Below are 55465 nucleotides of genomic sequence, written 5' to 3'. Positions count from 1 at the left end.
CAATCTTCTGCAACGCCGCATTGAGTTGCGCACCGCAGTCGCAGCGCAGCGAAAACAGGGCGTCACCGGTCAGGCATTCGGAGTGCACGCGCACCAGCGGCGGCGTGCCCGACAACTCGCCCAGGGCGATGACGACATGCTCCTTGCCGTCGCCGGCGCGGAACACGGTAACGCTGAATTCGGCGAACGGGGTCGGCAGCTTCGCTTCCGCGATCCGCTCAAGCTGGTATTCGGAGGACTTCAAAACACTCTCGCGATTCGGCGATCCGCAGCCGCAATTCTGGCATGCCAGAGGCGCGGACCCGCCCGGGGGCGCAAATCATAACCGAAGCGGCGATTTCGCCGGCACGGTCACCGGCCAAGCCACGAACCGCGCCGCAAATGCGGACGCGGCGCGGTTCGCAGAGCTCACATGCCGAAGAAGTTCTGACCGCAGACGCGCAAGGTCCGGCCGTTGATGGCATTGGCCGCCGGCGACGCGAAGAAAGTCACGGCTTCGGCAATGTCCTGCGGCAGACCGCCCTGCGACAGCGAGCTGAGCCTACGGCCGACTTCGCGCGGGCCGAACGGCATCGCCGCCGTCATCGCGGTTTCGATGAACCCCGGGGCCACCGCATTGATCGCGCCGCCACGCTTGGCGAAGGTCGAGGCCATCGCATCGACGTAACCGATCACGCCGGCCTTGGTCGACGCGTAATTGGTCTGGCCGGCGTTGCCGCCGATGCCGCCGATCGACGAGATGCAGACCATGCGTGCGCCGTCGTTGAGGCCATCCTTGAGCAGGCCTTCGTTGATCTTCAGGATCGCGCCGAGATTGATGTTCAGCACCATGTCCCAGAAATGCGGCGGCATGTTGCGCAGCATCTTGTCGCGCGTGATGCCGGCGTTGTGGACGACGATATCGAGGCCGCCGAAATTCCTGCCGACTTCGGCGGCGATGCGGCTGGCGGCGTCGCTTGCCGTCACGTCGATGGCCAGACCGACGCCGCCGATCTTCGCCATCGTTTCGGCGAGCCCGCCTTCTGCCGAAGGATGATCCATGCCGACCACCTTGGCGCCTTCGCGCGCGAGGGTCTGCGCGATCGACGCGCCGATGCCGCGCGCAGCGCCGGTGACGAGCGCGATCTTGCCTTCGAGGCTGCCCGGCAAAGCCACATTGCCGGTCGCCGGCGGCCGCAGCGCGAGCACCTGGCCGGTGACGAACGCGGAGTGCTCGCTGAGGAAGAAACGCAGCGGCGCGTCAAGCGCATCGTCTGCGCCGTCCGGCACTTCGAGCAGGTTCGCGGTCGTGCCGTTCTTGCCGATTTCCTTGCCCAGCGCCCGAATGAAGCCGCGTAATGCCGTCGACGCGGTCTTGGCGTTGACCTCGCCCAGCGACTCCGGCGCGCGCGACACGACCAGCACGCGGCCGTTGCCGGCAATACCACGCACGAGCGGCTGCATGAAGTCGTACAGCTCGCGCAGTTGCGACGGCGAACTCAAGCCCGAGGCATCGAACAGCAGCGCATGATTGCGCGGCTCGCCCGCTTCGGCACCCGGATTGCCCTGCAGGTTCACTTTCGACGCGGCAGCGGCCGATTTCAGCGGCGCCAGTCCGGCATGGTCGCTGACGATGCGCAGGCCGGCACCGGCGCCGGCGACCGCCCGCAACAGTGGCGCGCCGAGCGTCGCACCGGTGGTGGCGCCGACCAGCACATGACGGCCTTCCAGCGGCTGCACGGCCCAGGCTGCCTTGGCACGGCGCAGGCGCGGCGGCATCGGCAGGCCGATCATGCCGGCGATCGTCTTGCCCAGCGAGGAATTGGTAAATTCGAGATAGCGGTCGTTCATCGTTGTGTCCGGCACGTCATGACAAAAAGTGGGGGCGCCGATTATGGCGGCGCGCCGGCGTTCCCGACAGCGCGTAACGACCACTGCCCTGCGACGCCGACGCCATTGACGCCTGCACGAGAGCGACGGATAGTTGGAGCGCCCATGGCCGGGCGGGTCGTGCAGCGCGGACCACGAGGAGCGGCCGGCCACCGAAATACAAGAGCCGTAAGCGGGATGCGGACGGCAGCGGCAAGACGAAAAGATTCGTCCTCGAACATCATTCAAACAAACATTCATCGAACTGCTTGGGGTCATCATGATGAAGGGCTGGAAGATCGCCGCAATCGCCGTTGTTGTCGGCGTCGTGACGTATGTCGGACTGGAAGTCCTGCTCCCGCACCATACGGTGGAGGTGAAAATGACCGGCCTGGTGCCGGCGGATTCCGTGTTCGGCGGCAAGCTGAAATCGCCGGACGAAGTGGCCGCGGCCAGCGAAGCGACGCCCGGCAGCGCCGCGGCCGACGCGACGCAGACGACGCCCAGCGGTCCGGCGGTGGCCACGGACGATGCGATGGCAGCATCGGACGACGGCAGCAACGCCGATCAGGGCGCACTCGTCGATACCACTTCACCGGCCGACGACAGCGACGCCGCCGATACGGCCGATGCGTCGATCGACAGCGATGCCGCCGCCGGCACCGAAGCAGCGCCGGAACCCGTGACCCCGGCGCCCGCACCTGCCAAGCCGGCGGTCAAACCCGCCGCCAGACCGGCCAGGCCGGCAGTGGCCGCCAAGCCGGCGGCAGCCAGGACACCGGCGACGGTCGCGGCCAGCGGCGCCAAGGCGACGCCGTGGTGGGAATCGGCCGGCGGCGGCAAGGGCCTGCGCGTGATCTACGCCGGTTCGGCGGCTTTCGAACGCGCGGTGGTGGTGATGGGCAACGCGCCTTTCGCGAGTGCCGCCAGCGCCAATCAGAACATTCATGTCAGCGATGCCGCCGGCAAGCCCGTGGCCGGCAGCTGGGCCGTCGGCGCCAGCAACAAGGCCATGCTGGTATTCCCGGTCGGCAAGGCCGGCAAGTATCAGGTCGCAGTCGGGGCCGGTCTCAGCGACGCGCAAAGCCGCAAGCTCGGCCAGTCGGTCAAGGGCACGGTTGTCGTCCAGTAAGCCGACCGATGATCGAAGCGGCGTGAGCGGTCGCGACGACCGGGCCTTGCGCGAGGAGCGCCTGCTCGAACGCCTGATGTCGACGTCGTCGACGATGACGGGCGTCTGCGTCGCCCTGCTGTCGGTCGTGCAGCTGATCGCCGACTCGCGCAAGGTGCAGACCCTCGCCGACGACGCGCTCGCCATCGATTCGCTGTTTTTCCTGCTTTGCTGCTATCTGTCGATCTGGGCACTGCGCACGCAGCGACGCGAGCGCACGCGCTTGCTCGCAGTGGCCGTCGACTACCTGTTCCTGATCGGCATGACCGGACTGGTCGTGATCGGCTTCATGATCGTCTACACCATTTTCTAGTCCTGGCCGGACTCGGCCGAGGCTGCAGACCCGAGGAGTCCCGATGAGCACCTCCCTGTTCGATCTCGACGGCCGCGTCGCCATCGTCACCGGCGCGTCGCGCGGCATCGGCGCGGCGACCGCGCAGTTGCTGGCCGAACAGGGCGCGCACGTCGTCCTGGTATCGCGCAAGCCCGAAGGTCTGGAGGCGGTCCGCGAGGTCATCGTCGCCAGCGGCGGCAAGGCCAGCGTCATCGTCGCGCATGGCGGTGTCAGCGAAGACCTGCAGCGCCTGGTCCGGGACACCGTCGCGCAGTGCGGTCGACTCGACATCCTCGTCAACAATGCCGCGACCAATCCGCATTACGGCCACATCGCGGAAACGCCGATGGGCATGGTGGACAAGACCGTGCAGGTCAATCTGCGCGGCTACTTCGAGCTGTCGTCGCTGGCGGCCCGGCAGATGAAGGACAACGGCGGCGGCGCGATCGTCAACATCGCCAGCATCAACGGTCTCAAGCCAGGCCTGGGACAAGGCATCTACTCGGTCACCAAGGCGGCGGTCATCAACATGACGCAGGCCTTCGCCAAGGAATGCGCGGCCTGGAAGGTACGTGCCAACGCGGTCCTGCCGGGACTGACCGACACCAAGTTCGCATCGGCGCTGACCACGAACGAGCAGGTCCTCAAACCGGCACTGGCGCAGATCCCGCTCGGCCGTATGGCACAGCCCCGGGAAATCGCGCCCGCCGTGCTGTACCTCGCGTCCGACGCAGCCAGCTATGTGACCGGCACCACGCTGGTCGTCGACGGCGGCCTGATCGGCTGCGGCGGCCTGTAAAGCCGATGAACGTCCGGCCGAGGCAGACACTGCTGCTGGTCCTGGCGCCGTGCATTGTCGTCGCCGGCTGGCTCTGCTTCCACAACAACTGGCCGCGCGGCGAAGCACTCGGCATCGCGCTGCAGACGGCGATCGCCCAGGGCGATGCCGACAAATCGCTGGTCGCGCGCCTGATCTGGTCGAACTATGTCGAAACGCGAGCAGACGCTTCACGCTGGAGCGGCATCTACTGGGGCTTCACGTTCACGGCGGCGCTGTTCAGTGCGCTGGCGGCCCTGATCCTGAAATTCGAGACCTTGCTGAAAAACGAGGCGGCGAAGAAGGATGTCGCCGCAATTCTGTCGGTTGCCGCGGCGCTGCTGATCACGGTATCGACCAGCGGTGACTTCCATCAGAAGTGGCAAGCCAATCGCGTGGCGGCCGCGCAGCTCGAGCAGATCGGCTACCAGTTCCTGAGTGCGGATGGCGCCGAGCCGCGCCGCTACCTGCCGGCGGTCGGCCGCGTGTTGCTGGTCCGCAGCGTGGCCATCGCCGGCGCCGACGCGCCGAAGCCCGAGCCTGATGCGGCGGTCCCCGCCGATGCAGGCCGGTAAAACGGCAGCGCCTGCGGCAATTGCTGTCTCGGCAGCGGGAGCTAGGGCAACAACAGGGTTGAACCGGTGGTCCTGCGCGCTTCCAGATCGCGATGCGCCTGTGCGGCATCGCGCAGCGCATAAGTCTGGCCGATCCCGATCCGCACGGCGCCGGCCCGCACGACCTCGAACAGCGCGGCGGCGGACGCCAGCAGTTCCTCACGGGTCGCGATGTAATCGCCGAGCCGTGGCCGGGTCAGGTACAGGGAGCCTTTCGCCGCCAGCAGGCCCGGCGCGAACGCATCGACCGCGCCGGAAGCATTGCCGAAGCTGACCAGCAGGCCACGCGGCGCGAGGCTGTCCAGCGAAGCGGCAAAGGTATCGCGACCGACCCCGTCATAGACCACCGGCACGCCGCGGCCGCCAGTCAGTGCACGCACGCGCTCGGCCACGTTTTCGCGCCGATAGTCGATGAGGTGATCACAACCGTGTGCACGCGCCAGTTCCGCCTTGGCCGCGCTGCCGACGGTGCCGATCACGGTCACGCCGAGATACTTGAGCCACTGCGTGGCGATCAGGCCGACGCCGCCGGCCGCCGCATGCAGCAGCACCGTTTCGCCGGCTTGCACGCGATAGCTGCGTCGAATCAGGTATTCGACAGTCATGCCCTGAAGCATCATCGCCGCGGCACTGCGCTCGTCGATCGCGTCCGGCAGTTTCACCAGATGCGCAGCCGGCATCAGTCGCGCCTCGGCATACGCGCCGAGCGGACCGGATGCATAGGCCACGCGATCGCCCCGGCGAAAATCACGAACGCCCTCTCCGACCTCAAGCACCTGGCCTGCAGCTTCGGTGCCCAGCCCGGACGGCAGGCTCAGGGGATACAGGCCGCTGCGATGGTAGGTATCGATGTAATTGAGACCGACCGCCGAGTGCCGCAGCAGCACCTCGCCGGGCCCGGGCGAAGACAGTTCCCGAGGCTCCCACTGCAGTTGCTCGGGGCCGCCGTGCATGTGAATGCCAATGGCGTGGGTCTGCATGTCGCGGGCTCCGGAACGGGAATCCGGCAAGGCTAAATCGCAGCGTCTCGTATCGCCACCGGCACGCAGCGCGGCGGCCGCGTTGCGCAAGGAATGGCGGGACTGCGCGCTGCGCCCCGACGAGCGGCAGCCGCCGGAATCGATTCGGCGCTGGGCAAACCCGGGGTGAACAGGGGCATGGGCAGATTTGTCGCTTCCCTATGGCCGAATCTGTGGGCATCCTGTGTCCAGCGTGACGGGGTCCGGGGGGGCCGAAGTTGCAATGGAGTTACTGAAAAGCCTGCGCGAAGAGCAGCGCAGCCCGCGTCTGTATCGGCTGCGCTTCGAGTCGGCTGCGCTGGAGCTTGAGTTCCGCGATTGGCAACGCCGGCGCCATACCGTCGCCCGGGTCGCGCTGTTCGTGGTTCTGGGCCTGGCGTTCGCGCTGACTGCGGTATTCGACGAAGGACTGTTCGCGGTGCCGGCCGACAGCGTCGCGACATTGCGGGCCTTGCAGCTCGGCCTGCTGCTGCCGATGACCGCGATCGGCGCGGTGATCAGCTACATCGACATCTCGCCCCGGCACCAGCGCACCGTGCAGACCATTGCGGTGTCCGGAATCTGGTCCGGCGTGCTGGTCATTCGCGCGCTGGCCCTGCACGACGGCTTCAATGTTCCGGCACTGTTCTTCAGCATCGTCGTGATCGCGGTGGCCTTCTTCGGCGGCTTCACCTGGTACCGCATCGTCTCGGGTGTCGCGATATTCACCTTCGCCGGCGTCATCGTCGAGTACACGCAACAGCATGCCGCCTTCGATGCCGGCCTGCAGACCTACGGCCTGCTGTGGATGGCGCTCATCGCCGCCGCCGGTTCCTATACGCACGAGCTGCTGTCGCGCCTGGCCTGGCTGAACTGGCGCTACGCCAAGGTACTGGCGGCAACCGACGGGCTTACCGGCCTGCTGAATCACTACGAATTCCACCGCCTGTTCCAGCGCGTGCTGGCACAAGGCGCGCGCGAGGAACGCAAGATCGCGGTCACGCTGCTCGACCTCGACCACTTCAAGTCGATCAATGACCGCTACGGTCATCTGTTCGGCGATCGCGTGCTGCGCGAGATCGGCGCACTGCTGAATCGCGAATTCGCGCAGCGCCCGCTCGATCTGCGCGCGCGCTACGGCGGCGAGGAGATGGCGATCGTCTGGTACGACATCCAGCCGGAGGCCCTGCCGGCGATGATGGAAGGCGTACTCGACGCGATCCGCAATCTGCCGTTCGTCGATCCGGCCAGCGACACCCGCGTGCGCGTCACCGCCAGCGCCGGTCTGTGCTGGGTACAGGCGGACGAAAACACCGCCACCGAAAAGGTCCTGCACGCAGCCGACCTGTTGCTGTACGGCGCCAAGGCCGACGGCCGCAATCGGGCGCGCCTGGCCCCGTTCGCCGACTGCCTGCCGGCCAGCGAGCTGCCATTGCCGGCGGCGATTGCGGCACAGAAAAAGCTGCTGCAGGGCTGAATTGCGCGTTCGCGGCACAATCCCGGCGCTGCCGAGCCGCGCCTGCCGCTACACTGCGCGCCCATGATTTCCCTGCAATCCCTGACGCTGCGCCGCGGCGCCCGCACGCTGCTCGAAAACGCGACGCTGACCATCTATCCGGGCTGTCACGTCGGCATCATCGGCCGCAACGGCACCGGCAAGTCGACGCTGTTCGCGGCCATCACCGGCGAGCTTGATGCCGACAAGGGCAGCCTGTCGCTGCCCCGCGATCTGGCGATCGCGGTCGTCGCCCAGGAAACGCCGTCGCTGCCGGATCTGGCGATCGAGTTCGTGCTCGACGGTGACGTCGAACTGCGCCGCCTCGAAACGCGTCTGGGCAAAGCCGAAGACGCGCACGACGTGGAGACCATTGCCAACATCCACGAACGCCTCAATGCGATCGGCGGTTACGCAGCGCGTGCGCGCGCCGCGACGCTGCTGCATGGCCTGGGCTTCGCGGACGAGGCCATGGAACGACCGGTCGCCAGTTTCTCGGGCGGCTGGCGCATGCGCCTGAATCTGGCGCGCGCGCTGATGTGCCGCTCCGATCTGCTGTTGCTCGACGAACCGACCAACCACCTTGATCTCGACGCCGTGATCTGGCTGCAGGACTGGCTGGTCTCGTACCCGGGCACGCTGCTGGTGATCTCGCACGATCGCGAGTTTCTCGACGCCGTGACGAACCAGACCCTGCATCTGGAAAATCTGGCCGCGACGCTGTACACGGGCAACTACTCGCAGTTCGAGCGCCAGCGTGCCGAACGCCTGAGCCTGCAGGCCGCGCACTACGAAAAGCAGCAGCGCGAGATCGCGCACCTGCAGAACTTCATTCGTCGCTTCAAGGCCAAGGCCAGCAAGGCGACGCAGGCGCAGAGCCGGGTCAAGGCGCTGGAGCGCATGGAACTGGTCGCCGCCGTGCATGCCGACTCCGAATTCTCGTTCACGTTCCCGGTGCCGGAGCGCCTCCCGGCACCGCTGGTCCGGCTCGACAAGGTCACCGCCGGATACGGCAGCAAGGCGATCCTCGGCGGTCTGAAACTGCTGGTGTCGCCCGGCGATCGCATCGGCCTGCTCGGGCCGAACGGTGCCGGCAAATCGACGCTGGTCCAGACCCTGGCCGGCGAACTGGCACCGCTGGCCGGCGGTGCGCTGCACGACCCGCATCTGCGCGTCGGCTACTTCGCGCAACACACCACCGACAGCCTCGACCCGCAGGCTTCGGCGATGCTCCATCTGCGCCGCATCGATCCTCGTGCCAGCGAACAGTCGCTGCGCAACTTCCTCGGCAGCTTCAATTTCCGCGGCGATCGCGCGATGGAAAAGATCGAGCCGTTTTCCGGCGGCGAGAAGGCACGCCTCGCCCTCGCCCTGGTCGTCTACCGCCAGCCGAATCTGCTGCTGCTCGACGAGCCGACCAACCATCTCGACCTCGACATGCGCCATGCACTCGAGAACGCCCTGCTCGATTATCCCGGCGCCCTGGTCGTGGTGTCGCATGACCGCCACCTGCTGACCAGCACCTGCGAGAATTTCTGGCTGGTCGCCGGCGGCGAAGCGACGCCGTTCGATGGCGACCTCGACGACTACGCACGCTGGCTGCGCAACCGCGACAGCACCGCGACCCGCAGCGACGGCGCGAAACCGGGCAGCCGGCCGGCAGCGCCGCGCGATCCGGGCGAACAGCGCGCCCGGATCCGGCCGCTGCGTGAGGCGATCACCAGGCTCGACCGGCAGATGGCGAAGCTGCAGGCCGATCTCGCCAGACTCGACGCCAAACTCGCCGACAACGGCCTCTACGAAGCTTCGCGCGCCGCGGAACTGAAGGACGCAATGAGCCGACAGGCCGAGTTGCGCCGTCAGCTCGGCGCCGCCGAGGAACAGTGGCTGTCGCTGACCGAGGAAATCGAGGTGCTGGAAGCTGCGTCCGGCTGATCGGTCTTCGCCCTCGACGAAGCCGATGGACGTCACAAAGCACGCGGGCGACTGCGTGCTAGCATGCCGCAGCCACCTGCGAGTCCGAGCGTCACGCCGCATGAATCCGTCCGACGTCGATACCAGTCTGTTCAAGCGCTATGTGCCACTCAATGCCCTGCGCCCGGAAAGCCAGGCCGATCTCGCGCGCAAGTCGGCGATGTTGAAGCTGCGGGCCGGTGAACAGGTCTTCCGCGCCGGCGACCGCGCCGATCAGGCCCTGTATCTGATCGATGGCGAGCTGCAGCTCGAAAGTGCCGGCGGCAAACCGTTGTCGATGCTGCGTACCGGCGAGCCGGCGGCGGCGCATCGCATCGCGCACCAGTCGCCACGCACCGTGAGTGCGCGCTGCACGAAGGACAGTTCCGTTCTCGCCGTCGATGCCGGCCTGCTCGACGTGATGCTGACCTGGGACCAGACCGGCTCCTTCGTGGTCGGCGATGTCGCGAGCGACACCGCCAGTGTCGGCGACGACTGGATGACCAGGCTGCTGCAGATGCGCAGCTTCCAGATGGTGCCTCCTGCCAATCTGCAGGCGATGTTCATGCGTCTGCAGAAGTTCGAAGCCGAACCCGGACAGGTGATCGTCAAGCAAGGCGACGCCGGCGATTTCTTCTACGTGATCGTCGACGGCCGCTGCATCGTCACGCGCGAACAACCGAACCAGAAGGCCGTGCGGCTCGCCGAACTCGACGCCGGCTCCTGCTTCGGCGAGGAAGCGCTGATCGCCGACGAACGCCGCAACGCGACGGTGACGACCTTGACCCGTACGCACCTGATGCGGCTCGCCAAGGACGATTTCCGGCGCCTGCTCAATGAGCCGCTGGAACGCCGGTTGCCGCTCGCCGAGGCGCAGAAGATGGTCGACACGGGCCGCGCGCGCTGGCTCGACGTGCGCCTGCCCAGCGAATTCCAGAATCAGCAGCTGCCCGGCGCGATCAACCTGCCGCTGTACATGCTGCGCATGAAACTCGCGACGCTGGACCAGAGCACGACCTGGATCCTGTACTGCGACACGATGCGACGCAGCTCGGTCGGCGTGTTCGTGCTCACCCAGAAAGGCTACGACGCCTACCTGCTCGACCAGGGTCTTCCGCAGCCGCACTGAGGCTTTCTCCGGTTGTGTCCGGCGGCGCGGCGGGCGAAGGTAAGCCCTGGCCAAAACCGGGAACCGATCATGTCGCTGCACCACCTGTCCCGTGTACTGCTGCTGTTCCCGATCCTGGCCGCCGCTGCCGAGCCGGCACCGCCGGCGTCGCAGCCGGTGCTGTTCGAAATCGCCGGTCGGATCAGCCCCGAAGCGCAGCGCCAGACCATCGAGCAGCTGGTCGGTTTCGGCACCCGCCACACGCTGTCCGATACGCGCTCCGCGACACGCGGCATCGGCGCCGCGCGGCGCTGGGTGCAATCGCGCTTCGAAGCGATCGCGAGGGACTGCAATGGCTGTCTGACGGTGGTGACGCCGTCGCAGACCGTCAGCGGCGAGCGCATCCCCGCGCCGGTGGCGATCGTCGACGTCGTCGCGATCCAGCCCGGCAGCAGCGACCCGGACCGCGTCATCGTCATCAGCGGCCATCTCGATTCGCGTGTCAGCGACGTGATGAACGCACGCAGCGATGCGCCGGGCGCCAATGACGACGGCTCCGGCGTCGCCGCCGTGCTCGAAACCGCACGCGTGCTCTCGCATTACCGCTTTGCCGCGACGCTGGTGTACGCCGCCCTGTCCGGCGAGGAACAGGGCCTGTACGGCGGCAAGGTGCTGGCCGATTACGCGCAGGCGCAGCACTGGCAGGTCGAAGCCGATCTCAACAACGACATCATCGGCAACAGTCACGGCGGCAACGGCAGCATCGACAACACCGTGGTCCGCATCTTTTCCGAGGGCACCAAGAGCGGCGAGAGCCTGGACGACGCGAAGTACCGGCGCTATCACGGCGGTGAAGTCGATTCACCGTCGCGCAATCTGGCGCGCATGATGGCGACGCTGGCCGAGCGCTATCTGCCGGACCTGCGCGTGCGCATGGTCTACCGCACCGACCGCTACGGGCGCGGCGGCGATCAGGTGCCGATGCTCGAGGCCGGGTTCCCGGCGATCCGCGTCACCGAGGGCCACGAGGACTATCGTCATCAGCATCAGGACGTGCGCAACGAGGCCGGCGTGCGCTACGGCGATACCATCGACGGCATCGACTTCCGCTATCTGACGCGCGTCACCGCGCTGGACGCGCTGGGGATGGCGCAACTGGCGAGCGCACCGCGGCCACCAGGCGGCGTCACGATCGACGGCGCCGTCAGCTACGACACGCACATCAAGTGGAACGCGGTGCCGGATGCCGCGCGCTATCGCGTCTGGTGGCGCGACACGACGGCGCCGCAATGGCAGTACAGCCGCGATGTTGCCGGCACCGACACCGAGCTGGTGCTCCGGGATGTGGTGATCGACGACTGGTTCTTCGGCGTCAGCGCGATTTCCGCCGACGGTTTCGAAAGCCCGATCGTGTTTCCAGGCGCCGCCGGCAGTTTCTAGAACGCCACGCTCAGCCCTGCTCCGGTGTCGTGCCGACGCGCGCGCCGCAGGCTGAACAGAACGCGGCCTTGCTGTCGAGGCGGTTGCCGCACTGCGGACAGAAGGCACGGCTTGTCACCGCCGACGGCGCCGCCGTACCGGCAACACCGGCAGCGAGCGCATCGGCAGCGCTCGGCAAGGACGCCGCCGATGCGGGATTGATCTTGTTGAGTACCGACAGACGCTGCAGATCGACATCCGACTGCGGCGAGATGATCGTCGCCTGCTGACGGGCGAAGCCTGCCAGGTGCGCGGACAGGCGCTCGGCCTCTTCCGGCAGGCCGCGAATCGACATCAGCGAGCGCGGTGTGTCGGGCCCGAACGAAACGCTGTCGATTTCCGCAACCCACAGGCGCAGCGTCATGTCCTCGACGCTGACCAGGTCCTTCTCGGTCTTGACCCGATCCTGCAGCAACGCGCCGATGCTCGACCTGGCGCGCTGGAAGTTGCCCTGGCATTCGAGCCAGTAGATCCTTGACGTGAATTCGAAGCGCCGCCACAGGCGGTTGCCGCCGACGAACGCCAGTCTTGCGATCAGCAGCAGCGAGGCCCCCATCAGCAGCGCGCCCCAGTCCGTGCGCGCATGCGCGTAGTCGAGCAGCATGCCGCTGCCGGTCGCAGCCGTCACCAGGGCGAAGACATCGAGCAACAGCAGCCAGCGGTAGGCGGGCAGGTTCAGGCAGCGGCTCAATGTCAGCGCTTCGATGTCCTGCGGGATCGGCTGGCTTTCCTCGATCACCTGGCCCTCGAAGGCGCCGGCATTGCCCTGCAGCTGCGGCAGCATGCGCAGGTAGCGACGATTCGGAATCTTCTCGGTCCAGCCGCGCAGCATCTCGCGGTCGAATTCGAGAAAGATCTGATTCGGCGGCGCATTCATCGACACCGTCTGCAGGCTCTGCGCCATCGCGATGCGATTCGGCTTGATCTGCTGCGCGAGCACCGCGAGCAGCAGCAGGACCGTCACCGCCAGCGCGCAGCACAGGATCACGGCCGTCACTGCGGGCAGCTGGATGTAACGCGCGAACGGTGGCGGCGTGTTGCCGACCAGATACGGCAACAGCACCGGAATGATCACGGCCGCGATCACCAGGGCAATGACGAAGCGGCTCGACAGCCGGCCGCCGCTGCGGCCGCGGCGCAGCGGCTTGAGCACGAGCACGGCGGTCAGCACGAAGAACAGCTCGGCGATCCAGCTGCGCACCACGCTGCCCTGCACGCTGATCATCGACACCGCGAAGCACAGCAGCAGAAAGCCCAGACCGACCACGCTCTTGAACTCGAGCTGGGCGAGATTCTGCGTCCGCGGCGGCGCGAACACCAGATCCCTGGCCAGGGCATAGAGCAGATTGTCGAGCGCGCCGGTCGGAATCCGGTACTTGATCGCGTTCTGCCGCAGGGTCTCGCGCAGTGCCTCGGCCGGCTCCGAACTGCCCTGCGCATCGTTTTCGAGTTCCGGCGCCAGGCCCGACGGCTGGTTGCGGCCGAAGAAGAAGCGCAACTGCCGCATCGCGTAGACCGCGAACAGGATGCCGAAACCGAGCAGCGCGGCGGCGACGAGGATCGGCCCGGCGGCGGCGGCGCTGAGCGAAACCTGCAGTGAGTGCCGCCCGATCAGCAGTGCCCCCAAGGCGCAGGCCAGGCAGATCGCCGCGGCGGCAGCGAGAAAGGCATTTTCGATGCGATGCGGATTGGCGATTTCGAATCGCGAAGAATCCGGGTTGTATTCGTAGGCCATCCTGGCTCCCCCGTCAGCGACGTCGTTCCCGCCGTCGTCGCGCCCGCCGCGGCGCGGCGCGCTTACATCGTGTGTGTCGGCCTGTCGGCGCCAAGCGCGCCGGCCAGCAGGCCTTCGATCTTCTTCTGCGTGGTTCCGGAGTCCTGCGCGCTGAATTGCACGCCGACACCCTGCACACGCTTGTTCTGCGCACCTTTGGGCGTCACCCAGATCACCTTGCCGGCGACCGGCAGCCGCTCCGGATTCTCCATCAGCGTCAGCAGCATGAAGATGTCATCGCCGAGGTGGTAGTCCTTGTTGGTCGGGATGAACAGGCCGCCGTTCTTCACGAACGGCATGTAGGCGACATACAGCGCCGACTTGTCCTTGATGTGCAGCGTCAGGATGCCCGGTGGGGCACCGCCGGCGCGTGGTGGCTGTGTGCTCATGCGAAAACGCGATCCCCCGATCCGATGCGATGAAAGCGATGCCGACTTTAGCGCAGCTTGGCCGTCGCCGGTGGCTTGCGCCCGAGCCGCAGCCAGCGAATGAACAAGGATTCCATCAGCATCTGTGCGTTGGCATTGCCGGCGGCGCGTCGTTGCGCCTCGCCGACGTCGACGATCATTTGCGCGACGCCTTCGCGCTGCGCGGCAGCGGCATCGCCAACCAGCAGTTCACGCAGCTGCGCCGCCAGCCATTGCTGCGACCACTGCAGGTGTTCGACCAGTGTGTCCTTGTCGATCGCCGCCGCCGCGGTCAGCGGGTCCTTGCGCGCCGCCGCCACGGCCGACCACAGCTCCGCCCACTGTCGCCGGATCGCGATGCCGTCGCCCTGCGCCAGCGCCACGGCGCGCAGCGGCGCACCGAGCGCCAGTTCCAGCGCATCGTCGTCGCGCACGTTCTGCGCCGCCATCCAGTGACGCGCGGCCTCGGCTTCGGGCGTCGCGAAGCGCACGCGCTGGCAACGGCTGCGCAGCGTCGGCAGCAGCGCCTGCGGGCGTTCGCTCACCAGCAGCAGATGCGTGCCGGGCCGCGGCTCCTCGATGGTCTTCAGCAGCGCATTGGCGCTGCTGGTATTGAGCAGATCGGCAGGATCGATCAGCGCGAACTTCGCCGAGCCGTAATGGCTGACGATCAGCAGCCGCTCGATGAGGTTGCGCGCCGCGTCGATCGGGATGTCGCGCCGCTTGCTGTCGGGCTTGGGCTGCCAGTGCGCCAGGCCCTGTTCGTGCACGCTGTCCTCGGTCATCGCCAGGCCAAGATGACCGTCGACGCCGAGCACGGCGGCATTCGGATGGCTGCCGACCGCCAGCTGCTGGCAGCTGCGGCACTGGCCGCAGGCATACCCGCTCGGCTTCTCGCACAGCGCGAAGGCCGTCAACGCACGCGCGAACCAGCGCTTGCCGACGCCGGCACCACCGACCAGCAGCAGCGCGTGCGGCAGACGCTGCTGCAGCACCAGGGCCGTCAGTTCCAGCCACAGTGTCTCCTGCCATGGCAGGGGCCGCCACAGGGCCGCGTCACTCATGCGCCGCTGTCGGGCAGTTCGGCGAGAATTGCCGAAATCTCGGCGCTGACGGCATCGGCATCGCGCGCCGCATCGATGACGCGGATACGCTGCGGCTCGGCGCGGGCACGCGCCAGAAAGCCATCCCGCACGCGACGCATGAAATCCAGGGTCTCCTGTTCGAAGCGGTTCTCGTCGCCACGCGCCTGCGCACGCCGCAAACCCTCTTCCGGGTCGATATCGAGCAGCAGCGTCAGGTCGGGACGATGGCTGTCGATTGCCAGCTTTTCCAGGGCCTTGAGGCCGGCAGCGGCGACCCCCTTGCCGGCGCTCTGGTAGGCATAGCTCGAATCGACGAAACGGTCGCAGACCACGTCGCGACCGGCCGCCAGTGCCGGCGCGATCGTCGTGTGCCAGTGTGCGGCGCGCGCCGCGAACATCAGCAGCACTTCGGTCGACGCCGTCACGCCTTCGGCCCAGTCGCCGAGCACGATGCCGCGGATCGCTTCGGCCAGCGGCGAGCCGCCGGGCTCGCGCGTCAGCACGACCTCGCGGCCGTACTCGCTCAGCCAGTCGCGCACGAAGCGCGCCTGCGTCGACTTGCCGGCGCCCTCGCCGCCTTCGAGCGTGATGAATCGTCCGCGCGTGGTCATGGTCGCCTGTTGTGCTACTTCTTCAGTTGGTAGCGACGCACGGCCGCTTCGTGCTGCTCCAGGGTTTCGGAGAACACATGCGTGCCGTCGCCTTTCGAGACGAAGAATAACGCCTTGCCGTCGTCCGGATGCAGCGCCGCGTGCAGCGATGCGCGCCCCGGCAGGCTGATCGGCGTCGGCGGCAGACCGGCACGCGTGTAGGTGTTGTACGGCCCGTCGGCACGCAGATCGACCAGACGCAGATTGCCGTCGAACGCCGAGCCCAAGCCGTAGATCACGGTCGGATCGGTCTGCAGCCGCATGCCCAGCCGCAGCCGACGGACGAACACGCCGGCGATCTGCGCCCGCTCGGCGGCCGCACCGGTTTCCTTTTCGATGATCGAGGCCATCGTCAATGCCTCGTCCGGCGACGCATACGGCAGCTCGGGCGCACGCTGTGCCCATTCCTCGTCGAGCGCTTTCTGCATGCCGGCAAAGGCCTGCTTGAGCAGCGTCAGATCGCTGGTATCTTTCGGAAAGCGGTAGGTGTCCGGGAAGAAACGGCCTTCGGCGTCGACACCCGGCTGACCGATCGCCGTCATGATCTGCGCCGTCGTGGCATCGGCCAGTGTCTGCCGGATCATCGCGTTGGCGCGGATCGCCTGCAGCGCCTGCGCGAAAGTCCAGCCTTCGACAATGCGCAGTTCGTGAACGATGGTACTGCCGGACATGAACAGCTTCAGCGCGCCCAGCAGGTTCTGGCCCGGATCGATGCCGTACTCGCCGCTGCGAATGCGGCCACCGAGTCCCTGCCAGCGAACATAGAGTTTCAGGTAGATCGCGGCACGGGCGCTCGGCAGCCAGTGGCGGGCTTCGAACTTGGCGATGACGACACCCAGGGTGTCGCCGGGCGTGATCTCGACGGTCTGCCAATCGACGACACGCAGGGGTGCGCTCAGCTGCTGGTAGCCGTCATAGAGCAGGCCGATCGCCAGAATGATCAGCAGCAGGACGAGGCGGCGTAGCGAACGAAGCAGGCGCATGAAATCCCGTATCAAAGCGAAAATGGATGGCCGAGTTCGCGGGCCAGCCGCGCGGTGACCGGGCCCGGGGCACCGAGTTCGCGCTCGTCGAGCCTGCACAAGGGCCAGATCCCGATCAGCGCGTTGGTCACGAACAGCTCGCTGCAACCCGTCAGCCGCGACGGCGGCTCGCGGACGATGTCGCAGTCAATGCCGAGCTGTGCCGCCAGTCGCATCACGCGTGCGCGCAACGTACCCGCCACGCCGCAGCGATCGACAGCCGGGGTCAGCAGGCGACCGTCGCGCACCGCGAACAGATTGCTGCGCAGACCACCGACCAGATGGCCGTCATGATCGCACATCAGCAGTTCGTCGAGGCCGTCGCGCAAATCGCGCGCCGCCCATACCTGTTCGAGGCGATTGAGATGCTTGATGCCGGCCAGCGCCGGCTGCACGGCCAGGCGGAAGTCGCTGATGGCCGCGACCGCCGCCGGTCGCGGCGACACCGGTGCCGGCAGCGGTGCCAGCTGCACGATGCGCTGCGCGGCACGCGTGGCGGCGCGATAGCCGCGGCCGAGGCTGCGCCGCACCAGCAGCCACTTGAGTACCGCCCAGGCCTGCCCGGCGCAGAGCTGCAGCGACTCGGCCTGCCACAACGCGGCGTCCGGCATTTCCAGTTCAAGCCGCGCCGCATCGGCGGCCAGCGCCGCCAGGTGATCGTCGATGTGGACAACCGCGCCGGCATGTACCAGCAGCGTGCGGAATACGCCGTCGCCGTAGGCCAGGCCGCGGCTGTCCGCCGCGATCCGGTCGACGCGCAGACCGTCGATCAGAACGCTCATGATTCCGCGTTCAGCGCCAGCAGCAGACCACGCGCCTTGGCGCGGGTTTCCAGCAGCTCGGCCTGCGGCTGCGAGTCGGCGACGATGCCGGCTCCGGCACGAAACGACACTTCGCCGGCCTGCCAGACCATGCTGCGGATCAGGATGTTGCTGTCGAGCCGGCCATCGCGCGACAGGTAGCCGAACGCGCCGGTGTACGGGCCGCGGCCCTCGCCTTCGAGTTCGGCAATGATCTGCATGACGCGCACCTTCGGACAGCCGGTGATGGTACCGCCGGGAAACACGGCGCGCAGCGCAGCGCCCGGACCGATGCCGTCGCGCAGCTCACCGCGCACATTCGAGACGATGTGATGCACGTGCGCGTAGCTCTCCAGCGTCATCAGCTCGTCGACGGCAATCGAGCCGGGCTTGCAGACCCGGCCCAGATCATTGCGTTCGAGGTCGAGCAGCATGACATGCTCGGCGCGCTCCTTGAGGTCTTCGCGCAGCACAGAACGCAGGCGCTCGTCTTCGCCGGCGTCATGACCACGACGCCGCGTACCCGCGATCGGCCGGGTCTGCGCAATGCGTCCGTCGATCTGCAGCAGACGCTCCGGCGATGAACTGATGACGGCAGCATCGCCCCAACGCATCAGGCCGGCAAAGGGCGCCGGATTGCGGGTCTGCAATTGCGCATAGAGGTCGACCGCATCGCAACGCGCATCCAGTCGCGCACGCCAGCGTCGCGAAAGATTGACCTGAAAAACGTCACCGGCGTGCAAGTAGTCGAGGATGCGCTCGACACCGGCCAGGTAGCGCGGCGCCGCTTCCTCGACGATCTCGTCGCAGGAAACACTGACGACATCGTTCGCGGCAACGTCGCGGGCCAGCGACAACAGGCGATCGAGCTGTGCCGCATCGCGCTCGGCAATGGCGTGGCAGCACTGCCGCTCGCGGTCGTAGACGATCGCCGCCGGGCAGCGCACGGCCAGCGCGTCCGGCAAATTGAACGGCGCGCGTGGCAGGCACAGCGTCGGCTCGACCTGTTGCGCCGTTTCATAGCCCAGATAGAAAAACCAGCCGCCGCAGAACGGCAGCTGGTCGCGAGCTGCCGGCGTCTCCCGCGCGCACCACTGATCGAGCGCGGCAAAAAAATCCGGGGCTTCGGCGAGTCCGGGCTGCGTGGAACGCAGCACGCCGTCGGCGAGCGACAGCTCGGCCTCGGGAAATGCGAACAGGATGTCCCAGCGCCCGGAATGCGGATGACGGGCGACGCTCTGCAGCAGGAAAGGAAAAAGCCGTGGATGCTGGCGATGCAGCGCCAGCAGGTCCACGGCTTGCGGCAGTTCGGCGCGCCACATGGCGCTGTCGGCTGCTAGAGGAAACGCTTGAACGCGACGCTGCCGTTGGTGCCGCCAAATCCGAAGGAATTGGACAGCACGATATCGAGCTTGCGCTCCCTGGCCTTGTGCGGCGTGTAGTCGAGATCGCAACCCTCGTCCGGGTTGTCGAGATTGATCGTCGGCGGCACGATCTGGTCGCGCAGTGCCAGCACCGAGAAGATCGCCTCGATGCCGCCGGCCGCGCCGAGCAGGTGTCCGGTCATCGACTTGGTCGAGCTGACCGACAGCCTGTAGGCGTGATCGCCGAAGGTTTCCTTGATCGCGTTCGACTCGCCGACGTCGCCGGCATTGGTCGAGGTCGCGTGCGCATTGACGTAATCGACCTGATCGGGATTGATGCCGGCATCGCGCAAGGTGTTCTGCATGCTGCGGCGCGCACCGTTGTTGCCCGGCAAGGTGATGTGGTACGCATCGCCCGACATGCCGAAACCGATCAGTTCGGCGTGGATCGTCGCGCCGCGCTTCTGCGCGTGCTCCAGATCCTCGATCATCAGGACCCCGGCACCGTCTCCGAGCACGAAACCGTCGCGGTCCTTGTCCCAGGGACGGCTGGCCTTTTCCGGATCGTCATTGCGGGTCGACAGCGCCCTCGCCTGGCAGAACCCCGCCAGGCCGGCCGGTGCCGAGCCGGCTTCCGCACCGCCGACGATGAACATGTCGGCGTCGCCAGCCTGGATCATGCGCGCGCCCAGACCGATCGCGTGCGTGCTCGTGGTGCAGGCCGACACGACCGCCAGATTCGGGCCGGTGATGCCGAGATCGATGGAGATATAGCCCGAGATCATGTTGATGATCGAGCTCGGCACGAAGAACGGCGAAACGCGCTTCGGGCCGCTGTTGTGCAGCGCGCGGCATTCCTCGGCGATCGTGCCGATGCCACCGATACCCGCGCCGACGCAGATGCCGATGCGATCGCGGTTGTCGTCGGTAACAGTGATACCGGCGTCGGCCACCGCCTGCTTGGCTGCGGCAACGCCGTAATGAATGAACGGATCGGTGCGCTTGACGTCCTTGACGCTCAGCCATTGGCCGGCGTCGAAGTCCTTGACCATGCCACCGAACCGGGTGGTATAGGCCGACACGTCGAAATACGTGATCGGCCCGATACCGGACTTGCCCGCAAGGATGTTGCTCCAGGCCGTGGCGATATCGTTACCCACAGGGGACACGATTCCCAGGCCGGTGACGACGACGCGCCTACGGCTCATCAGCAATACCTGATTGACGGGGGATGGGTTCGCTTCAGCCCTGCTGCGGCGCGTGCGCCTTGATGTAGGTCAGCACGTCCTTGAACGTCACGATCTTTTCGGCTTCCTCGTCCGGAATGTCGATTTCGAATTCTTCCTCGAGCGCCATCACCAGCTCGACCGTGTCCAGGGAGTCGGCACCGAGATCCTCGACGAATGAAGCATCCGGGGTGATCTGATCTTCGCTGACCGACAGCTGCTCAGCAATGATCTTCTTGACCTTCTCTTCCAACGTACTCATGCATTACTCCTGGGAACCACGTGTTGTCGATGTAGAAAGCCGGCGTATTGTAGACAAACGCCGTTAGGGGCACAGCACCAACGATAAGGAAAGCAAATTCAGTGCCTTATTGTCCCGCCCGGGCGCCATCGCGGCGACCGGACGGGAATTCGGCGTGCATCAGTCCATGTACAGGCCGCCGTTGACGTGCAGGGTCGTGCCGGTCACGTAACCGGCCTCGCGCGATGCAAGAAACGCCACGGCGGCCGCAATGTCGTCCGGCGCACCAAGACGCTGCACCGGCACGCGATCCATCAGCGCCTTGCGCACCTCTTCGCTCAGCGCCTGCGTCATGTCGGTATCGATGAAGCCCGGCGCGACGACATTGACGGTAATGCCGCGCGAGCCGATTTCCTGGGCCAGCGACTTCGAGAAGCCGATCAGTCCGGCCTTGGCCGCACAGTAGTTGGCCTGCCCCGGATTGCCCATGCTGCCGACCACCGAGCCGATGCTGATGATGCGCCCATGGCGCGCCTTCATCATGCCGCGCAGTACCGCGCGCGACAGGCGGAACACGGACGTCAGATCGGTGTCGATGACCTCGGCCCAGTCTTCGTCCTTCATGCGCAGCATCAGCGTGTCGCGAGTGACGCCGGCGTTGTTGACGAGGATGCTCAGCGTGCCGAGCGTGCCGAGCAGCGCATCGACCGCAGCAGCATCGCGGACATTCAGCATGCGGCCTTCACCGCCGTACGGTGCGAGCATTTCGGAAATCTTCGCGGCGCCGGCCTCGCTGGTGGCGGTGCCGTAGACCTTGGCGCCGTCGCGCGCCAGGCGCAGTGCAATGGCCTTGCCGATGCCGCGGCTGGCGCCGGTAATCAAGGCTACCTCTCGCGGCAGAGCCGCCGCGGATGGTGCAGGTGTCGGATCAGTCATCGGGTCTCGCTGAGCTCTAGTTGGCCGCAACGCGCGCGGGTTTCGCGGGGTCCGGCAGCTTTATGGCGATCGGGGCTGTATGCCGCGCATTTAGCCGGTCGCCACGCAATGGCGTCAAGCCTTGACAGCTACCTGCGCTTTGCCCATGCCATCGCCATCCTCGAGCGCGATCGAAGTCAGATCCTTGGCGATGCGCTTGTTCAGCCCGACCAGCACCTTGCCCGGTCCGCACTCGAAAAACGTGGTGACGCCTTCCTCGCGAAGCTGCGTGACCGTCGCCGACCAGCGCACCGGCCGGAACAGCTGTTCATGCAGCGCCCGGCGTATGCCGTCCGCATCGCCGCGCGGCCGACCGTCGAGATTGTGGCGAATGCCGATTGCAGGTTTGTGAATGGCAGTCTGCGCAAGGCGTTCGGCGAGCCGGTCGGCCGCACCGCGCAACAGCGAACAGTGCGAGGGTACCGACATCGGCAAGCGCACGATCATGCGCGCACCGCGCGCCTTGCCCTCGCCTTCCAGCCATTCCAGCGCCGGCACATTGCCGGCGATCACGACCTGGCCCGGTGCGTTGTAGTTGGCCGGCTCGAGCACGCCATCGCCGGGATAGTCGCCGCAGAATGCCTCGACCGCGGCATCGTCCAGGCCGACCACGGCGGCCATGCCGCCGACGCCCTCCGGCACGGCAGACTGCATCAGCTGGCCACGCAGTTCGACCAGCTTCAGTGCATCGTCGAACGCGAGCGCACCAGCGGCGACCAGGGCCGTGTACTCGCCGAGGCTGTGACCGGCCAGCGCGACCGGCGGCGGCAGTTCGCGTGCCTGCCACAGACGCCAGACGGCGATGCCCGCAGCCAGCAGGGCCGGCTGCGTGCGTGCGGTCTGATTGAGAGATTCCAGCGGACCGTCGGCGACCAGCGCCGTGAGATCCCAGCCGAGCGCCTGCGAGGCTTCGTCGAAGGTGGCACGAACGATGGGATCGGCGTGACCGGACAGCATGCCGACGGCTTGCGAGCCCTGGCCGGGAAACAGCATTGCGTATTGGATCTGGGACATTTTTCAGTTGTTTTCGGTGGTGGAAGCCGCGGCCGGCAGCGGTATTTCACGTCCCGTGAAAGTACCGAACGCCAGACCGTAAACGAAAGCGATGATCGCGCCATAGAGATGCGCTTCGGTAACGACGTGTCCGCCGATGGCCTTGGCATCGGAGACCGGCGCACCGGTAATGATTTCGTAGCCGAGCTTGCCGAGCAGGTAGACCAGGCAAGCGATCGCGATCCAGTCGCGCTTCAAGGCCTGCGGCAGCAGGCCGAGCACGAACAGGCCGTGAATGACGCCGGACATGCCGACATAGCGGCTCAAGTCCGGCACGAAGAAAAACAGGCACAGGCCCATGCCGAGCGAGACCACGAACAGGCGCAGCAGCCAGATCCGTCCCGGCAGCGGTTGCGGGCAGAGCAGCACGAGCACGAACAGGCCGATCTCGTTGAGCATCAGGTGATACCAGCCCAGATGCACGTAACTGCAGGTGATCAGCCGCCACCACTGACCGTCGGCGATCAGCGCGTGGTCGAACGCCAGCGCCGAACGCCCGGCGTCACCGAACCATTCGGCGATCAGCAGGGTCAACATCAGCAGCAGCGGCCAGGTCCAGACATCACGGGCCTGACGAATCGAGTTTGTTATCATCGCGAAAGGCGGATCCGCCTCTCTCTTTTTCTGAAGTCGACATTATCTCCAATGAACACAAATCGCGCGCGTCGCCAGCAGCAGGCGGGCTTCACCCTGATCGAAATCATGGTGGTGGTCGTCATTCTCGGCATCCTCGCCGCCGTGGTCGTGCCGAAGATCATGGACAAGCCGGATGAGGCCCGCGTCACCAAGGCCAAGCAGGACATCCGCGTGCTGGAGTCCTCGCTGTCGCTGTACAAGCTCGACAACTTCAACTATCCGTCGACCCAGCAGGGCCTGGAAGCGCTGGTCGCCAAGCCCAGCGGCGATCCGGAGCCGAAGAACTACAAGCCGGGTGGCTATATCCAGTCGCTGCCGAAGGACCCCTGGGGCAACGCCTACCAGTACCTGAGCCCGGGCAGCAAGGGCGAGATCGACATCTTCTCGTACGGCCGCGACGGCAAGCCCGGTGGCGAGGGCATGGACGCCGACATCGGCAACTGGGATCTGGCGTCGTAGACCACATGTCGCGATCGCCGACATGGCGCGGCGATCGCGCAGCGCCGGGCGCATGCATCTGGGACCTGTTCTCGAAGCGTCGCGAGCGAAGGTCGCTCGGGGCTGCCCGGAGCACAGGCAGCGCAGTGCATATGTCCCTGCATGAGCATTCCGAGCACCGGACGGCCCCGAAATGCCGAGCGCAGTAGCTTTGCGGGCCGGTTCTCAGCGTGGTTTCACGCTGATCGAAGTGATGGTGGTGGTCTTCATCATCGGCATCATCGTCACCTTCGCGAGCCTGTCGATCAGCGGCCGCGTGCTGTCCGACCGTGTCGAGACCGAGGCGCAGCGCCTGCAGGCGCTGTTCGCGATGGCTGGTGAAGATGCGGAAATGCATGGCATGGAAATCGGCTTCATCCATACCGACGGCGGCTATGCGTTCGTGACGACCAGCCCAGAGGGGCGTTGGGCGCCGATCACGACCGGGCCATTGCGACCGCGCGAGTTGAAGGCGCCGATCACGATGGAACTGCGTGTCGAAGGTCGCAGCGTGCCACCGACACCGCTCGCCGAGCTGGTCGCTGCCGGCAAGGCAGCACTCAAGGAAGCCGAAGCCGCCAAGTCGGCCGACAAGAAGGACGACGGCGACCGCGGCAAGGACCAGAGGGATGACGGCAAGAAAGACGACGACAAGGACCAGATCGCACTGAAGCCGCAGGCGATGTTTCTGTCCAGCGGCGAAGCAACCGCGCTCAGCGTCGACGTTTCGGCTCCCGGCGTCGCGTCGGTCTATCGTCTCGAGGTCGACAATCTCGGTCGCAGCAAGCTGACGGCACTCGACGATCAGCGATGAATATCCCGAGCCGGCAGCGCGGATTCACCCTGATCGAGATCCTGGTCGCGGTCGCCATCGTCGCGATCGCGATGGGCGCCATCATTGCCGGCATGGCGCGCTTCGTCGACAACGCCGCGTATCTGCGCGAGAAAACCATCGCCGTCTGGGTCGCGCATGACCGTCTGGCGGAACTGGAATTGCAGCGCGAATGGCCGGACGTCGGCAAGTCGAACGGCGAAACGGAGATGGCCGGCGCAAGCTGGAAATGGGAGCTTGAAGTCCAGAAAACGGGGGACGAGCACCTGCGCCGTGTCGACGTTCGAGTGCTGGCGCCGGAAGCGGCCCACGGCAAAACCTCCGCCGCGCGCGAAGCCGCGCTAGTCAAACTGTCGGCGTTTCTCGCCGACTCCGGCCGCAAATGATGCGCCGGCACGATCGCCGACTGCCGCAGCGGGGTTTCACGCTGCTCGAAATCATCATCGTCGTCGCGATCTTCGCGATCTTCGCCCTGCTCGCCTACGGCGGGCTCGATGCCGTGCTCAACACGCGCGCGCGCGTCGAACTCTCGCAGCAACGCATCGCCGAACTGCAGAAGGCCTATATCCGCCTGCGCGACGATTTCCAGCAGGTTCGCGACCGGCCGATCCGCGACAACTACGGCGATCTGCAGCCGGGCCTGCTCGGCGCCGACAATGCCGCCGTGGAATTCACGCGCGGCGGCTGGCGCAATCCGTTGTCGCAGCCACGCTCGACGCTGGAACGCGTCGCCTACCGGCTTGACGACAAGGCCCTGCACCGCAGCAGCTGGCGGATTCTCGACCGCGCACAGGACACGCCCGCCGTCGATGTCGTGCTGCTGCAGGATGTCACCGATCTGCGCTGGCGCTTCATGGATGCGCAGCGGGAATGGCAGACCCGCTGGCCGACGCTGCAGACAGCGGCATCGACCTCGCCCACCGCCAGCGTGCCACCGCCGCTGGGCATCGAGATCCGCATCACGACCACGGACCTCGGCGAGCTGCGCTTCGTCTTTCGCCTGGGACTGGACCCGCTGACGGTCGGACCGGGCACGAGCAGCGCGGACCAGCCACCGACACCGCCGCCATGAAGCGCAGGCAGAACGGCGTTGCCCTGATCACGGCCATCCTGATCGTCGCGCTGGCGGCGATCGCGGCCGCCGCCGTGCTGTCGTCCGCCAACCTGGCGATCCACCGCACGCAGAACCTACAGGAATCCGAACTGGCCTGGTGGTATGCCGACGGCGTCGAATCCTGGGTCCGCACGATCCTGCAGCGCGACGCCGAAATGAACAAATACGACTCGCTGCGCGATATCTGGGCGATGCCGGTCGACTTTCTGCCGGTCGACGAAGGCGGGCTGCGCGGCGGCGTCAGCGACCTGCAAGGGCGGTTCAACCTCAACAACCTTGCCGACACCAATCCGCAGCGATACGAGCATGAACTGGCGGTGTTCACGCGTCTGTTCGGGCTGGCGACCGAAGGTGACGAATATCAAGCCCATGCCATCGCCGACGCGATCCGCGACTACATCGACAGCGACAGTCAGCCGACCGGCAGCGATGGCGCCGAGGATTCGGACTACCTCGGCATGGACCCGGCGCGGCGCGTGCCGAACCGGCCGATGGCATCGGTCAGCGAATTGCTCGCGGTCAAGGGCGTTACACCGGTGCTGTACGGCAAGCTGGCGCCGTATCTGTGCGCGCTGCCGAAAATCGGCACGACGATCAACGTCAATACGGCTTCGCCGCTGCTGATGCGCGCGCTGACGCCGAACCCCGGCGCCGAACTCGACCAGTTCCTCGAAGATCGGCTGCAGAAACCGGCCGAGAAGATCGACGAGCTGTTCAATGCGCGCAAGGTCTTCGGCGCCACCGACCCGCAGGAGCTGATGGGTACCGGCAGCGAATTTTTCGAGCTGCAGGTCGAGGCTTACATAGGCAGTGGCCGGGTGCAGCTGTATAGTTTCTATTATCGTCCCGGCAGTGGCACGCCGCTGGTCTACGGACGCAGCACCTTTACCGAATAAATGCGCGAAACCCTCTACATTCGCCTGCGCTCGGCAGACCCGGCCGAGCCCGTCGAGTACTGCATCGCCCGCGCCGACGCGATCGCGTCGTTCGTCGTCGGCCACGCGCTGCTCGAAACGCTGAGCACCCGGATCGGCCCGCGGCGCGTGATCGTGCTGGTGCCGTCTGCCGACGTACGGCTGGCAACCGTGCAGGTACCGGCACGTCAGGCCGCCAAGGTGCTGCAGGCCGCGCCGTTCGTGCTCGAAGAACAGCTCGCCGAAGATGTCGATACCCTGCACTTCGCACTGGGCGCGCGGCAGGCCGACCAACGCTGGCCGCTGGCGATCGTCTCGCAGAGCCGCCTGCAGGCCTGGCTGGCGCTGCTCGACGAAACCGGCATTCATGCCGACGCGATGATCCCGGACGTGCTGGCGCTGCAGGTACCGGACGCCACGCATTGCACGGCGCTGATCGACGGCGATCAGGTGCTGGTACGCAGCGCACAGGGTGCCGGCTTCGTCTGCCAGTTCGACGATCTGCCGTTCTGCCTGGAACTGGCCGATCCGGAAAAGCACAAGACCCTCGGCATCGTCGTGCCGCGCGGCGCGGCGGTCGATCTCAGCCGGCTCGGCTGGCCGGTGGAACCGCGTCACGGCTTCAACAGCGCGCTCGAAGCCCTGCTTCAGCAACTGCGTATCGCCGACACCATCGATCTGCTGCAGGGACGCTACTCGCCGAAGCGCAATCGCCTGCGCTGGTTTGCGCCCTGGCGCATGGCGGCAACGCTGGCCGGTGCGGCGATCGGCCTGTCACTGCTGCTGCACGGTATCGACGCTGTCCGCCTGCAGCGCGCCGTGACCGCGCAGGACGCGGCGAACGTGACACGCTATCAGCAGATCTTTCCGGGCGAGACCCGCATCGTCGATCTGTCATCACAGCTCGACCAGCAGCTGAAGGCCTTGCAGACCACCGGCGGCGGCCAGTTCATGAGCCTGCTCGATGTGCTGACCCAGGCCCTCGCCGCGGTGCCCGGCCTGCAGGTCAAGACCCTGCAGTTCCGCGACGGCGTGCTGTTCGCCGGCCTGACGGCCACCAACCTCGAATTGCTCGATCGCCTCAAGAACTGGTTCGCAGAGGCACGCGGCGCCCAGTTCAGTGTCGACTCCGCCAACGCCGGTGCCGACGGCGTACAAATCCGCGTCCGCCTGTCTCCCGCATGAATCCCGCGATCGAACAATTCCAGGTCCGCGTCGCTGGCGCGTTCCAGCAGCTGCAGCCGCGCGAGCGCGTGATCGTGCTGAGCGGCGCTGCCGTGCTCGCCGTGCTCGTCCTGTACCTCGCCATCTGGGAGCCGCTGGTCAGGTCACATCAGCGCAACGCCGACGCGTTGCAGGCCTCGCGGGCGCTGGCCACGCGCATCGAAACCGCCGCGAGTCTGCTGCAGGGGCAGAGCGGCAGCAGCGTCAATCGCAGTGCGGCGCTGCTGTCGGTGGTCGATCAAAGCAGCCGCGGCGGCACGCTGGGCAAGGCACCGACGCGCATCCAGCCGGAAGGCAGCGGTGAACGCGAGGTCAAGGTCTGGCTCGAAGACGTGCCGTTCAGCAACTGCCTGCGCTGGCTGGCGGAACTGCAGGCGCACTACGGCATCCAGGTCAGCAGCACCGAAATCGAGCAGGGCTCGGCACCGGGCCTGGTCAACGCCCGTTTCACCTTGAGCCGCTGATGCGCATGCGCACCCTCTACGTGCTGGCCGGCACGCTTACCTTCGTTTTCAGTCTGCTGCTGCTGGCGCCGGCGGCGACGGTCTATGGCTGGATCAAACCCAGACTCGGCGACACCGTGACGCTGGCCGGTGTCGACGGCAACCTGCGCGACGGCAGCGCCGCTGCTGTGATGGTCGGCGGTCGGCCGCTGGTCGAGAAACTGCATTGGAAACTGGGCCTCGGCGAGCTGCTGCTGGCACGGCTCGGGGTCGACTTCGAGAGCAGCGGTGCGACCCTGATGGCCGGCCACCTCAGCAAGGGCTTCGGCGTCGTTCGCGCCCGCGACCTGCGCATCGCGAGCAATCTGAAAGCCCTGCTCGGCGCTTTCGGCCAGCCGTTCGCGCCGCTCGACGGACAGGCCAGCCTCGAGCTGTCGCGGCTCAAGATGCTCGGCAACTGGCCGACCGACGCCGAAGGCTCGCTGCGCATCCAGGGGCTGGCCTGGACGCTGGCACGCGACCCGGTCGTACTCGGCGACTATCAGGCCGACATCAAGCCCGACGGCAACGACATCATCGCGCTCGTCCACACCCTCGGCGGCTCGCTCGACGTCAACGGCGATGCGCGCGCCAAACCCGATCGGTCCTATGAGCTGCATCTGCAATTGCGGCCGCGGGGCGACGCGCCGCCGCTGGTGATGAATCTGCTGCGCTCGCTGGGCAGCCCCGATCCGCAGGGTTACTACCATCTGCGTCGCGAGGGCAAGCTGCCGTGAGCGCAGGCGAGCCGCCGCACATCGTCGTCGCCAGCGTCGTCGAACGCGAAGGCCGGTTCCTGATCGTCGAGGAACGCATCAGCGGGGCCCCGATGCTCAACCAGCCCGCCGGCCACTGGGAGCGCGGCGAGACCCTGATCGAAGGAGCGGTCCGCGAGGCGCTCGAGGAAACCGGCTGGGATGTGCAGCCGATGCACCTGCTCGGCATCTACCACCACGAGCCGCTGGACCTCGACTACGGCTTCCTGCGCATCGCCTTTGTCGCCGATGCGCTGCGGGAGCGCCCGGATCATGTGCTCGACGACGGGATCGAACGCGCGCTGTGGCTGTCGCGCGACGAGCTGCTCGCCGCTCGCGAACGCCATCGCAGCCCGATGGTCCTGCGCTGTGTCGACGACTACCTCGCCGGCCGCCGCCTGCCGCTGGACGTGATCACGCACCTGAATCCGCCACGCGCGGCGCGGTAACGGGCCGTGGCCGCGCCGCATGTGATCGTGGGCCTGTCCGGCGGCGTGGATTCGTCGGTCACGGCATACCTGCTCAAGGAGCAGGGCTACCGTGTTTCCGGTTTGTTCATGGTCAACTGGGCCGAGGACGAACAGGCCTATTGCACGTCGGCCGATGATTTCCAGGATGCGCGCGCGGTCTGTGACGAGCTCGATATTCCCCTGCATCGCGTCGACTTCTCGCGCGAGTATCGCGAACGCGTATTCGCCCGCTTTCTAGCCGACTACGCGGCGGGCAAGACGCCAAACCCCGACGTGCTGTGCAATCGCGAGGTGAAGTTCGCGCCATTTCGCGAGCATGCCTTGCGACTTGGTGCCGATTTCATCGCGACCGGTCACTACGCCAGGATCGAACATCGCGACGACGGCGCGCACCTGCTGCGTGCCGCCGACGACAACAAGGACCAGACTTATTTTCTGGCCGCGGTCGAGCAGGCGCAGCTCGCGCGCGTGCTGTTTCCATTGGGCGAGCTGACCAAGCCCGAGGTGCGCACGATCGCGACGCGCGCCGGTCTGCCGGTGCACCGCAAGAAGGATTCGACCGGCATCTGCTTCATCGGCGAACGCGAATTCCGCGAATTCCTGTCCACTTACCTGAAACCGGATCCCGGCGACATCGTCGATGATCGCGGCCGCGTGATCGGCCGCCATCAGGGCCTGATGTATTACACGCTCGGCCAGCGACGCGGCCTGGGCATCGGCGGCGTGCGCGACGCCCGCGAGGCGCCGTGGTTCGTGATTGCCAAGGATGCGGGGCGCAATCGCCTGGTCGCGGCGCAGGACAGCGAGCATCCGCTGCTGATGAGCCGCGGCATCCTCACGGCCGCGCCGTTTCACTGGATCGGCCGCAAGGTGAGCGCCGGAGAGCCCCTGATGGCGCGCATCCGCCATCGCCAGAATCTGCAGGACTGCACGGCGGACGTGTGCGACGATGGCCGCGTGCATGTCGCGTTTGCCACGCCGCAGCGCGCGGCGGTCGCCGGTCAGTACGTCGTGCTGTATGCCGGGCACGAATGTCTCGGCGGCGGCGAAATCGAATCGACCCTCGACCGCGACTGAAGGCGGCCTCGGAAACACCGCGCAAAACGGCGAAAAAACAGGCAAATCCGGCCAGTTCGTGGCGGCCGTTTGCTATAATTCGGCGCCGTTTTCGGCCGCCATTGCCGGAACGCCCCCGAATCAAGCGCTTTCGATCGCGAATCGCGAGCGCCGCCCTCCACGCCATCGTCCCCAGCAGGAGTTTTTCGCCATGACGGACAGCTTCAAAGCCAAGTCCACGCTCACCGTCGGTTCCAAGTCCTACAGCTATTACAGCCTCAAGGCCCTCGAACCGAAGTTCAAGCTTGCGGGCATCCCCTACTCGCACAAGATCCTGCTCGAGAACCTGCTGCGCTGGGAAGACGGCGTCAACACGACCAAGGCCGACATCGAAGCCCTGGCCGGCGCCAACCTCAAGCAGCTGCCGAACAAGGACATCAACTTCACGCCGGCGCGCGTGATCCTGCAGGACTTCACCGGCGTGCCCTGCGTCGTCGATCTTGCGGCGATGCGCGACGCGATGAAGAACCTCGGTGGCGACATGGGCAAGGTCAACCCGCTATGCCCGGTCGAGCTGGTCATCGACCACTCGGTGATGATCGACCACTACGGTTCCAAGGAAGCGCTTGATCTCAACGCCAAGGTCGAATTCCAGCGCAACGAGGAACGCTACACCTTCCTGCGCTGGGGCCAGGAAGCGCTGAAGAACTTCAAGGCCGTGCCGCCGGATACCGGCATCGTCCATCAGGTCAACATCGAATATCTCGCACGCGTCGTCTTCGAGAACGATGACGGCACGCTGTACCCCGACAGCTGCTTCGGCACCGACAGCCACACGACCATGGTCAACGGCATCGGCGTGCTGGGCTGGGGCGTCGGCGGCATCGAGGCCGAGGCCGCGATGCTCGGCCAGCCGTCGTCGATGCTGATTCCGGAAGTGATCGGCGTGCGCGTCACCGGCAAGCTCGCCGAAGGCGCGACCGCGACCGATCTCGTGCTGACCGTCACCGAAATGCTGCGCAAGCGCGGCGTCGTCGAGAAGTTCGTCGAATTCTTCGGCCCGGCGATCGCCAACCTGTCGGCGTCCGACCGCAACACCATCGCCAACATGGCGCCGGAATACGGCGCGACCTGCGGCATCTTCCCGATCGACGAGGAAACCCTCAATTACCTGCGCCTGACCGGTCGCAGCGACGAGCAGGTCGCGATCGTCAAGACCTACGCGCAGGCGCAGGGCATGTGGTGGACGCCGGACGCACCGGAGGCCGAATACACCGACGTGCTGAACCTCGACCTCGGCAGCATCAAGCCGTCGATGGCCGGCCCGAAGCGCCCGCAGGATCGCGTGCTGCTGTCCGACGTCAAGGCCAATTTCCGCAAGGCTTTTGAAGGCGAGCAGAAACTGCGTCCGTCGGCCGGCCCGGCGACGGTCACCGACATGGGCCAGACCTACGAGCTCAAGGACGGCGCGGTGGTGATCGCGGCGATCACCTCGTGCACCAACACCTCGAACCCGGCCGTGCTGATCGGCGCCGGTCTGCTCGCCCGCAAGGCGCGCGCGCTCGGCCTGAAGTCCAAGCCCTGGGTCAAGACCTCGCTGGCACCGGGATCGAAGGCAGTCACCGAGTATCTGAAGAAGGCCGGTCTGATCGAGGATCTCGAGTACCTCGGCTACAACGTCGTCGCCTACGGCTGCACGACCTGCATCGGCAACTCCGGCCCGCTCAACGAGCCGATCGGCAAGGCCATCCAGGACAACAAGCTCAGCGTGTCCGCCGTGCTGTCGGGCAACCGCAACTTCGAAGGCCGCGTCCACCAGGACGTGCGCATGAACTACCTGGCCTCGCCGCCGCTGGTCGTCGCCCACGCAATCGCCGGCACCACCGACATCGACCTGACGTCGGAGCCGATCGGCAAGTCCAAGGACGGCAAGGACGTGTTCCTCAAGGACATCTGGCCGACCAACGCCGAAATCCAGGAAGTGATCGCGAAGGCCGTCACCGCGGACCTGTTCAAGAGCAGCTACAGCGATGTGCTCAAGGGTGACGCGCGCTGGCAGGGCATCAAGGTCGCGAAATCGGAAACCTACCCCTGGGATTCGAAGTCGACGTACATCGCCAATCCGCCGTACTTCGCGGGCATGACGATGACGCCGCCGGGCGTGCAGCCGATCAAGAATGCGCGCGTGCTCGCCGTGTTCGGCGACTCGATCACGACCGACCACATCTCGCCCGCCGGCGACATCAAGAAGGACGGTCCGGCCGGCAAGTTCCTCGAAGCGCATGGCGTCAAGAAGGCCGACTTCAACAGCTTCGGTTCGCGCCGCGGCAACCACGAGATCATGATGCGCGGCACCTTTGCCAACACGCGCATCAAGAACGCGATGACGCCGGGTGTCGAAGGTGGCGTCTCGCGCCACATCAACGGCAGCGCCGGTCCGGTCGAGCCGATCTACGACGTGGCGATGAAGTACCAGGCCGAGGGCACGCCGCTGGTCGTGCTGGCCGGCAAGGAATACGGCACCGGCTCGTCGCGCGACTGGGCGGCCAAGGGCACGATCCTGCTCGGCGTCAAGGCGGTCATCTCGGAGAGCTTCGAGCGCATCCACCGCTCGAACCTCGTCGGCATGGGCGTGCTGCCGCTGAACTTCGTCGACGGCCAGAGCGCACAGAGCCTGGGCCTCGACGGCACGGAAGTCTTCGACTTCGAGGGCCTCGAACAGGGTGCGACCGAGCTCAAGGTCACGGCGAAGAAGGCCGACGGCAAGAGCGTCGAGTTCAAGGCCAAGGTCCGCATCAACACGCCGAAGGAATGGGAGTACTACGCCCACGGCGGCGTGCTGCAGTACATGCTGCGACAGATGGCGGCCTGAGTCCGATCGCCGATCGCGCAGAAACAAGGCCCGCTCTGCGGGCCTTGTTTCATGCGGGGATCCGGCAACGCGACCAGGCGTTGCGCCTGCGAGCACACCGTGGATTGATGGCACGAATGCTGCTGAACATCTGATGCAGCACGCAATGAAGCGTACCGCCACTCGATTCCGAACCGTTCGGGTGCAGCTGCGATCCGCCCTCAGATCAAGAGAGATTTGTTTTGCGTTTGTCGACAACACGAGCACTGCTGCTCGTACTTTGCAGCCTCGCCGGCAGCGCGCAGGCACAAGCCGCCGAAGACACCGACCTCGTCAGTTCATGCCGGAGCGTGGCGGCGGCAACCGAACCGGCGCGCCGCATCTGGCTGGAACGCGACCTTTTCGCCTACGAAATGCATCGCGCGCTCGGTGCCTCGGGCGCCGAATTGCGTCTGTACAAGACCAATCTGAGCGAAACCTGCAGCCGCGTCGCCCACAACAATGCCGTCTACCAGCGCCGCAACGCTCGCATGATTCGCGCAAGCAGCAGCCTCTGGCCACCCGCATCATAAATCCCGTCAGGGCAGTCGTTCGGCAATCCAATCCGCATCGCGGCCGATGCCACGACGTCGCCTGGCCGCGCAGACGCTCCGGGTAACGCCGCGGGAAGCTGCACCACGGCCATCGCACCGACGCCACCGCCGTGACGAATCCTCAGGGCTGGCATGGCCCCAGCAGGCGCGCATAGACATCACGTGACCGGTCGCCATCGGCGCTCAGGTTCTGCCAGGCAAAGACCAGATTGCCGCTGCCGTCGCTGCCGACCGACGCAAACAATGGCGTGTACGGCGTCGCCGAGTCATCGACCCGGAACGCTGCGCCGCCGGGGCCGGCACCGCCGACGCACTGCGCGTAGATCGCGTCGCTTTGCGCGGTCACGACGAAGCTGCTGCCGGACACTGCGATCTCCGGGTTGCGCAGCAGATGACTGTCGACCGGCGTTGCCGCCGTAGCGGCCGCGCCATTGGCCGCATAGCGGCGCACGTAGACGCCGGTATCGGCGAGGTCGCTGGCGCCGGAGGTCTCCCAGGCAATGGCGAATTCACCCGCTGCATTGCTGCTGATCTGTGGACGGTCGACGACAACCTGCGGATTCACCGGGCTGACGCGAAAGCCGCCGAGCCCCAGCGACTGACCGCTGGCGCTGTAACGATGCGCCCAGATGCTGCCCGGGCCTATGTACCAGGCCACAACGAATGCACCGCTGTCGTTCATCGTCACCGTTGGCGTGCGCACCGCGTACAGATCGGTCTGGTAGACGGTGATCACCGAGCCGACCGGGCTGCCGTCGCTGGCGTAGCGCTGCGCGTTCAGCGTCTGCTGCTGCAGCGCGGACAGGCTGAGGATGTTGAAGCGATCGATCCAGGTGACGACGAAGCGGCCGTCGCCGGCCATGGCCACATCGAACTGCGAATACGCGGGATGACCGGTGGTGTCGACCCGGAACTCGCCGCCGAGCGGCGTGCCGCTGGCGTCAAAACGCCGCGCGTAGATTTCGAGGCCGAGCGCGTCCTGACTGTTGCTGAGCCAGACGACGACAAACCCGCCACTGCCATCCATTGCGACCCGCGGCGCATATTGCCGGTTGCGGGTGACGACATTGACGCGAAACTCGTCGCCACGAGCCACGCCCTGCGCGTCATAGCGACGCGCGTAGACGCCATCGACACTGCCGTCCTCGCCATCGCTGTCCCAGGCCACGACAAAACTGCCATCCGGGGCGCGCGCCACGGAGGGGCGCTGCTGATCGCGATCGACGTAGCTGTTGACGCGAAATGACGGACCGCTTGCCAGCGGCGACGCCGAAAGCGTGGCGAGCTTGCCTTGTGCGGCAGCCGCATTGCCACAAGCCGACAGCGCGAAAAGCAATACCAGACTCGGGAAGAAGCGCGTCATCGTCGGCTCCTATCAGCGTGAGAACTGCAACAGGAACTGCATGAACGCATCGCTGGCATCGAAGTCCTGACTGGTTCGTCCCAGGGACGGCGAGAAATCGACCGTCCCGGGCCAGGTGTGCCCGCCACCAAGCACCGAGTACAGCCGTACCGCCTCGCCGCTTGTGCAGCCCGAATAGCGATCGACAACGGTTTGCGTGCCGTCGTCAACGACATCCGGCAAGGCCTCGCGCTGCGGGGTCGCATTGCAGCCGTTGGCCTGCGCCCAGAACGCCGCGCTCGCCGGTGCCGACATCAGCGTCGAACTGCCGTCGTAGGCGCCGACCGGATCCTCATCGCCGTTGATGAACATCATCGCCGGCGGCGCGCTGGTGTCGCATTTTCCAGCCAGGGTCGTGATCATCTGAGCCCCCACCAGGGCGCCACCGGCGATGCGACCCGGCACCTCGCAGGCATAGCGGATCGTCATCATCGCGCCGCCGGAATACCCGCCCATGTAGATGCGGTGCGCGTCGATGCCGTAAGTGGCGATCGCATCGTCGATCACATGATCGAGAAACTTGACGTCGTCCGGCGTAGTCAGCGAGCCCAGCAGCATCTTGTAGTTCCAGTAGCCATTGAAGGCTTCCGGAACGATCACCCAGGTGCCGTACTTGCGGACCAGGCGCGCTGCATGAACCAGATCCGCCATGTCGTCGGCGGCGCCGCCACGATACGGCAGCAACAGGAAGGCCGGCGGCGCCTGCGCCGGCAGGACCCGCGGCCGCAGATAGACGATGCGTCGATTGATGTTCTGGTCGGTGATCGTCCGGGCAAAGACCACGACATTCTCTTCAGGCGTGACGGCGGCCTGCGCCGCCACGATCACCGACAGCAGGCAAACCGCCGCAAGCGCAGCGAGCAATGAAACGGGCCGCATCGTGTCCCCTCCGAACAGCGCCACGAGAGACCCTGTGCATGGCAGGGTCTGGCGAGCCAGCAGCCTGCGAAGGCAATCCTGAACGGGAACTGACCAGCTTGCGCATGGCGCCGAGCGCCGGCGCTTCAGAAGCTCAGCTGCTGCGTTTGACGGTGAATGCCGAGAAGGCCTGGCATTCCGGCATCAGCGAGATCGTGTTGATGTTGACGTGCGCCGGCCGCGTCGCGATCCAGTAAACGGTCTCGGCGATATCGTCCGCGCTCAGCGGCGTGGTGCCGGCGTAGATCGATGCCGCCTTGTCGGCATCGCCGCTGTAGCGCACCAGCGAGAATTCGGTTTCCGCCATGCCCGGCTCGATGTTGCTGACCCGCACGCCGCGCCCGACCAGGTCGGCGCGCAGGTTCAACGAGAACTGGCGGACAAAGGCCTTGGTGCCGCCGTAGACGTTGCCGCCCGGATACGGCCATTCGCCGGCGACCGAACCGAGATTGATGACATGGCCGCGACCACGCTCGACCATACCCGGCGTGACGGCGCGCGTGACGTACATCAGGCCCTTGATGTTGGTGTCCACCATCCGCTCCCAATCGGCCATGTCGGTCTCGTGGGCCGCTTTCAGACCGAGCGCAAGACCGGCGTTGTTGACCAGCACGTCGATCGCCGCGAACGCCGGCAGCAGGCCGCTCAGCATGGCCTCGACCGCTGCGCGATCTCGGACATCGAGTGCGACCGCGTGCAGGCGTTCGCCACACTCGGCAGCCAGCGCCTCCAGACGCTCCCGGCGCCGGCCAGTGGCCACAACTCGGTGGCCTTCGGTGATGAAACGGCGGGCAATCGCTGCGCCGAAGCCGGACGTCGCGCCGGTAACCAGAACGTTCATGGAGGATTTCACGTGGAAGAAATGGCGGCCCGGCATGCTGCACTCGTTTTGGCGGCGCGGCCACTTCGCCGCTGCCGGGCTTGGGCTAGCATTCTGCCACCGTCGGCCGGCTGGCACGATGGATGCTGTCTGATTTCGGGGTGGTTCGCGTGGGCAACGGAGGTTTCATGAAGCGCGTGGTGTTCAATCAGAAGGGCGGCGTCGGCAAAACGACGATCGTCTGCAATCTTGCGGCCATCGCGGCGGCCAACGGCCTGCGCACGCTGGTCATCGACCTCGATACGCAAGGCAATGCCACGCAATACCTGCTCGGCGAGCGCGCCGCGCACACCGACCGGACCATTGCTGATTTCTTCGAATCGACGCTGTCGTTCTCGCTGGCACCCGCGCCGTTCGTGACCTACGTGACCAATACGCCGTTCGAGAACCTCGACGTGGTGGCCGCCGACCCGCGCCTCGAAGAGCTGTCGATCAAGCTCGAAGCCAAGCAGAAGATCTACAAGTTCCGCGACGCACTGCGCAAGCTCAAGGGCTATGACGCGGTATTCATCGATACGCCGCCGGCGCTGAATTTCTATGCGCGCTCCGCGCTGATCGCCGCCGACGGTGTGCTGATCCCGTTCGACTGTGACGAATTCGCGCGTCAGGCGCTCTACACCCTGCTGGCAAACATCGAGGAACTGCGTGCCGATCACAACGACGAGTTGTGCATCGAAGGTATCGTCGCCAACCAATTCTCGTCGCGCTCCAAGCTGCCGACGCGGCTGATCGATGAATTGCGAGACGAAGGCAAACCGGTGCTGGAACAGACCCTGTCGAGCTCGGTGCGTGTCAAGGAATCGCACGAACTACACAAGCCGATGATCTACCTTGATCGCAGCCATCGCGTCACGCAGGAATACGTTGCGCTGTACAACTCGCTGCACCGCGGCTGATCGTGCAGCCGTAACCGGAAGACCGCCCTGACGCGCGGCCTTCCGGTTTTGCGTCACGGCTATCGTGCCGTCAGATCGTCGAAGAACTTCTTGGCCTTGCCGAGCCAGCTCGACGCTTCCGGATGATGCTTGTTGTCCTTGTCCAGGGTTTCGCCGAACTGCTTGAGCAATTCCTTCTGCGCCTTGTTCAGGCGTACCGGGGTTTCGACGAATACCGTGCAATACAGATCGCCGGGGCCGGACGTGCGCACCGAACGCACCCCGCGGCCACGCAGGCGGAACTGCTTGCCGCTCTGCGAACCTTCCGGCACTTCGATCTCGATCTTGCCGTCCAGCGTCGGCACCTCGAGCGGGCCGCCGAGCGCCGCGGTGACCACCGAAATCGGCACCGAGCAGTGCAGATCATTGCCGTCGCGCTCGAAGATTTCGTGTGGCTTGACGTTGATCTGGACGTACAGATCGCCGTTCGGCGCGTTCTGGTCACCCGGCTCGCCTTCGCCGGTCAGTCGAATGCGATCACCGGTATCGACACCCGGCGGCACCTTGACCTCCAGGGTCTTGTCGCGCCGTGTCTTGCCGGCGCCACGGCAGCTGCGGCAGGCGTCGCCGACCAGCGTGCCGCTGCCGCGGCATTTCGGGCAGGTCTGCTGCAACACGAAGAAGCCCTGCTGCACGCGCACCTGGCCGGAACCGTGGCAGGTCTGGCAGCCCGGCGCCTTCTTGCCGTCGGCGGTGCCGTAGCCGTGACAGCTCTCGCACTCGTCCCAGGTCGGGATGCCGATGTTTTCGGTGGAGCCGAACACCGCCTGCTCCAGCGTCAGCTCCATGATGAAGCGCAGATCGGCCCCGCGACGCGGCCCCGAACGACCGCCACCGCCGCCGCCGAAAATGTCGGAGAACACGTCGCCGAAGATGTCGGCAAAACCACCGGCGCCACCGAAACCGCCGCCGCCGCTGCGACTCAGACCTTCGTGGCCATACTGATCGTAGACCGCTCGCTTCTGACTGTCGGTGAGAACCTCGTAGGCCTCGCTGACTTCCTTGAAATGCTCCTCGGCCTTGTGATCACCGGGATTGCGGTCCGGGTGGTACTTCATCGCCAGCTTGCGATAGGCCTTCTTCAGCTCGTCGTCGCCAACCTGCCTGGTGACACCAAGGACGTCGTAATAATCGCGCTTGCTCATGCCTTTAGTCTCGACTCGATCCGGCGGTCCGGGACGAGCCACATCATTGCCACAGCCACGTAAATGAGATCCGCGATCCAGCGCTGCACGAATGCCAGCGCGATCGCGGTCGCGTACAGGACCGGTGAAATCTTGCCCTTGAAGTCACGCCCCAGTGCCCGCCGCAGTCTGGAGTGCTCGCCCTGCGAACGGACAATCACCGTCTGCAGCAGGAAATAGGCCAGCGCTGCCATCAGCAGCACGACGCCGTAAAGCGCGGTCGGCACGCTGTCGAAATGATTTTCGCCCATCCAGCCGGTGACGAACGGAAACAGCGACAGCCAGAACAGGAAGTGAAGATTCGCCCACATCACGCCACCGGTCACCGCATCGGTGGCATGCAGCATGTGATGATGGTTGTTCCAGTAGATGCCGACATAGACGAAGCTCAGGGCGTAACTGAGCAAGGTCGGCCACAGCTCGGAGAGCGCGCCGAACGTCGCCTCGTGCGGGATTTTCAGTTCCAGCACCATGATCGTGATGATGATCGCGATCACGCCGTCACTGAATGCCTCCAGCCTGCCCTTGCCCATCGTCATGCCCCCATAACGACGAGCGCCCGGGTTTGCCGGGCGCTCTGGTTCCGCACCGAAAGGACTTACTTCTTGTCCTTCACTTCGGTGAACTCGGCATCGACGACATCACCTTCCGGCGACGCAGTGCCGGCACCCGCTGCCGCACCGGCATCAGCACCGGCCGCTGCGTTCTGCTCGGCATAGACACGCTCCATCAGCTTTGCCGAAACCTGCGTCAGCGCCTCGGTCTTGGCGGTGATGGCGTCCTTGTCGTCGCCCTTGACCGCTTCGCGAGCCGCGGCAATTGCGTCTTCGATCGACTTCTTCTCGCCGGCTTCGACCTTGTCGCCGAGATCCTTCAGCGACTTCTCGATCGCATAAATCATCTGGTCGGCCTGGTTGCGCGCGGCAATCAGTTCGTTGAACTTCTTGTCTTCCTCGGCATGCGCCTCGGCGTCCTTCACCATCTTCTGGATCTCGTCGTCCGACAGGCCCGAGTTCGCGGTGATGCGGATGCTCTGCTCCTTGCCGGTGGCCTTGTCCTTGGCGGTGACGTGCAGGATGCCGTTGGCGTCGATGTCGAAGGTGACCTCCACCTGCGGCATGCCGCGCGGTGCCGGCGCGATGCCGGTCAGATCGAAACGACCCAGCGACTTGTTGGCCGACGCGATCTCGCGCTCGCCCTGGTAGACCTGGATCGTCACCGCGGTCTGGTTGTCGTCGGCAGTCGTGAAGGTCTCCGACTTCTTGGTCGGAATCGTCGTGTTCTTCTCGATCAGCTTGGTCATCTTGCCGCCGAGCGTCTCGATGCCCAGCGACAGCGGCGTCACATCGAGCAGCAGCACGTCCTTGCGATCGCCCGAAAGCACAGCGCCCTGCACCGCGGCACCGGCGGCGACCGCCTCGTCCGGATTGACGTCCTTGCGCGGCTCCTTGCCGAAGAAGTTCTTGACCGCTTCCTGGACCTTGGGCATGCGCGTCTGGCCGCCGACGAGAATGATCTCGTCGATCTCGCTCGGCTTCAGGCCGGCATCCTTGATCGCGATCTTGCACGGCTCCATCGACTTGGCGATCAGGTCATCGACGAGCGCCTCGAGCTTGGCGCGCGTCAGCTTCATCGTCAGATGCTTGGGCCCGCTGGCGTCGGCGGTGATGTACGGCAGATTGATGTCGGTCTGCGTCGAGCTCGACAGTTCGATCTTGGCCTTTTCGGCCGCTTCCTTCAGGCGCTGCAGCGCGAGCGGGTCCTTGTGCAGGTCGATGCCCTGCTCCTTCTGGAACTCGGTCGCGATGTATTCGATCACGCGCTGGTCGAAGTCTTCGCCACCGAGGAAGGTGTCGCCGTTGGTCGCCAGCACTTCGAACTGCTTCTCGCCGTCGACATCGGCGATCTCGATGATCGAGATGTCGAAGGTGCCGCCGCCGAGGTCATACACGGCGACCTTCTTGTCGGCGCCGGCAACCTTGTCGAGACCGAAGGCCAGTGCCGCCGCGGTCGGCTCGTTGATGATGCGCTTGACGTCGAGACCGGCAATGCGGCCGGCATCCTTGGTCGCCTGGCGCTGCGAGTCGTTGAAATAGGCCGGCACGGTAATGACGGCTTCCGTGACCTTCTCGCCGAGATAGTCTTCGGCGGTCTTCTTCATCTTCAGCAGGATTTCGGCTGACACCTGCTGCGGCGCCAGCTTGTTGTCCTTGACCTGCACCCAGGCGTCGCCGTTGTCGGCCTTGATGATCTTGAACGGCGAATGCTTGATCGCCTTCTGCACTTCGGCATCGTCGAAGCGGCGGCCGATCAGGCGCTTGACGGCGAACAGGGTGTTGAGGTGATTGGTCACTGCCTGACGCTTGGCGCTGCGGCCGACCAGGGTCTGACCGTCGTCGGTGTACGCGACGATCGATGGCGTGGTGCGCTCGCCTTCGCTGTTTTCGATGACCTTGACGCTGCTGCCGTCGAGGATCGCGACGCAGCTGTTGGTGGTACCGAGGTCGATGCCGATGATCTTTGCCATGAAGATGACTCCGTGAAGATGGTTCAGTCCTGCCGCCTAACTGATGGCTTTATGCAGGAATTCAAGGGTTTCAGGTATTGACGGCGATCAAGGCGCCGCCGCCGTTTCAATCCGGTGCGCGCGCCACCACCACCATCGCCGGGCGCAGCAGGCGATCATGCAGGCTGTAGCCCTTCTGCATGACGCTGAGCACATGATTGGCCGGCACATCGGCGCTCGGCGCCATCGTCATCGCCTGATGGAAATCCGGATTGAACGGCTGGCCGCTCGGATCGAGCTGCTTGACGCCGTGCTTCTCCAGCACGCTCATCAACTGACGATAGGTCAGCTGCATACCCTCGCCCATGGCCTTGGCCGAAGCCTCCACGTTTTCCGCCGCCTTCAGCCCCAGCTCGAAGCTGTCGGCCACCGCCAGCAGCTCGTTCAGCAGCTTTTCGGTGGCGTACTTCAGACTGCTCGCGGCATCGCGCTCGAGGCGGCGGCGCGTGTTTTCGAGATCGGCGATCGCCCGCAGCTGGGCTTCCTTGGCTGCAGCGACGCGCGCTTCGGCGTCGTTGATCTGCGCACGCAGCGCATCGAGCTCGTCGACGCCGCTGGCCACGTCCGCAGTGGGTTCCGGTGTATCCGTCATGTCACAGGTTTTCTGGTGATTTGGCGAAAGACCCGCCAAACGGCGGATCGCGAAGGGGCGCCATGATAGCCACGTAGGCCATTGCCAGCCAGCCGGATTCTCGATCCGGCCGGACCGGCGGCACGGCAGCCCTGCGCCCTATCTAGGGCTCAGCCTTCGCCTTTCAAGCCGGCCGACAGCAGGCGCGCGGTTTCGCGCACGATCGGGATGATGCGGTGATAGGCCATGCGCGTCGGGCCGATCACGCCCAGCGTGCCGGCGACCTTGCCGTCGACGTAGTACGGGGCGGTCACGACGCTGCATTCGTCGAGCACGCGATAGCCGGATTCGTCGCCGATGAACAGCTGCACACGATCGGCGTTCAGGCACTGGTCGAACAGGTTCAGCAGATCCCGCTTGGTGTCGATCGCCTCGAACAGATTGCGCAGGCGCTGCACGTCGGCCAGTTCCTGGAAGCCCATCAGATTGGGCCGGCCGGCGAACACGTAGTCGCCGGTGCTGGGACTCTGCGGTCGCAAGGCCTGCTCGGCCATCGCCGCCGCTTCGCGCAGCAGCAGATTGACGTGCGCCTGCGCATCGGCGGCTTCCTGCATCAGCGCCTGACGCAGATCGACCAGGTCGCGGCCGGCGAAATGCTCGTTCAGCAGGTTCGCATAGCGCTCCAGCTCGTCGGCACCGTACGGCCGCTCGGTGTTGATGATGCGGTTCTGCACCTCGTGCTGATTGACCACCAGGATCGTCAGCACGCGATTGCCTGACAAAGGCAGGAATTCGATGCGCCGCAGTACCGCCAGATTGCGGCGCGGCACCGTGACCACCCCCGCCATCCGCGACATCTCCGACAGCAGCGTCGATGCGGCCTGCACCAGATCGGCCTGCGAGCGGTCGCCAGGCAGCAGTTCCTCGGCGATGAGATCGCGTTCCTCGCCGCTCAGCGGCTCCGGCGCCAGCAGCGCGTCGACGAAGTAGCGGTAGCCACGCGTGGTCGGTATGCGCCCCGCGGAAGTATGCGGCGAGGCGACGAAGCCGAGTTCGTCGAGGTCGGCCATGACATTGCGGATCGTCGCCGACGACAGGCCGAGGCTGACCATGCGCGACAGGGTGCGCGAGCCGACCGGTTGGCCATCATGGATGTAGCGCTCGACCAGCAGCTTGAGCAGCTCTGCGGCGCGCGCATCGAGGGGTTGCGACATGCCGTCAAAATGACGGTTTTCCGACACGTTTTCAATAGCGTCGCGCCAGGTTTCGATGCTGGAAGCGACCGCTTTCGTGTTAAGTTTCGCGCCATTCTCCCGGGTCTTTCCATGTCATCGTTCGAGACTGTCGGCATCATCGGCAAGCGGCGTGATCCGCAGGTCGTGCCTACGCTCATGCAACTGCTGGACATCCTGCGCGCTCTGGGCCGTCAGCTGCGCGTCGAGGATGTCAGCCTGCCCGGCGTCGAGCTGCCCGCCGATGTGCTGCGCATGCCACGCGCCCAGCTGGCGGCAAGCTGTGATCTTGTGGTCGTGGTCGGCGGTGACGGCACGCTGCTGTCCGCCGCCCGCGATCTGGCCCCGGCCGGCGTCGCCTTGGTCGGCATCAACCAGGGACGACTCGGCTTCATGGTCGATGTGCCGCCGGCCGAGATGCACGAGGCCTTCGCCGCCATCTTCGCCGGTCACTACGTACGCGAGGATCGCCTGATGCTGCAGGCGCGCCTGCTGCGCGAGAAGCGCACGCAGAACTTCGTGGCGATGAACGACGTCGTGATCCGCAATCAGGCCGCGATCCGCATGCTCGAATTCGAAAGCTGGCTGGACGACGAATTCATTTCCCAGCATCGCGCCGACGGTTTCATCGTCGCCAGCCCGACCGGCTCGACCGCCTACGCACTGTCCGGCGGCGGCCCGGTCGTGCACCCCGGACTCGACGCGCTGACACTGGTGCCGATCTGTCCGCATACCCTGTCCGACCGTCCCATCGTCGTCAGTGGCCGCCAGACCGTGCGCATCACGCTGCGCGGTGCTCCCAATACGGTGGCAATGCTGACTTGTGACGGCCAGACCGCTGAAACCCTGCATGCCGGCGAATCCTTCGAGGTCGGCAAGGCTGAATTCCGCCTGCATCTGGTCCACCCGAACAACTATTCGTACTTCAACATCCTGCGCAACAAGCTGCGCTGGGGCCGTGGGCCGGCCGTCGACGCAACCGTGTAGAAACTTGAAGAAAGCACGCCAAGATGCTGAATAAATTATCCATCCGTAATCTTGCGATCATCGATCTCGTCGAGCTCGACTTCGCGTCCGGCTTCACCGTGCTGACCGGCGAAACCGGCGCCGGCAAGTCGATCCTGATCGACGCGATCGGCCTGGCGATCGGCCTGCGCGCGGACGCCCATCTGGTCCGCAGCGGTCAGGAAAAGGCCGAGATCAGCGCCAGTTTCGAGCTGGATGCCAAGGCACCCGCGCGACGCTGGCTGGTCGACAACGAACTCGTCGACGCCGACGATCCGGCGCTGCTGGTGATCCGTCGCATTGTCTACGCCGAAGGCCGGACCCGCGCATTCGTCAACGGCAGCGCGGTCAACGCCGGCCAGCTGCGCGAACTCGGCGAAATGCTGATCGAGGTCTTCGGCCAGTCGGAAAGCCAGACCCTGTTGCGCGCCGACGTGCAGCGCAATGCGCTCGACGATTACGGCTGCGCCGCCGCCACGCTGGCCGCAGTCGCCGGCACGGCCGAAGGCTGCGCGGATACCGAACGCGCGCTCGAACGCCTGCGCGCCGCCGGCAGCCGCGACCCCGCGCAACTCGAATTCCTGCAGTTCCAGATCGCCGAACTCGAGGCGCTGGCACTGGCCGACAACGAGCTGGAGGAACTGGAAGCCGAACACCGTCAGCTCGCCCACGCCGGACGCCTGCTGGCCGAGGGCGCGCAGGCGCAGGAGCTGCTGTACGGCGGCGAGAACAGCGTCTACGACCAGCTGAGCACGGCCCAGAGCCTGCTCGACGGCCTGGTCCCATTGCACGACGGCTTTCGTGCGGCGCTCGAGGCCACGGATACGGCGCTGGCGCAGGTCCGCGATGCGGCCGACGGTGCGCGCCGCGTGCTCGAACGGCTGGATCTCGATCCGCAGCGGCTCGACGATCTTGAACGGCGCCTGGGCGCAATCCACGATCTGGCGCGCAAGCATCGCCTCAAGCCGGGCGAACTACCCGAACACCTGCGCCGTCTGCGTGCGCAACGCGACGAAGCCGGCGATGCCGCCGGCCGGCTCGAAGCACTTGAACGCCAGCGCAGCGCGGCACTGGCCCGCTACGCGGAAGCCGCTGCCAAGCTCAGCGGCGAACGCAAAAAGGCCGCCAGACGTTTTGCAGAAGCAGTGACCGCGATCGTGCGCACGCTCGGCATGCCGAACGCGCAGTTCGTGGTCGCGGTCGAAACCGAGGCGGAACAGGTGCCACGCGCCGCCGGCAGCGACACGGTGCGCTTCGATTTTTCGGCGAATCCCGGCCAGCCACCTCGCGCACTCGCCAAGGTCGCGTCCGGCGGCGAACTGTCACGTGTTTCGCTGGCGATCCAGGTCGCGGCGCTCGCCCGGCACGGCGCACCGACGATGATCTTCGACGAAGTCGATGCCGGCATCAGCGGAGGGGTCGCGGAGATCGTCGGTCAGCAGTTGCGTGCACTGGGCAGCACGCGCCAGGTCATGAGTGTCACCCATCTCGCGCAGGTCGCGGCACAAGGCCACGCGCATCTGGCGATCCGCAAGGAAGTCCAGAAACAGCAGACCTACACGCGGGTAACGGCCCTGAGCAGCGACGAGCGGGTTGGCGAGCTGGCACGCATGCAGGGCGGTCTTGAAGTCGGCAAGGCGGCACTGGACCATGCCCGCGAGCTGCTGCAGCGGGCAGCGCAGACCGGCTGACGGTGTTTCGCTCGCCCCGATCGGGATGATCGTCACCACGGGTCGGCGACCCGCGCCGGCGGTGCAAGCTCAGCTGTGCGCGGCCTTCGGCTTGGGCCGCACATAGAGCACGAGACTGTGCTCCTCGACGATGAACCCATGCTTGGCGGCAATCGTCTGCTGCAGCTTCTCGATCTCTTCGCTGAAGAATTCGATGACCTCGCCGGTATCGAGCCGCACCATGTGATCGTGATGCGGGCCACGGTCGAGTTCGAAAACGGCGTGGCCGCCCTCGAAGTTGTGGCGTTGCACGAGCCCGGCCGATTCGAACTGCGTCAGCACGCGATAGACGGTCGCCAGACCAACGTCTTCGTTGAGGTCGATGAGCCGTCGATAGATGTCTTCGGCGGACAGATGGCGGGCCTCGCTGTTCTCGAGCATTTCGAGAATCTTGAGGCGCGGCAGCGTCACCTTGAGGCCGGCATTGCGAAGGTCGGAAGATTCCATGTCCGGGACTGGCGCTGACAAGAGGGGATTTCCGCTATTATCGCCGCTCAACTTCCTGCGGCAAGCCCAGCGAACTTCGATGCGTTTTCTTCTTCTTGTTTCCGCAGCCCTCGCGCTGTCGGCCTGTTCGATCATCTACAAGCTGCCGACCCGTCAGGGCAATGTCATCGAGCAGAAGCAGCTCGACCAGCTCAAGCTCGGCATGACGCACGAACAGGTGCACTACGTGATGGGCACACCGATTGCGGCAAGCGCCTTCCGTCCGGATCGCTGGGACTACGTCGGCTACTATAAATCGCCGCGTGGCGAAGTGACCGAGCGCGTCGTCAGTCTCTACTTCACCGACGATGCGCTGGCACGCATGGACGGCATCGCCGCACAGGGCACGACCAAGGCGATCGACAATCCCGACGTGAGTACGGTACTCGCCGACGAAAAGAAGGACGCCAACGACGAATCGCGTGCTGAGAGCGCGCATCCGAGTGGCGTCGTGCTGACGCCGCCGAATCAGTAAGCGGCCACATCGTCGTTGCGGAGGCGCCCGTCCTCCGCGGGAGCCCGGGGCTCCGCGCGCGACGGGGTCGACGACCTTTCAGGTCCGACTGCGGCGCTGACGTGCGACCCGCCTGCGTCGCTCGGCTTTCGGATCAATCAGCAGGGGCCGGTAGATCTCGATCCGGTCGCCGGCGTGCAAGCGATGATCGGCCCCGACCCGCCGCCCGAAAATGCCGAGCGGCATTCTGCTCAGGTCCGGTTCGCCGAAGCGAGGTGCGAGTTCCGACTGTGCAATCGCCTCTCCCGCCGTCGTGCCGGCGGGCACCGTCAGACGCAGCAGAATCTGCTCCTCCGGCAAGGCGTACGCAATTTCGATCTGCAGCGTCTCAGACCTGACCATAGAGCGCGTCGGCGCGCAGACGGAACGCGTCCATGACATTGTTGACGGCGCGATCGATCCACGGCGCCAGCGTCATTTCCATCAGGCGATTGCCGAATTCCAGACTCAGTTGCAGCGACACCTTGCAGGCGCTGTCGGTCAGCGGCGTGAAATGCCAATGGCCGTCCAGCTGCCGGAACGGACCATCGAGCAGACGCATGCGGATGCGGTTGTCGTCGAGATGATTTTCGGTTGCGAAGCTGTCGCTCAGACCCTTGACGCGAAAGCCCAGCCGCGCCCGCACCTGTGGGCCTTCGACGTGTTCGACGCGCGCCGACACGCAACCCGGCACGAACTGCGGATAGGCCTCGACGTTGCCGACGAGCACGAACATGTCCTGCGCCGAATATTTCAGCAGTGTCGAACGTTCCAGCGACGGCACGAATTCAATTCCCCCACAAGGACACCAGCCAGTCGAGCAGACCCGTCGAGTAGACCAGCACGGCAATCAGCCCCAGGCGGGCCGGATAGCGCAGCAATGTGAACCAGACCGGATACAGCCAGGCCCGCGTCTCGCCCCAGAGATGGCGAACCAGTTCGCGCGGCATGATGCTGACGACGAAGACGCAAATCAACAGGCCGTCGAGAGGCGCAAACCAGCTGGTCGTCAGCCACTGCACCCATTCGAAGAAATTGCGCCCGAGCAGGCGCATGTTCTGCATGACGCTGAACGACAGCAAGGTGCCGAGGCCGATGAACCAGATCAGCAAGGCTGCGCTGGTCGCGGCGAACACGCGCGTCCAGCGCTGACGATCCATGAAATAGCGGCTCAGCGGTTCCAGCATCGCGGTCGCCGAGGTCATGGTCACGATGAAGGTCATCAGGAACAGGCCGGCGGCGAACATCGAGCCGCCGAAATCGCCACCGATCGCTCTGGGCAGGGTCTGGAACATCAGGGTGATGCCCGAGGTCGGCTGCAGACCGGCGCCCAGTACCACCGCCATCACCGCCAGGCCGACGAGCAGGCTGAACACGGTATCGACGAGCATCACGGTCAGCGCGACGCGGCGCAGCGGCGCATCGACCGGCAGATAGCTGCCCACCCCCATCATGACGCCCATCCCGAGACCCAGCGTGAAGAACGCGTGATGCAAGGCCTCCATCACGCCGCGCCAGCCGAGACGCTCCCAGTGCGGCTCGAAGATGTAGTCGAAGGCTGCGCTCGCGTCGCCATGGCGGAACGCATACCAGCACATGGCCAGCACCATCAGCACCACAAACGGCACGAGGCGTCGCGACGCGCGCTCGACACCTTCACGAAATCCATGCGACACCACGACGCAGGCCGTGAGGATGAACAGCGTGTGCCAGGACAGGCTGCGCTCGGGGTCCTTGGCCAGATGCAGGAAGACATCACTCGCACCGTCAGCCGTGAGGTGCCCGAACATGCCGCTTGCCGCACGGAACGTGTACGCCAGACTCCAGCCGGCGATCACGCTGTAGTACGACAGGATCAGACCCGCCGTCAGCAAGGCCAGCCCACCGATCGCGACCCACACGCGCTTGGCATGCGCCGACTCGACCAGCCGCGCGAAGCCGGCGATCAGATCGTCGCGCATCCAGCGACCGAGCATCCACTCGGCGATGAGCAGCGGCAGACCGACCAGTAACAGGCCCAGCAGATAGACCATCAGGAACAGGACACCGCCATATTCGCCCATCAGCGCCGGCAGGCGGATCGCATTGCCGACGCCCAGCATCGCGCCGACCGCCACCCAGGTGAAGGCCCGGTGCGAACTCCAGTAGCCGTAGCTGCTCTCGCGTATGTTCATGCCGGGACCTGCGAGCGCGGCTGACTGCGTCTGGTGGTGCGCCGCGCGGCGTGGCACGACATGGCATCGGCTTGCGGGCGAACGACGACGAGTCGCGCCACGAAATGGCCGTACCGATGTTCCGCACCGCGGTGTCTCTCCTGGTTGCTGGGCATCGCTGGCACCACGCTCCTCATGTCCTGCACGGCCGCACGACCGGCCGGATCGCGGCACTGCCGCCGGCATTCACGGTCCGTAAGTCTATCCGTGCGCGGGGGCACTTATATAATTGGCGGATGAGCAAAAAAGAAACGGCAGCGCCGGATCGCGTGATTGCCGTCAACCGCCGCGCGCGGTTCGAGTATTTCATCGAAGAACGCTACGAGGCGGGTCTGGTCCTCAAAGGCTGGGAAGTCAAGAGCCTGCGCGCCGGCCGCGCGCAGATCGCCGAGGCTTATGTCGTACTCAAGAACCGCGAGGCCTGGCTGATCGGTGCGCACTTCACGCCCCTGAAGCAGACGTCGACCCATGAAATCGCCGACGCCACCCGGACGCGCAAGCTGCTGCTGCACGAACGCGAACTGGCAACCCTGATCGGCAAGGTCGAGCGCGCTGGCTACACGCTGATTCCGCTCGACCTGCATTGGGAAAAGGGTCGCGTGAAACTCGAAGTCGGCCTCGCGAAGGGCAAGAAAGAGCATGACAAGCGCGCCGACGTGAAGGAGCGGGACTGGCAGCGCGAGAAAGGCCGCATTCTCAGACATAACGCCTGAAACCCGATCCGGCCTCGTCGGGCCAGTCCCTTCGCCGACTCGCTCGCGTGATGCTTCGCGACACAGCGGCTCGCGTCGATACTGGCAGCGCGAGAAAGGCCGCATTCTCAGACATAACGCCTGAAACCCGATCCGGCCTCGTCGGGCCAGTCCCTTCGCCGACTCGCTCGCGTGATGCTTCGCGACACAGCGGCTCGCGTCGATACTGGCAGCGCGAAAAAGGCCGCATCCTCCGCCACAACGCCTGAAACCCGATCCGGCCTCGTCCAGCCAGTCCCTTCGCCGACTCGCTCGCGTGATGCTCCGCGACACGGCGGCTCGCGTCGACACTGGCAGCGCAAGAAAGGCCGCATCATGCGACACAATGCCTGAGGTCCGGATCGGCTCCGGCGCCCCTTGCGGTGGAACGTGAGCGCCGCTCTCGGCCTGAGCGACACGCGCGGCAAACACCACCAGGCTTGAATCGATGCCCACCGTCCCAAGTCTTGCTACACTGACGACGTACTACGGGGCTGACCGGTTTCGACGCCGGTAACGGAATCCGAAGTGCATGCCGAGGTGTCATGTCCTCGTAAATCCCGTGGCAACCAAGCTAGTTGCGAACGACTCCAACTACGCCCTCGCCGCCTAAATCCCGGTGAGCGTCCATCCTTTCAGTGCCGATACTGGCTGGAATGGGCGTCGACTCTTATCGGATCGTGGTGAAGCCCGCCCTTGGCCGATCTGCTAAAACCCTAAGGGGATAAGCGCCGGCGATCCGTGCCTGTCCGGGAGCCGACGACGAAAACCAAAGACCGGGCTAAGCATGTAGATCTGAGGGCTACGATCTGGCGGACGGGGGTTCAATTCCCCCCAGCTCCACCAATCGAGAGAAAACGAACTCCGCCGCAAGGCGGAGTTTTTGTTTGCGGCAAAGAAAACCCGCGCCGGGGACAGCGCGGGTCAGAGTTGAGAAGAGTCCTTGGGAGTGACTCGGGACCTACCTTAATGGCCGCCCCCGAACACAAAATGAACAAGTCTTGACCAGCGGATGACGAACGCCTGGCGAGCGTGCATGCCGTTTCTGAAGATATTCATGCAAGTCATTTACCTGTGTTACCTTTTGGCACAGCGATGGTGTCGGCTGGGCGGGTCGATCTGGGGAGCGTTGCGAGATGAGTTTCTTGGGGGCGGACGCCACCGTTTATTCCTTTTGTCGGCCCGAAAGGGCCGTTGACGGTGCACGGATGCCAGACAGGACCTCGGAGCCGAATACGCTCCTTGCCATGCAAAGGCAGGCTGGCCTGACTCTGGTCGAGTTGTTCGTGACGCTGGCGGTCGCGTCGGTCCTGCTGGCCGTCGCCGTGCCGAGTTACAACCAGCTGATGGCGACCAGCCGGCTGTCGACGGCAGCCAACGACTTCGTCAGCGCGCTCAACAATGCGCGCGTGGAAGCGATACGCCGCAACAACTCGACGCAGTTCTGCAGCAACAGCACCAGCAGCAACGGAACCGATCAGCTCGGCACCGATTGTGGCACTTCGGTAGGGGCGGTTCGCGCCCTCAGCTCGGACGGCAGCGCGTCGACCTTGATCCAGTCGTCTCCCAGTTTGCCGCAGAGCATCAGCGTCGCCAGCGGGGTCAAGGCTGTGCGCTATACGGGGCAAGGTCTGGGTCAGCTCGTCTCGGGCAGCGGTCCGTACTCGGGCCTGCTGATGGATCTGTCGTCCAACCGCGTTTCGACAGACAATCACCGTTGCCTCTATCTCACGACTGGCAGCATCGTCAGCACTTGCACACGTACAGGAACTTGCCCCACCAGTGAACCAGCATCCTGCCAGCAATAAGGCGATGCCGCGCCGCGCCGCGGCACACCGTCAGCGAGGTGTCGGCCTGGTCGAGATTCTCGTGGCCGTGCTGATCCTGTCGATAGGCTTGCTTGGCATTGCGCTCGTGCAAACACGAGCGCTGTCGCAGAACAACAGCTCGATGGCACGTTCGATGGCGGTCGTCGCCAGCTACTCGATACTCGATGCGATACGCGGCGATCGCGCAAATGCCCTGACCGGCTCCTACAACCAGACCGTCACCGGTAGCGCGACCGGCAGTGGCTGTCCCGACCTGAGCTCCCTGGCGAACCGCCAGTTGAACGCCTGGTGTGTCGAACTCGGCAAGACGCTCGGCGCCGTAACCGCCCCCACCGGCCGCGTCAGCTGCAGCACGGCGGGCATCTGTACCGTCACGATCACCTTCGACGACAGCCGCGTCGGTGCCGGCGGAAACAGCGCCCAGACCGTCGTCACCAAGGCCATGCTATGAACCGCGCGAGGCCGCACAGGACATTTGTCATCCGCATGCCTTTTGCCCGGCAGCGCGGCTTCAGCCTCATCGAACTGATGATCGCGATGGTCCTCGGGCTCGTGGTCATCGGCGGGGCAACGTCGGTGTTCCTCTCGAACAAGCAGTCTTATCGGTCAAATCAGGCGCTCGGCCAGGTACAGGAGAACGCGCGCATCGCATTCGAGCTGATCGCACGCGATGTGCGGCAGGCTGGCCTGACCGGTTGCGGCAACTCCGGCCGCGTCGGCAACGTGCTCAACAACGCCAAACCGGCCGTCACGACACCCGCCTGGTATGTCGATTTCGACACACCGATACGCGGCTACAACGACGGCGACAATGATCCGGCAGTGACGACCGGCACCGGCTCGGCGCAGAGGATCAGCACGACCGATTCGCTGGCGCTGATCGGCGCCAACCCGAGCGCACTGAGCATCGCCGAACACAATCTCACGACACCGGGTTTCCGGATCAACGAAAGCAGCCCCGGCCTGCTCGCCGGTGACATCATCATCGTCTGCGATCCGGATCACGCCGCCATCACGCAGATCACCAGTATCAGCGGCAGCACCTACGTCATCGCTTCGCCGACCACGGTGACGCCGGGCAACTGCTCCTCCGGGCTCGGCTATCCAACCGTCTGCACCGGCAATTCCTACCAGTTTGCCGTCAACTCGCAGCTTGCCAAGTTGCTCGCTGTCGACTGGTATATCGGCACCAATCCGCAAGGCACGAAATCGTTGTATCGCAAGACGCTCGTCAACAGCGGCGGAACACCGACGCCCACTGCCCAGGAGATGGTTCGCAACGTGACGGACATGCAGATCACCTATCACGTTCCGGGCATTGGCAATGACAGTTTCAGATCAGCCGATGCACTCAGCACCGCCAACTGGGCGGCGGCGGACATCGTCAGGCTGAGCCTTACGCTTGAAGGTGTGGAGCGTCACACGGGCACGGACTCCAAGCCGATCTCGCGCACGATGACCACGACCATCACGATGCGCAACAGAGCGAACTGAGCATGCAACGGCCATTCGCCCTTGGTAACGACGCACTGGTCAGCTGCGCAACGCGCGGCCAGCAAAGCGGCATTGCGCTGGTCGTGGCGCTGGTGCTGCTGATCCTGGTCACGCTGATTGGCCTTGCCGCGATTCGCGGCACGACCACGCAGCAGCGGATGACCGGCAATTTCTACGATCGCGAGGTCGCGTTCCAGAATGCAGAGGCCGGCCTTTCCGCCGGCGCGCAGGCACTCACGGCGGGAACCACCGATATCCGCAATTGCGGTCAGGGCGGTGCGGTCTGCCAGGCCAATCCGTTCACCCAGCTTGATTCGAGCAGCACGTTCGTCAAGTCGGTCACCACCGCCGCGTTCACCGCCGCTGGCAACGCATCCGGTCAACCGCAGTACGTGATCGAAAACATGGGGACCTATGCCGACCCCAACTCGAGCACCGGGTACAGCCAGACTGCCAATGCCTCTCAGTACGGCGCGCAGGGTGTCGTCGCCACAGCGGTTTACTACCGGATCACCGCCCGCAGCGGTGATCCGGCCGTCATCGGCGAACGCGCCGTCGTGACCTTGCAGGCGATGTACAAACAGTGAAGGAAGCTGTCATGAAAATAGTCCAGCGCATCCGATCGAGCAGCCGTCGCTTCAGCAACCTGCTGGCTGTTGCCTGCGGCCTGCTCGCTGCCACCCTGCTGCCCGCTGCGCATGCCGTAACGGTCGATCAGTCTCCGCTAACGGTGCAGCAGTCCCTGCCACCGAACATCGTGCTGATGCTCGATGACTCGGGATCGATGGCTTGGGACGTGATGCCGGACTACGGCTATCTGAGCAGCACGAGCGACGATGCTTTGGCGAGTTCCAGCATCAACGGTCTCTACTTCAATCCGGCGACGACCTATCGCGCACCGTATCAATCGGACGGCGCAACACGCTACAGCGCTGCAACATTCACGTCAGCCTGGATCAACGGCTTCAGCCAGACCTCCGGGACCGTCGATCTGCGCAACTATGACGGATCGAGCGACACCAGTCGCTCGGGTCGCAGCTCCAGTGATGTCACGTACACCGCAGGCTTCACCATCTCGCAGCCGTCGCAGCTGAGCTGCAGCAGCGGGTACAGCGTCAACACGAGCGGTTCGAGCAACGTCGGCAAGTGCATCAGGGTCACCACCTCGACCACCAACAACGGCAACGGCGCCGGGCAGCCATACTGCAATTCCTCGACCTACAACACGCTGATCAACGCCAATACGACCAGCATCACCTGCAAACGCAGCAGCGGATCCACCAGCACGTCGTACCTGAGCTGCAGCTCCGGCTACACACCGAACACGAGCTACCCGGATTTCTCGCCGGGCATGTGCATCAGCGTCTCGGTGCAGTCAAGCAACGGCGGCAATCCCACCTGCCCGTCTTCGTACAGCCTTGCCAATTCCGGTTCGTCCAACGTCACCTGCCAGACGACGATTTCGATGTTCACCTACACGGTGAAGAGCGGCAGCACGTATACGCGACATTATGTCGGCACTTCCGGCTCCTGCGCGCAGATCACGTCACTGACACCGAATTCGCCATTCAGCTCGGCGCCCGCCGTCACGTCGGCGGTATGCCACGACGACAGCACGACCCAGCAGAACGTCGCAAACTGGTTCTCGTACTACCACACACGCATACTGATGGCGAAGAGCGGCCTGATGAACGCGTTTGCATCGCTCGACCCGACGATCCGTTTCGGCTTCGGTTCGATCGACGGCGGTGGTGGTGGCAACAGCAACTACAGCAACCTGCCTTCGTCACGCTACAGCTACAGCGACGGTTACAACGGCGGCACGAACTACGTTGCGCAGGTCTCGCCGATCGGCAGTGGTGCCAGCGGCACACAGAAGTCGCAATTCTGGACCTGGCTGCAGAGCGCGCGCGCCAGCGGCGGCACGCCGCTGCGTCAGGCGCTGAACGCGGTCGGTCAGTACTACATGACCACGCAG

General features: G+C 65.5%; 57 protein-coding genes and 1 other RNA gene (2 of these 58 running past the window's edge). 31 read left to right on the top strand and 27 right to left on the bottom strand.

Annotated elements, in window-relative coordinates; genetic code table 11:
- Both ribA and G7Y85_RS16295 read right to left on the bottom strand, forming a co-directional pair.
- Positions 1 to 244, bottom strand: partial view of a GTP cyclohydrolase II gene (gene ribA, locus G7Y85_RS16300; RefSeq protein ID WP_166259602.1) — the start only. The gene continues 359 nt to the left of window position 1, outside the view; only the first 244 of its 603 coding nucleotides appear in the window; the start codon lies at positions 242 to 244; the stop codon falls past the left edge of the window.
- 164 nt (positions 245 to 408) lie between these two features.
- Positions 409 to 1830, bottom strand: a complete 1422-nt coding sequence (locus tag G7Y85_RS16295) for a 3-oxoacyl-ACP reductase (RefSeq protein ID WP_166259599.1) — start codon at positions 1828 to 1830, stop codon at positions 409 to 411.
- 298 nt (positions 1831 to 2128) lie between these two features.
- On the opposite strand from G7Y85_RS16295, the gene G7Y85_RS20075 reads away from it, so the two are divergent.
- Genes G7Y85_RS20075 through G7Y85_RS16275 form a run of 4 tightly spaced genes read left to right on the top strand, consistent with a single transcriptional unit; the run spans position 2129 to position 4745 of the window.
- Positions 2129 to 2980 (top strand): hypothetical protein, encoded by an 852-nt coding sequence (locus tag G7Y85_RS20075; RefSeq protein WP_174839788.1) that lies wholly within the window; start codon positions 2129 to 2131, stop codon positions 2978 to 2980.
- A gap of 22 nt (positions 2981 to 3002) precedes the next feature.
- On the top strand, positions 3003 to 3332 hold the full coding sequence (locus G7Y85_RS16285; protein WP_166259596.1) for a hypothetical protein: 330 nt from the start codon (positions 3003 to 3005) through the stop codon (positions 3330 to 3332).
- Between the two features lie 43 nt (positions 3333 to 3375).
- On the top strand, positions 3376 to 4152 hold the full coding sequence (locus G7Y85_RS16280; RefSeq protein ID WP_166259593.1) for a glucose 1-dehydrogenase: 777 nt from the start codon (positions 3376 to 3378) through the stop codon (positions 4150 to 4152).
- Between the two features lie 5 nt (positions 4153 to 4157).
- Positions 4158 to 4745, top strand: a complete 588-nt coding sequence (locus tag G7Y85_RS16275) for a DUF4231 domain-containing protein (RefSeq protein ID WP_166259590.1) — start codon at positions 4158 to 4160, stop codon at positions 4743 to 4745.
- A gap of 41 nt (positions 4746 to 4786) precedes the next feature.
- Here the strand turns inward: G7Y85_RS16275 and G7Y85_RS16270 are convergent, their stop codons facing one another.
- Entirely contained in the window at positions 4787 to 5764 is a 978-nt protein-coding gene (locus G7Y85_RS16270; RefSeq protein WP_166259587.1) for a quinone oxidoreductase family protein, read from the bottom strand.
- A 262-nt stretch (positions 5765 to 6026) separates the two neighbouring features.
- Between G7Y85_RS16270 and G7Y85_RS16265 the strand changes: the two genes are divergently transcribed.
- The 4 genes from G7Y85_RS16265 to G7Y85_RS16250 all read left to right on the top strand — a co-directional run bounded on the left by G7Y85_RS16265 (position 6027) and on the right by G7Y85_RS16250 (position 11778).
- Entirely contained in the window at positions 6027 to 7259 is a 1233-nt protein-coding gene (locus tag G7Y85_RS16265; RefSeq protein WP_166259584.1) for a GGDEF domain-containing protein, read from the top strand.
- 63 nt (positions 7260 to 7322) lie between these two features.
- The gene (locus G7Y85_RS16260; protein ID WP_166259581.1) at positions 7323 to 9212 is read left to right on the top strand and encodes an ATP-binding cassette domain-containing protein; all 1890 of its coding nucleotides are present in this window, start codon (positions 7323 to 7325) and stop codon (positions 9210 to 9212) included.
- Positions 9213 to 9312: 100 nt separating this feature from the next.
- The gene (locus G7Y85_RS16255; protein WP_166259578.1) at positions 9313 to 10359 is read left to right on the top strand and encodes a cyclic nucleotide-binding domain-containing protein; all 1047 of its coding nucleotides are present in this window, start codon (positions 9313 to 9315) and stop codon (positions 10357 to 10359) included.
- Between the two features lie 69 nt (positions 10360 to 10428).
- Entirely contained in the window at positions 10429 to 11778 is a 1350-nt protein-coding gene (locus G7Y85_RS16250) for a M28 family peptidase (RefSeq protein ID WP_166259575.1), read from the top strand.
- Positions 11779 to 11788: 10 nt separating this feature from the next.
- Here G7Y85_RS16250 and G7Y85_RS16245 read toward each other — a convergent pair whose 3' ends face one another.
- From G7Y85_RS16245 to rrtA, 12 genes are all read right to left on the bottom strand, one after another.
- Positions 11789 to 13552: a zinc ribbon domain-containing protein gene (locus G7Y85_RS16245; RefSeq protein WP_166259572.1), complete on the bottom strand. Its 1764-nt coding sequence runs from the start codon at positions 13550 to 13552 to the stop codon at positions 11789 to 11791.
- Positions 13553 to 13614: 62 nt separating this feature from the next.
- Entirely contained in the window at positions 13615 to 13980 is a 366-nt protein-coding gene (locus tag G7Y85_RS16240) for a PilZ domain-containing protein (protein WP_166259570.1), read from the bottom strand.
- 47 nt (positions 13981 to 14027) lie between these two features.
- Entirely contained in the window at positions 14028 to 15062 is a 1035-nt protein-coding gene (locus G7Y85_RS16235) for a DNA polymerase III delta subunit-related protein (protein ID WP_166259567.1), read from the bottom strand.
- The gene (gene tmk, locus G7Y85_RS16230; protein WP_166259564.1) at positions 15059 to 15694 is read right to left on the bottom strand and encodes a dTMP kinase; all 636 of its coding nucleotides are present in this window, start codon (positions 15692 to 15694) and stop codon (positions 15059 to 15061) included. The genes G7Y85_RS16235 and tmk overlap by 4 nt, the downstream gene beginning before the upstream one ends.
- 14 nt (positions 15695 to 15708) lie before the next feature.
- Positions 15709 to 16716, bottom strand: coding sequence for an endolytic transglycosylase MltG (mltG, locus tag G7Y85_RS16225; RefSeq protein ID WP_166259561.1), 1008 nt, complete (start codon positions 16714 to 16716; stop codon positions 15709 to 15711).
- 11 nt (positions 16717 to 16727) lie between these two features.
- Positions 16728 to 17537: an aminodeoxychorismate lyase gene (pabC, locus tag G7Y85_RS16220; RefSeq protein ID WP_166259558.1), complete on the bottom strand. Its 810-nt coding sequence runs from the start codon at positions 17535 to 17537 to the stop codon at positions 16728 to 16730.
- Positions 17534 to 18877, bottom strand: coding sequence for an aminodeoxychorismate synthase component I (locus G7Y85_RS16215; RefSeq protein WP_166259555.1), 1344 nt, complete (start codon positions 18875 to 18877; stop codon positions 17534 to 17536). The genes pabC and G7Y85_RS16215 overlap by 4 nt, the downstream gene beginning before the upstream one ends.
- A 14-nt stretch (positions 18878 to 18891) precedes the next feature.
- Positions 18892 to 20127: a beta-ketoacyl-ACP synthase II gene (gene fabF / locus G7Y85_RS16210; protein ID WP_166259552.1), complete on the bottom strand. Its 1236-nt coding sequence runs from the start codon at positions 20125 to 20127 to the stop codon at positions 18892 to 18894.
- 34 nt (positions 20128 to 20161) lie between these two features.
- Positions 20162 to 20407 carry an acyl carrier protein gene (gene acpP / locus G7Y85_RS16205; RefSeq protein WP_166259549.1) on the bottom strand — a complete coding sequence of 82 codons (246 nt, stop codon included), beginning with the start codon at positions 20405 to 20407 and terminating at the stop codon, positions 20162 to 20164.
- A gap of 159 nt (positions 20408 to 20566) precedes the next feature.
- Positions 20567 to 21322: a 3-oxoacyl-ACP reductase FabG gene (gene fabG, locus G7Y85_RS16200; protein WP_166259546.1), complete on the bottom strand. Its 756-nt coding sequence runs from the start codon at positions 21320 to 21322 to the stop codon at positions 20567 to 20569.
- 114 nt (positions 21323 to 21436) lie between these two features.
- Positions 21437 to 22375, bottom strand: a complete 939-nt coding sequence (fabD, locus tag G7Y85_RS16195; RefSeq protein WP_166259543.1) for an ACP S-malonyltransferase — start codon at positions 22373 to 22375, stop codon at positions 21437 to 21439.
- Between the two features lie 3 nt (positions 22376 to 22378).
- Positions 22379 to 23008, bottom strand: a complete 630-nt coding sequence (gene rrtA, locus G7Y85_RS16190) for a rhombosortase (RefSeq protein ID WP_241696213.1) — start codon at positions 23006 to 23008, stop codon at positions 22379 to 22381.
- 51 nt (positions 23009 to 23059) lie between these two features.
- Between rrtA and gspG the strand changes: the two genes are divergently transcribed.
- From gspG to G7Y85_RS16130, 12 genes are all read left to right on the top strand, one after another.
- Positions 23060 to 23509, top strand: a complete 450-nt coding sequence (gspG, locus tag G7Y85_RS16185; protein ID WP_166259540.1) for a type II secretion system major pseudopilin GspG — start codon at positions 23060 to 23062, stop codon at positions 23507 to 23509.
- Between the two features lie 190 nt (positions 23510 to 23699).
- Complete coding sequence (locus G7Y85_RS16180) at positions 23700 to 24341, top strand: prepilin-type N-terminal cleavage/methylation domain-containing protein (protein ID WP_166259537.1); 642 nt, start codon at positions 23700 to 23702, stop codon at positions 24339 to 24341.
- Positions 24338 to 24745, top strand: coding sequence for a type II secretion system minor pseudopilin GspI (gspI, locus tag G7Y85_RS16175; RefSeq protein WP_194241210.1), 408 nt, complete (start codon positions 24338 to 24340; stop codon positions 24743 to 24745). Before G7Y85_RS16180 ends, gspI begins: the two co-directional genes overlap by 4 nt.
- Positions 24742 to 25431 (top strand): type II secretion system minor pseudopilin GspJ, encoded by a 690-nt coding sequence (gspJ, locus tag G7Y85_RS16170; RefSeq protein WP_241696212.1) that lies wholly within the window; start codon positions 24742 to 24744, stop codon positions 25429 to 25431. Before gspI ends, gspJ begins: the two co-directional genes overlap by 4 nt.
- The gene (gene gspK / locus G7Y85_RS16165; RefSeq protein WP_166259534.1) at positions 25428 to 26369 is read left to right on the top strand and encodes a type II secretion system minor pseudopilin GspK; all 942 of its coding nucleotides are present in this window, start codon (positions 25428 to 25430) and stop codon (positions 26367 to 26369) included. The genes gspJ and gspK overlap by 4 nt, the downstream gene beginning before the upstream one ends.
- A complete protein-coding gene (gene gspL, locus G7Y85_RS16160; RefSeq protein WP_166259531.1) occupies positions 26370 to 27572 on the top strand; it encodes a type II secretion system protein GspL in 1203 nt (400 codons plus the stop codon). It abuts the gene before it with no gap.
- The gene (locus G7Y85_RS16155) at positions 27569 to 28075 is read left to right on the top strand and encodes a type II secretion system protein M (RefSeq protein ID WP_166259528.1); all 507 of its coding nucleotides are present in this window, start codon (positions 27569 to 27571) and stop codon (positions 28073 to 28075) included. Before gspL ends, G7Y85_RS16155 begins: the two co-directional genes overlap by 4 nt.
- Entirely contained in the window at positions 28075 to 28830 is a 756-nt protein-coding gene (locus G7Y85_RS16150) for a type II secretion system protein N (protein WP_166259525.1), read from the top strand. Before G7Y85_RS16155 ends, G7Y85_RS16150 begins: the two co-directional genes overlap by 1 nt.
- Entirely contained in the window at positions 28827 to 29297 is a 471-nt protein-coding gene (locus G7Y85_RS16145; protein WP_166259522.1) for an NUDIX hydrolase, read from the top strand. The genes G7Y85_RS16150 and G7Y85_RS16145 overlap by 4 nt, the downstream gene beginning before the upstream one ends.
- 6 nt (positions 29298 to 29303) lie before the next feature.
- Positions 29304 to 30395: a tRNA 2-thiouridine(34) synthase MnmA gene (gene mnmA, locus G7Y85_RS16140; protein WP_166259519.1), complete on the top strand. Its 1092-nt coding sequence runs from the start codon at positions 29304 to 29306 to the stop codon at positions 30393 to 30395.
- A 190-nt stretch (positions 30396 to 30585) separates the two neighbouring features.
- Positions 30586 to 33246: an aconitate hydratase AcnA gene (gene acnA, locus G7Y85_RS16135; RefSeq protein ID WP_166259515.1), complete on the top strand. Its 2661-nt coding sequence runs from the start codon at positions 30586 to 30588 to the stop codon at positions 33244 to 33246.
- A 227-nt stretch (positions 33247 to 33473) separates the two neighbouring features.
- Positions 33474 to 33797 (top strand): hypothetical protein, encoded by a 324-nt coding sequence (locus G7Y85_RS16130; protein WP_166259512.1) that lies wholly within the window; start codon positions 33474 to 33476, stop codon positions 33795 to 33797.
- Positions 33798 to 33939: 142 nt separating this feature from the next.
- Here the strand turns inward: G7Y85_RS16130 and G7Y85_RS16125 are convergent, their stop codons facing one another.
- The 3 genes from G7Y85_RS16125 to G7Y85_RS16115 form a co-directional block, all read right to left on the bottom strand.
- A complete protein-coding gene (locus tag G7Y85_RS16125; protein ID WP_166259509.1) occupies positions 33940 to 35181 on the bottom strand; it encodes a hypothetical protein in 1242 nt (413 codons plus the stop codon).
- Positions 35182 to 35193: 12 nt separating this feature from the next.
- A complete protein-coding gene (locus tag G7Y85_RS16120) occupies positions 35194 to 36099 on the bottom strand; it encodes a CE1 family esterase (RefSeq protein ID WP_166259506.1) in 906 nt (301 codons plus the stop codon).
- A gap of 133 nt (positions 36100 to 36232) precedes the next feature.
- Positions 36233 to 36979, bottom strand: a complete 747-nt coding sequence (locus G7Y85_RS16115; protein ID WP_166259503.1) for an SDR family oxidoreductase — start codon at positions 36977 to 36979, stop codon at positions 36233 to 36235.
- A 167-nt stretch (positions 36980 to 37146) separates the two neighbouring features.
- On the opposite strand from G7Y85_RS16115, the gene G7Y85_RS16110 reads away from it, so the two are divergent.
- Positions 37147 to 37914: a ParA family protein gene (locus tag G7Y85_RS16110; RefSeq protein ID WP_166259500.1), complete on the top strand. Its 768-nt coding sequence runs from the start codon at positions 37147 to 37149 to the stop codon at positions 37912 to 37914.
- A 59-nt stretch (positions 37915 to 37973) separates the two neighbouring features.
- Here the strand turns inward: G7Y85_RS16110 and dnaJ are convergent, their stop codons facing one another.
- From dnaJ to hrcA, 5 genes are all read right to left on the bottom strand, one after another.
- Positions 37974 to 39098, bottom strand: coding sequence for a molecular chaperone DnaJ (dnaJ, locus tag G7Y85_RS16105; protein WP_166259497.1), 1125 nt, complete (start codon positions 39096 to 39098; stop codon positions 37974 to 37976).
- Positions 39095 to 39670 (bottom strand): TMEM175 family protein, encoded by a 576-nt coding sequence (locus tag G7Y85_RS16100; protein ID WP_166259494.1) that lies wholly within the window; start codon positions 39668 to 39670, stop codon positions 39095 to 39097. Before G7Y85_RS16100 ends, dnaJ begins: the two co-directional genes overlap by 4 nt.
- A 65-nt stretch (positions 39671 to 39735) precedes the next feature.
- Positions 39736 to 41664: a molecular chaperone DnaK gene (gene dnaK, locus G7Y85_RS16095; protein ID WP_166259490.1), complete on the bottom strand. Its 1929-nt coding sequence runs from the start codon at positions 41662 to 41664 to the stop codon at positions 39736 to 39738.
- A gap of 106 nt (positions 41665 to 41770) precedes the next feature.
- Complete coding sequence (gene grpE, locus G7Y85_RS16090) at positions 41771 to 42295, bottom strand: nucleotide exchange factor GrpE (protein ID WP_166259486.1); 525 nt, start codon at positions 42293 to 42295, stop codon at positions 41771 to 41773.
- A 149-nt stretch (positions 42296 to 42444) separates the two neighbouring features.
- On the bottom strand, positions 42445 to 43488 hold the full coding sequence (hrcA, locus tag G7Y85_RS16085; protein ID WP_166259483.1) for a heat-inducible transcriptional repressor HrcA: 1044 nt from the start codon (positions 43486 to 43488) through the stop codon (positions 42445 to 42447).
- 111 nt (positions 43489 to 43599) lie between these two features.
- Between hrcA and G7Y85_RS16080 the strand changes: the two genes are divergently transcribed.
- Together G7Y85_RS16080 and recN are read left to right on the top strand one after the other, a co-directional pair.
- Positions 43600 to 44493, top strand: a complete 894-nt coding sequence (locus tag G7Y85_RS16080; protein ID WP_166259480.1) for an NAD(+) kinase — start codon at positions 43600 to 43602, stop codon at positions 44491 to 44493.
- A gap of 23 nt (positions 44494 to 44516) precedes the next feature.
- A complete protein-coding gene (gene recN / locus G7Y85_RS16075; protein ID WP_166259477.1) occupies positions 44517 to 46202 on the top strand; it encodes a DNA repair protein RecN in 1686 nt (561 codons plus the stop codon).
- A 69-nt stretch (positions 46203 to 46271) separates the two neighbouring features.
- Here the strand turns inward: recN and fur are convergent, their stop codons facing one another.
- Entirely contained in the window at positions 46272 to 46688 is a 417-nt protein-coding gene (gene fur, locus G7Y85_RS16070) for a ferric iron uptake transcriptional regulator (protein WP_166259474.1), read from the bottom strand.
- A 79-nt stretch (positions 46689 to 46767) separates the two neighbouring features.
- On the opposite strand from fur, the gene G7Y85_RS16065 reads away from it, so the two are divergent.
- Positions 46768 to 47202: an outer membrane protein assembly factor BamE gene (locus tag G7Y85_RS16065; protein ID WP_166259471.1), complete on the top strand. Its 435-nt coding sequence runs from the start codon at positions 46768 to 46770 to the stop codon at positions 47200 to 47202.
- A 78-nt stretch (positions 47203 to 47280) separates the two neighbouring features.
- Here the strand turns inward: G7Y85_RS16065 and G7Y85_RS16060 are convergent, their stop codons facing one another.
- Genes G7Y85_RS16060 through G7Y85_RS16050 form a run of 3 tightly spaced genes read right to left on the bottom strand, consistent with a single transcriptional unit; the run spans position 47281 to position 49394 of the window.
- Positions 47281 to 47583, bottom strand: coding sequence for an RnfH family protein (locus tag G7Y85_RS16060; RefSeq protein WP_166259738.1), 303 nt, complete (start codon positions 47581 to 47583; stop codon positions 47281 to 47283).
- Entirely contained in the window at positions 47570 to 48004 is a 435-nt protein-coding gene (locus G7Y85_RS16055; protein ID WP_166259468.1) for a type II toxin-antitoxin system RatA family toxin, read from the bottom strand. Before G7Y85_RS16055 ends, G7Y85_RS16060 begins: the two co-directional genes overlap by 14 nt.
- Positions 48005 to 48008: 4 nt before the next feature.
- Positions 48009 to 49394 carry a sodium-dependent transporter gene (locus tag G7Y85_RS16050; protein WP_166259465.1) on the bottom strand — a complete coding sequence of 462 codons (1386 nt, stop codon included), beginning with the start codon at positions 49392 to 49394 and terminating at the stop codon, positions 48009 to 48011.
- 275 nt (positions 49395 to 49669) lie between these two features.
- Here G7Y85_RS16050 and smpB point away from each other — a divergent pair, with 275 nt between their 5' ends.
- The 7 genes from smpB to G7Y85_RS20190 all read left to right on the top strand — a co-directional run.
- Positions 49670 to 50146, top strand: a complete 477-nt coding sequence (gene smpB, locus G7Y85_RS16045) for an SsrA-binding protein SmpB (protein ID WP_166259735.1) — start codon at positions 49670 to 49672, stop codon at positions 50144 to 50146.
- A 508-nt stretch (positions 50147 to 50654) separates the two neighbouring features.
- Positions 50655 to 51010, top strand: a transfer-messenger RNA (tmRNA) gene (ssrA, locus tag G7Y85_RS16040).
- Between the two features lie 290 nt (positions 51011 to 51300).
- On the top strand, positions 51301 to 51972 hold the full coding sequence (locus tag G7Y85_RS16035) for a GspH/FimT family pseudopilin (protein WP_166259462.1): 672 nt from the start codon (positions 51301 to 51303) through the stop codon (positions 51970 to 51972).
- Positions 51973 to 51976: 4 nt separating this feature from the next.
- Entirely contained in the window at positions 51977 to 52444 is a 468-nt protein-coding gene (gene pilV / locus G7Y85_RS16030; RefSeq protein WP_166259459.1) for a type IV pilus modification protein PilV, read from the top strand.
- Between the two features lie 35 nt (positions 52445 to 52479).
- Positions 52480 to 53487, top strand: a complete 1008-nt coding sequence (locus G7Y85_RS16025) for a PilW family protein (protein ID WP_166259456.1) — start codon at positions 52480 to 52482, stop codon at positions 53485 to 53487.
- A 2-nt stretch (positions 53488 to 53489) separates the two neighbouring features.
- Entirely contained in the window at positions 53490 to 54074 is a 585-nt protein-coding gene (locus G7Y85_RS16020) for a pilus assembly PilX family protein (RefSeq protein WP_174839787.1), read from the top strand.
- 11 nt (positions 54075 to 54085) lie between these two features.
- Positions 54086 to 55465, top strand: the beginning of a protein-coding gene (locus tag G7Y85_RS20190) for a pilus assembly protein (RefSeq protein ID WP_206675596.1). The gene runs 2757 nt beyond the window's last position; only the first 1380 of its 4137 coding nucleotides appear in the window; the start codon lies at positions 54086 to 54088; its stop codon lies off the right edge, out of view.

The organism is Solimonas terrae, assembly GCF_011067135.1.
GTDB lineage: Bacteria > Pseudomonadota > Gammaproteobacteria > Nevskiales > Nevskiaceae > Solimonas > Solimonas terrae.
The sequence above is the reverse complement of the archived record's forward strand: the minus strand, read 5'-3'. Positions and strand labels throughout refer to the sequence as shown.

What these genes read in the sequence shown, in the direction of transcription:
- G7Y85_RS16295 (WP_166259599.1), bottom strand. Translation starts at nt 1,830, where the DNA reads ATGAACGACCGCTATCTCGAATTTACCAATTCCTCGCTGGGCAAGACG.
- G7Y85_RS20075 (WP_174839788.1), top strand. Translation starts at nt 2,129, where the DNA reads ATGATGAAGGGCTGGAAGATCGCCGCAATCGCCGTTGTTGTCGGCGTC.
- G7Y85_RS16280 (WP_166259593.1), top strand. Translation starts at nt 3,376, where the DNA reads ATGAGCACCTCCCTGTTCGATCTCGACGGCCGCGTCGCCATCGTCACC.
- G7Y85_RS16275 (WP_166259590.1), top strand. Translation starts at nt 4,158, where the DNA reads ATGAACGTCCGGCCGAGGCAGACACTGCTGCTGGTCCTGGCGCCGTGC.
- G7Y85_RS16270 (WP_166259587.1), bottom strand. Translation starts at nt 5,764, where the DNA reads ATGCAGACCCACGCCATTGGCATTCACATGCACGGCGGCCCCGAGCAA.
- G7Y85_RS16265 (WP_166259584.1), top strand. Translation starts at nt 6,027, where the DNA reads ATGGAGTTACTGAAAAGCCTGCGCGAAGAGCAGCGCAGCCCGCGTCTG.
- G7Y85_RS16260 (WP_166259581.1), top strand. Translation starts at nt 7,323, where the DNA reads ATGATTTCCCTGCAATCCCTGACGCTGCGCCGCGGCGCCCGCACGCTG.
- G7Y85_RS16255 (WP_166259578.1), top strand. Translation starts at nt 9,313, where the DNA reads ATGAATCCGTCCGACGTCGATACCAGTCTGTTCAAGCGCTATGTGCCA.
- G7Y85_RS16250 (WP_166259575.1), top strand. Translation starts at nt 10,429, where the DNA reads ATGTCGCTGCACCACCTGTCCCGTGTACTGCTGCTGTTCCCGATCCTG.
- G7Y85_RS16245 (WP_166259572.1), bottom strand. Translation starts at nt 13,552, where the DNA reads ATGGCCTACGAATACAACCCGGATTCTTCGCGATTCGAAATCGCCAAT.
- G7Y85_RS16240 (WP_166259570.1), bottom strand. Translation starts at nt 13,980, where the DNA reads ATGAGCACACAGCCACCACGCGCCGGCGGTGCCCCACCGGGCATCCTG.
- G7Y85_RS16235 (WP_166259567.1), bottom strand. Translation starts at nt 15,062, where the DNA reads ATGAGTGACGCGGCCCTGTGGCGGCCCCTGCCATGGCAGGAGACACTG.
- tmk (WP_166259564.1), bottom strand. Translation starts at nt 15,694, where the DNA reads ATGACCACGCGCGGACGATTCATCACGCTCGAAGGCGGCGAGGGCGCC.
- mltG (WP_166259561.1), bottom strand. Translation starts at nt 16,716, where the DNA reads ATGCGCCTGCTTCGTTCGCTACGCCGCCTCGTCCTGCTGCTGATCATT.
- pabC (WP_166259558.1), bottom strand. Translation starts at nt 17,537, where the DNA reads ATGAGCGTTCTGATCGACGGTCTGCGCGTCGACCGGATCGCGGCGGAC.
- G7Y85_RS16215 (WP_166259555.1), bottom strand. Translation starts at nt 18,877, where the DNA reads ATGTGGCGCGCCGAACTGCCGCAAGCCGTGGACCTGCTGGCGCTGCAT.
- fabF (WP_166259552.1), bottom strand. Translation starts at nt 20,127, where the DNA reads ATGAGCCGTAGGCGCGTCGTCGTCACCGGCCTGGGAATCGTGTCCCCT.
- acpP (WP_166259549.1), bottom strand. Translation starts at nt 20,407, where the DNA reads ATGAGTACGTTGGAAGAGAAGGTCAAGAAGATCATTGCTGAGCAGCTG.
- fabG (WP_166259546.1), bottom strand. Translation starts at nt 21,322, where the DNA reads ATGACTGATCCGACACCTGCACCATCCGCGGCGGCTCTGCCGCGAGAG.
- fabD (WP_166259543.1), bottom strand. Translation starts at nt 22,375, where the DNA reads ATGTCCCAGATCCAATACGCAATGCTGTTTCCCGGCCAGGGCTCGCAA.
- rrtA (WP_241696213.1), bottom strand. Translation starts at nt 23,008, where the DNA reads ATGATAACAAACTCGATTCGTCAGGCCCGTGATGTCTGGACCTGGCCG.
- gspG (WP_166259540.1), top strand. Translation starts at nt 23,060, where the DNA reads ATGAACACAAATCGCGCGCGTCGCCAGCAGCAGGCGGGCTTCACCCTG.
- gspI (WP_194241210.1), top strand. Translation starts at nt 24,338, where the DNA reads ATGAATATCCCGAGCCGGCAGCGCGGATTCACCCTGATCGAGATCCTG.
- gspJ (WP_241696212.1), top strand. Translation starts at nt 24,742, where the DNA reads ATGATGCGCCGGCACGATCGCCGACTGCCGCAGCGGGGTTTCACGCTG.
- gspK (WP_166259534.1), top strand. Translation starts at nt 25,428, where the DNA reads ATGAAGCGCAGGCAGAACGGCGTTGCCCTGATCACGGCCATCCTGATC.
- gspL (WP_166259531.1), top strand. Translation starts at nt 26,370, where the DNA reads ATGCGCGAAACCCTCTACATTCGCCTGCGCTCGGCAGACCCGGCCGAG.
- G7Y85_RS16155 (WP_166259528.1), top strand. Translation starts at nt 27,569, where the DNA reads ATGAATCCCGCGATCGAACAATTCCAGGTCCGCGTCGCTGGCGCGTTC.
- G7Y85_RS16150 (WP_166259525.1), top strand. Translation starts at nt 28,075, where the DNA reads ATGCGCATGCGCACCCTCTACGTGCTGGCCGGCACGCTTACCTTCGTT.
- acnA (WP_166259515.1), top strand. Translation starts at nt 30,586, where the DNA reads ATGACGGACAGCTTCAAAGCCAAGTCCACGCTCACCGTCGGTTCCAAG.
- G7Y85_RS16125 (WP_166259509.1), bottom strand. Translation starts at nt 35,181, where the DNA reads ATGACGCGCTTCTTCCCGAGTCTGGTATTGCTTTTCGCGCTGTCGGCT.
- G7Y85_RS16120 (WP_166259506.1), bottom strand. Translation starts at nt 36,099, where the DNA reads ATGCGGCCCGTTTCATTGCTCGCTGCGCTTGCGGCGGTTTGCCTGCTG.
- G7Y85_RS16115 (WP_166259503.1), bottom strand. Translation starts at nt 36,979, where the DNA reads ATGAACGTTCTGGTTACCGGCGCGACGTCCGGCTTCGGCGCAGCGATT.
- G7Y85_RS16110 (WP_166259500.1), top strand. Translation starts at nt 37,147, where the DNA reads ATGAAGCGCGTGGTGTTCAATCAGAAGGGCGGCGTCGGCAAAACGACG.
- dnaJ (WP_166259497.1), bottom strand. Translation starts at nt 39,098, where the DNA reads ATGAGCAAGCGCGATTATTACGACGTCCTTGGTGTCACCAGGCAGGTT.
- G7Y85_RS16100 (WP_166259494.1), bottom strand. Translation starts at nt 39,670, where the DNA reads ATGGGCAAGGGCAGGCTGGAGGCATTCAGTGACGGCGTGATCGCGATC.
- dnaK (WP_166259490.1), bottom strand. Translation starts at nt 41,664, where the DNA reads ATGGCAAAGATCATCGGCATCGACCTCGGTACCACCAACAGCTGCGTC.
- grpE (WP_166259486.1), bottom strand. Translation starts at nt 42,295, where the DNA reads ATGACGGATACACCGGAACCCACTGCGGACGTGGCCAGCGGCGTCGAC.
- hrcA (WP_166259483.1), bottom strand. Translation starts at nt 43,488, where the DNA reads ATGTCGCAACCCCTCGATGCGCGCGCCGCAGAGCTGCTCAAGCTGCTG.
- G7Y85_RS16080 (WP_166259480.1), top strand. Translation starts at nt 43,600, where the DNA reads ATGTCATCGTTCGAGACTGTCGGCATCATCGGCAAGCGGCGTGATCCG.
- recN (WP_166259477.1), top strand. Translation starts at nt 44,517, where the DNA reads ATGCTGAATAAATTATCCATCCGTAATCTTGCGATCATCGATCTCGTC.
- fur (WP_166259474.1), bottom strand. Translation starts at nt 46,688, where the DNA reads ATGGAATCTTCCGACCTTCGCAATGCCGGCCTCAAGGTGACGCTGCCG.
- G7Y85_RS16065 (WP_166259471.1), top strand. Translation starts at nt 46,768, where the DNA reads ATGCGTTTTCTTCTTCTTGTTTCCGCAGCCCTCGCGCTGTCGGCCTGT.
- G7Y85_RS16060 (WP_166259738.1), bottom strand. Translation starts at nt 47,583, where the DNA reads ATGGTCAGGTCTGAGACGCTGCAGATCGAAATTGCGTACGCCTTGCCG.
- G7Y85_RS16050 (WP_166259465.1), bottom strand. Translation starts at nt 49,394, where the DNA reads ATGAACATACGCGAGAGCAGCTACGGCTACTGGAGTTCGCACCGGGCC.
- smpB (WP_166259735.1), top strand. Translation starts at nt 49,670, where the DNA reads ATGAGCAAAAAAGAAACGGCAGCGCCGGATCGCGTGATTGCCGTCAAC.
- G7Y85_RS16035 (WP_166259462.1), top strand. Translation starts at nt 51,301, where the DNA reads ATGAGTTTCTTGGGGGCGGACGCCACCGTTTATTCCTTTTGTCGGCCC.
- pilV (WP_166259459.1), top strand. Translation starts at nt 51,977, where the DNA reads ATGCCGCGCCGCGCCGCGGCACACCGTCAGCGAGGTGTCGGCCTGGTC.
- G7Y85_RS16025 (WP_166259456.1), top strand. Translation starts at nt 52,480, where the DNA reads ATGCCTTTTGCCCGGCAGCGCGGCTTCAGCCTCATCGAACTGATGATC.
- G7Y85_RS16020 (WP_174839787.1), top strand. Translation starts at nt 53,490, where the DNA reads ATGCAACGGCCATTCGCCCTTGGTAACGACGCACTGGTCAGCTGCGCA.